This is a genomic window from Halovulum sp. GXIMD14793, assembly GCF_054457435.1.
On the sequence record NZ_JBTLNE010000017.1, the window covers coordinates 1 to 56064 of the forward strand.

Annotated in this window: 58 protein-coding genes (1 of these 58 only partly in view); 24 read left to right on the top strand and 34 right to left on the bottom strand. The window is 59.4% G+C overall.

Annotation, left to right across the window (positions count from 1 at the left end; genetic code table 11):
* Nucleotides 1–116: 116 nt before the first annotated feature.
* The 5 genes from ACW9UQ_RS06360 to ACW9UQ_RS06380 form a co-directional block, all read right to left on the bottom strand.
* On the bottom strand, nt 117–794 hold the full coding sequence (locus ACW9UQ_RS06360; RefSeq protein WP_458930166.1) for a sterol desaturase family protein: 678 nt from the start codon (nt 792–794) through the stop codon (nt 117–119).
* Between the two features lie 39 nt (nt 795–833).
* Nucleotides 834–1001, bottom strand: coding sequence for a hypothetical protein (locus ACW9UQ_RS06365; protein ID WP_458930167.1), 168 nt, complete (start codon nt 999–1001; stop codon nt 834–836).
* An 83-nt stretch (nt 1002–1084) separates the two neighbouring features.
* On the bottom strand, nt 1085–1387 hold the full coding sequence (locus ACW9UQ_RS06370) for a helix-turn-helix domain-containing protein (RefSeq protein WP_458930168.1): 303 nt from the start codon (nt 1385–1387) through the stop codon (nt 1085–1087).
* 12 nt (nt 1388–1399) lie between these two features.
* On the bottom strand, nt 1400–1762 hold the full coding sequence (locus ACW9UQ_RS06375) for a hypothetical protein (RefSeq protein ID WP_458930169.1): 363 nt from the start codon (nt 1760–1762) through the stop codon (nt 1400–1402).
* Nucleotides 1763–1825: 63 nt separating this feature from the next.
* Complete coding sequence (locus ACW9UQ_RS06380) at nt 1826–2107, bottom strand: hypothetical protein (protein WP_458930170.1); 282 nt, start codon at nt 2105–2107, stop codon at nt 1826–1828.
* A gap of 192 nt (nt 2108–2299) precedes the next feature.
* Between ACW9UQ_RS06380 and ACW9UQ_RS06385 the strand changes: the two genes are divergently transcribed.
* The 6 genes from ACW9UQ_RS06385 to ACW9UQ_RS06410 all read left to right on the top strand — a co-directional run bounded on the left by ACW9UQ_RS06385 (nt 2300) and on the right by ACW9UQ_RS06410 (nt 8155).
* Nucleotides 2300–3397, top strand: a complete 1098-nt coding sequence (locus ACW9UQ_RS06385) for an ABC transporter ATP-binding protein (protein ID WP_458930171.1) — start codon at nt 2300–2302, stop codon at nt 3395–3397.
* 85 nt (nt 3398–3482) lie between these two features.
* Entirely contained in the window at nt 3483–4592 is a 1110-nt protein-coding gene (locus tag ACW9UQ_RS06390) for an extracellular solute-binding protein (RefSeq protein ID WP_458930172.1), read from the top strand.
* Nucleotides 4593–4645: 53 nt separating this feature from the next.
* Complete coding sequence (locus tag ACW9UQ_RS06395; RefSeq protein ID WP_458930173.1) at nt 4646–4936, top strand: DUF1330 domain-containing protein; 291 nt, start codon at nt 4646–4648, stop codon at nt 4934–4936.
* A complete protein-coding gene (locus tag ACW9UQ_RS06400) occupies nt 4933–6555 on the top strand; it encodes an ABC transporter permease (protein ID WP_458930174.1) in 1623 nt (540 codons plus the stop codon). Before ACW9UQ_RS06395 ends, ACW9UQ_RS06400 begins: the two co-directional genes overlap by 4 nt.
* Nucleotides 6556–6559: 4 nt before the next feature.
* The gene (locus ACW9UQ_RS06405; protein WP_458930175.1) at nt 6560–7621 is read left to right on the top strand and encodes an ABC transporter permease; all 1062 of its coding nucleotides are present in this window, start codon (nt 6560–6562) and stop codon (nt 7619–7621) included.
* 57 nt (nt 7622–7678) lie between these two features.
* Nucleotides 7679–8155 (top strand): hypothetical protein, encoded by a 477-nt coding sequence (locus tag ACW9UQ_RS06410; RefSeq protein WP_458930176.1) that lies wholly within the window; start codon nt 7679–7681, stop codon nt 8153–8155.
* On the opposite strand, the gene ACW9UQ_RS06415 is transcribed toward ACW9UQ_RS06410, so the two are convergent.
* Complete coding sequence (locus tag ACW9UQ_RS06415) at nt 8139–8657, bottom strand: RNA polymerase sigma factor (RefSeq protein ID WP_458930177.1); 519 nt, start codon at nt 8655–8657, stop codon at nt 8139–8141. The two genes, ACW9UQ_RS06410 and ACW9UQ_RS06415, sit on opposite strands and share 17 nt — an antisense overlap.
* A gap of 234 nt (nt 8658–8891) precedes the next feature.
* Between ACW9UQ_RS06415 and ACW9UQ_RS06420 the strand changes: the two genes are divergently transcribed.
* Nucleotides 8892–9137, top strand: coding sequence for an EF-hand domain-containing protein (locus ACW9UQ_RS06420; protein ID WP_458930178.1), 246 nt, complete (start codon nt 8892–8894; stop codon nt 9135–9137).
* A gap of 209 nt (nt 9138–9346) precedes the next feature.
* Here ACW9UQ_RS06420 and ACW9UQ_RS06425 read toward each other — a convergent pair whose 3' ends face one another.
* Together ACW9UQ_RS06425 and ACW9UQ_RS06430 are read right to left on the bottom strand one after the other, a co-directional pair.
* Nucleotides 9347–10321 (bottom strand): TRAP transporter substrate-binding protein, encoded by a 975-nt coding sequence (locus tag ACW9UQ_RS06425; RefSeq protein WP_458930179.1) that lies wholly within the window; start codon nt 10319–10321, stop codon nt 9347–9349.
* 176 nt (nt 10322–10497) lie between these two features.
* Complete coding sequence (locus ACW9UQ_RS06430) at nt 10498–10803, bottom strand: hypothetical protein (RefSeq protein WP_458930180.1); 306 nt, start codon at nt 10801–10803, stop codon at nt 10498–10500.
* Between the two features lie 122 nt (nt 10804–10925).
* Here ACW9UQ_RS06430 and ACW9UQ_RS06435 point away from each other — a divergent pair, with 122 nt between their 5' ends.
* The 3 genes from ACW9UQ_RS06435 to ACW9UQ_RS06445 are packed head-to-tail and all read left to right on the top strand — an operon-like array spanning nt 10926 to nt 13938.
* A complete protein-coding gene (locus ACW9UQ_RS06435; protein ID WP_458930181.1) occupies nt 10926–12725 on the top strand; it encodes an aminopeptidase P family protein in 1800 nt (599 codons plus the stop codon).
* Nucleotides 12726–12779: 54 nt separating this feature from the next.
* Nucleotides 12780–13127 (top strand): DUF427 domain-containing protein, encoded by a 348-nt coding sequence (locus tag ACW9UQ_RS06440; protein ID WP_458930182.1) that lies wholly within the window; start codon nt 12780–12782, stop codon nt 13125–13127.
* A 19-nt stretch (nt 13128–13146) separates the two neighbouring features.
* Nucleotides 13147–13938 (top strand): hypothetical protein, encoded by a 792-nt coding sequence (locus ACW9UQ_RS06445; RefSeq protein WP_458930183.1) that lies wholly within the window; start codon nt 13147–13149, stop codon nt 13936–13938.
* Nucleotides 13939–14004: 66 nt separating this feature from the next.
* Here the strand turns inward: ACW9UQ_RS06445 and ACW9UQ_RS06450 are convergent, their stop codons facing one another.
* On the bottom strand, nt 14005–15690 hold the full coding sequence (locus ACW9UQ_RS06450; protein WP_458930184.1) for a chloride channel protein: 1686 nt from the start codon (nt 15688–15690) through the stop codon (nt 14005–14007).
* Nucleotides 15690–16199 carry a thioesterase family protein gene (locus ACW9UQ_RS06455; protein ID WP_458930185.1) on the bottom strand — a complete coding sequence of 170 codons (510 nt, stop codon included), beginning with the start codon at nt 16197–16199 and terminating at the stop codon, nt 15690–15692. Before ACW9UQ_RS06455 ends, ACW9UQ_RS06450 begins: the two co-directional genes overlap by 1 nt.
* A gap of 60 nt (nt 16200–16259) precedes the next feature.
* Between ACW9UQ_RS06455 and ACW9UQ_RS06460 the strand changes: the two genes are divergently transcribed.
* Both ACW9UQ_RS06460 and ACW9UQ_RS06465 read left to right on the top strand, forming a co-directional pair.
* Nucleotides 16260–17633 carry an FAD-binding oxidoreductase gene (locus ACW9UQ_RS06460; protein ID WP_458930186.1) on the top strand — a complete coding sequence of 458 codons (1374 nt, stop codon included), beginning with the start codon at nt 16260–16262 and terminating at the stop codon, nt 17631–17633.
* A 136-nt stretch (nt 17634–17769) separates the two neighbouring features.
* On the top strand, nt 17770–18357 hold the full coding sequence (locus ACW9UQ_RS06465; RefSeq protein WP_458930187.1) for a L,D-transpeptidase: 588 nt from the start codon (nt 17770–17772) through the stop codon (nt 18355–18357).
* Here the strand turns inward: ACW9UQ_RS06465 and recN are convergent, their stop codons facing one another.
* From recN to ACW9UQ_RS06495, 6 genes are all read right to left on the bottom strand, one after another.
* A complete protein-coding gene (gene recN, locus ACW9UQ_RS06470; RefSeq protein ID WP_458930188.1) occupies nt 18358–20007 on the bottom strand; it encodes a DNA repair protein RecN in 1650 nt (549 codons plus the stop codon).
* A 6-nt stretch (nt 20008–20013) separates the two neighbouring features.
* Nucleotides 20014–20850 (bottom strand): outer membrane protein assembly factor BamD, encoded by an 837-nt coding sequence (locus tag ACW9UQ_RS06475; RefSeq protein WP_458930189.1) that lies wholly within the window; start codon nt 20848–20850, stop codon nt 20014–20016.
* 104 nt (nt 20851–20954) lie between these two features.
* Nucleotides 20955–21878, bottom strand: a complete 924-nt coding sequence (gene lpxC, locus ACW9UQ_RS06480) for a UDP-3-O-acyl-N-acetylglucosamine deacetylase (protein WP_458930190.1) — start codon at nt 21876–21878, stop codon at nt 20955–20957.
* A 211-nt stretch (nt 21879–22089) separates the two neighbouring features.
* A complete protein-coding gene (locus ACW9UQ_RS06485; protein WP_458930191.1) occupies nt 22090–22815 on the bottom strand; it encodes an SDR family NAD(P)-dependent oxidoreductase in 726 nt (241 codons plus the stop codon).
* Nucleotides 22816–22956: 141 nt separating this feature from the next.
* Nucleotides 22957–23142 (bottom strand): hypothetical protein, encoded by a 186-nt coding sequence (locus ACW9UQ_RS06490; RefSeq protein WP_458930192.1) that lies wholly within the window; start codon nt 23140–23142, stop codon nt 22957–22959.
* On the bottom strand, nt 23139–23564 hold the full coding sequence (locus ACW9UQ_RS06495; protein WP_458930193.1) for a hypothetical protein: 426 nt from the start codon (nt 23562–23564) through the stop codon (nt 23139–23141). Before ACW9UQ_RS06495 ends, ACW9UQ_RS06490 begins: the two co-directional genes overlap by 4 nt.
* A 104-nt stretch (nt 23565–23668) precedes the next feature.
* Here ACW9UQ_RS06495 and ACW9UQ_RS06500 point away from each other — a divergent pair, with 104 nt between their 5' ends.
* On the top strand, nt 23669–24103 hold the full coding sequence (locus tag ACW9UQ_RS06500; protein ID WP_458930194.1) for a hypothetical protein: 435 nt from the start codon (nt 23669–23671) through the stop codon (nt 24101–24103).
* Complete coding sequence (locus ACW9UQ_RS06505) at nt 24103–24498, top strand: hypothetical protein (protein ID WP_458930195.1); 396 nt, start codon at nt 24103–24105, stop codon at nt 24496–24498. Before ACW9UQ_RS06500 ends, ACW9UQ_RS06505 begins: the two co-directional genes overlap by 1 nt.
* Nucleotides 24499–24512: 14 nt before the next feature.
* Here the strand turns inward: ACW9UQ_RS06505 and ACW9UQ_RS06510 are convergent, their stop codons facing one another.
* Entirely contained in the window at nt 24513–25487 is a 975-nt protein-coding gene (locus ACW9UQ_RS06510) for an NAD(P)/FAD-dependent oxidoreductase (protein ID WP_458930196.1), read from the bottom strand.
* Nucleotides 25488–25517: 30 nt separating this feature from the next.
* Nucleotides 25518–27062, bottom strand: a complete 1545-nt coding sequence (gene xseA, locus ACW9UQ_RS06515) for an exodeoxyribonuclease VII large subunit (RefSeq protein ID WP_458930197.1) — start codon at nt 27060–27062, stop codon at nt 25518–25520.
* A gap of 116 nt (nt 27063–27178) precedes the next feature.
* Between xseA and purD the strand changes: the two genes are divergently transcribed.
* Nucleotides 27179–28441, top strand: a complete 1263-nt coding sequence (purD, locus tag ACW9UQ_RS06520) for a phosphoribosylamine--glycine ligase (protein WP_458930198.1) — start codon at nt 27179–27181, stop codon at nt 28439–28441.
* 226 nt (nt 28442–28667) lie between these two features.
* Here the strand turns inward: purD and ACW9UQ_RS06525 are convergent, their stop codons facing one another.
* Nucleotides 28668–29867 carry a pyridoxal-phosphate-dependent aminotransferase family protein gene (locus tag ACW9UQ_RS06525; protein WP_458930199.1) on the bottom strand — a complete coding sequence of 400 codons (1200 nt, stop codon included), beginning with the start codon at nt 29865–29867 and terminating at the stop codon, nt 28668–28670.
* A 108-nt stretch (nt 29868–29975) separates the two neighbouring features.
* On the opposite strand from ACW9UQ_RS06525, the gene ACW9UQ_RS06530 reads away from it, so the two are divergent.
* Nucleotides 29976–31712, top strand: coding sequence for an ABC transporter ATP-binding protein (locus ACW9UQ_RS06530; protein ID WP_458930200.1), 1737 nt, complete (start codon nt 29976–29978; stop codon nt 31710–31712).
* A 36-nt stretch (nt 31713–31748) separates the two neighbouring features.
* On the opposite strand, the gene ACW9UQ_RS06535 is transcribed toward ACW9UQ_RS06530, so the two are convergent.
* Complete coding sequence (locus ACW9UQ_RS06535; protein ID WP_458930201.1) at nt 31749–32429, bottom strand: TIGR04283 family arsenosugar biosynthesis glycosyltransferase; 681 nt, start codon at nt 32427–32429, stop codon at nt 31749–31751.
* A 78-nt stretch (nt 32430–32507) separates the two neighbouring features.
* Between ACW9UQ_RS06535 and ygfZ the strand changes: the two genes are divergently transcribed.
* On the top strand, nt 32508–33284 hold the full coding sequence (gene ygfZ / locus ACW9UQ_RS06540) for a CAF17-like 4Fe-4S cluster assembly/insertion protein YgfZ (RefSeq protein WP_458930202.1): 777 nt from the start codon (nt 32508–32510) through the stop codon (nt 33282–33284).
* Here ygfZ and ACW9UQ_RS06545 read toward each other — a convergent pair.
* Complete coding sequence (locus ACW9UQ_RS06545) at nt 33271–34062, bottom strand: inositol monophosphatase family protein (RefSeq protein WP_458930203.1); 792 nt, start codon at nt 34060–34062, stop codon at nt 33271–33273. The genes ygfZ and ACW9UQ_RS06545 overlap by 14 nt on opposite strands.
* 137 nt (nt 34063–34199) lie before the next feature.
* On the opposite strand from ACW9UQ_RS06545, the gene ACW9UQ_RS06550 reads away from it, so the two are divergent.
* The 5 genes from ACW9UQ_RS06550 to ACW9UQ_RS06570 all read left to right on the top strand — a co-directional run bounded on the left by ACW9UQ_RS06550 (nt 34200) and on the right by ACW9UQ_RS06570 (nt 41407).
* Nucleotides 34200–36170, top strand: a complete 1971-nt coding sequence (locus ACW9UQ_RS06550) for a bifunctional 2',3'-cyclic-nucleotide 2'-phosphodiesterase/3'-nucleotidase (RefSeq protein WP_458930204.1) — start codon at nt 34200–34202, stop codon at nt 36168–36170.
* Nucleotides 36171–36259: 89 nt separating this feature from the next.
* The gene (locus ACW9UQ_RS06555) at nt 36260–37414 is read left to right on the top strand and encodes a Na/Pi symporter (protein ID WP_458930205.1); all 1155 of its coding nucleotides are present in this window, start codon (nt 36260–36262) and stop codon (nt 37412–37414) included.
* 11 nt (nt 37415–37425) lie between these two features.
* Nucleotides 37426–37659 carry a hypothetical protein gene (locus tag ACW9UQ_RS06560; RefSeq protein ID WP_458930206.1) on the top strand — a complete coding sequence of 78 codons (234 nt, stop codon included), beginning with the start codon at nt 37426–37428 and terminating at the stop codon, nt 37657–37659.
* Nucleotides 37660–37832: 173 nt separating this feature from the next.
* The gene (locus ACW9UQ_RS06565; protein ID WP_458930207.1) at nt 37833–40130 is read left to right on the top strand and encodes a xanthine dehydrogenase family protein molybdopterin-binding subunit; all 2298 of its coding nucleotides are present in this window, start codon (nt 37833–37835) and stop codon (nt 40128–40130) included.
* Nucleotides 40131–40405: 275 nt separating this feature from the next.
* On the top strand, nt 40406–41407 hold the full coding sequence (locus ACW9UQ_RS06570) for a DUF2235 domain-containing protein (protein ID WP_458930208.1): 1002 nt from the start codon (nt 40406–40408) through the stop codon (nt 41405–41407).
* 194 nt (nt 41408–41601) lie between these two features.
* Here the strand turns inward: ACW9UQ_RS06570 and ACW9UQ_RS06575 are convergent, their stop codons facing one another.
* The 13 genes from ACW9UQ_RS06575 to ACW9UQ_RS06635 form a co-directional block, all read right to left on the bottom strand.
* Nucleotides 41602–42153, bottom strand: a complete 552-nt coding sequence (locus tag ACW9UQ_RS06575; protein ID WP_458930209.1) for a hypothetical protein — start codon at nt 42151–42153, stop codon at nt 41602–41604.
* Nucleotides 42154–42199: 46 nt separating this feature from the next.
* The gene (locus ACW9UQ_RS06580; protein ID WP_458930210.1) at nt 42200–43591 is read right to left on the bottom strand and encodes a TolC family outer membrane protein; all 1392 of its coding nucleotides are present in this window, start codon (nt 43589–43591) and stop codon (nt 42200–42202) included.
* 54 nt (nt 43592–43645) lie between these two features.
* Nucleotides 43646–44299 carry a protein-L-isoaspartate O-methyltransferase family protein gene (locus ACW9UQ_RS06585; protein WP_458930211.1) on the bottom strand — a complete coding sequence of 218 codons (654 nt, stop codon included), beginning with the start codon at nt 44297–44299 and terminating at the stop codon, nt 43646–43648.
* A gap of 161 nt (nt 44300–44460) precedes the next feature.
* Entirely contained in the window at nt 44461–45348 is an 888-nt protein-coding gene (locus ACW9UQ_RS06590) for a M24 family metallopeptidase (protein WP_458930212.1), read from the bottom strand.
* A 161-nt stretch (nt 45349–45509) separates the two neighbouring features.
* Nucleotides 45510–46943: a cell division protein FtsZ gene (gene ftsZ, locus ACW9UQ_RS06595; protein WP_458930213.1), complete on the bottom strand. Its 1434-nt coding sequence runs from the start codon at nt 46941–46943 to the stop codon at nt 45510–45512.
* A 190-nt stretch (nt 46944–47133) separates the two neighbouring features.
* A complete protein-coding gene (ftsA, locus tag ACW9UQ_RS06600; RefSeq protein ID WP_458930214.1) occupies nt 47134–48465 on the bottom strand; it encodes a cell division protein FtsA in 1332 nt (443 codons plus the stop codon).
* On the bottom strand, nt 48462–49340 hold the full coding sequence (locus ACW9UQ_RS06605) for a cell division protein FtsQ/DivIB (protein ID WP_458930215.1): 879 nt from the start codon (nt 49338–49340) through the stop codon (nt 48462–48464). Before ACW9UQ_RS06605 ends, ftsA begins: the two co-directional genes overlap by 4 nt.
* The gene (locus ACW9UQ_RS06610) at nt 49328–50242 is read right to left on the bottom strand and encodes a D-alanine--D-alanine ligase (protein WP_458930216.1); all 915 of its coding nucleotides are present in this window, start codon (nt 50240–50242) and stop codon (nt 49328–49330) included. The genes ACW9UQ_RS06605 and ACW9UQ_RS06610 overlap by 13 nt, the downstream gene beginning before the upstream one ends.
* Nucleotides 50243–50291: 49 nt before the next feature.
* On the bottom strand, nt 50292–51236 hold the full coding sequence (murB, locus tag ACW9UQ_RS06615) for a UDP-N-acetylmuramate dehydrogenase (RefSeq protein ID WP_458930217.1): 945 nt from the start codon (nt 51234–51236) through the stop codon (nt 50292–50294).
* A complete protein-coding gene (locus tag ACW9UQ_RS06620) occupies nt 51212–51457 on the bottom strand; it encodes a DUF2484 family protein (RefSeq protein WP_458930218.1) in 246 nt (81 codons plus the stop codon). The genes murB and ACW9UQ_RS06620 overlap by 25 nt, the downstream gene beginning before the upstream one ends.
* 299 nt (nt 51458–51756) lie before the next feature.
* Nucleotides 51757–53154, bottom strand: a complete 1398-nt coding sequence (gene murC, locus ACW9UQ_RS06625; RefSeq protein WP_458930219.1) for a UDP-N-acetylmuramate--L-alanine ligase — start codon at nt 53152–53154, stop codon at nt 51757–51759.
* The gene (locus ACW9UQ_RS06630; protein ID WP_458930220.1) at nt 53151–54245 is read right to left on the bottom strand and encodes a UDP-N-acetylglucosamine--N-acetylmuramyl-(pentapeptide) pyrophosphoryl-undecaprenol N-acetylglucosamine transferase; all 1095 of its coding nucleotides are present in this window, start codon (nt 54243–54245) and stop codon (nt 53151–53153) included. Before ACW9UQ_RS06630 ends, murC begins: the two co-directional genes overlap by 4 nt.
* Complete coding sequence (locus ACW9UQ_RS06635) at nt 54242–55405, bottom strand: peptidoglycan glycosyltransferase FtsW (RefSeq protein ID WP_458930221.1); 1164 nt, start codon at nt 55403–55405, stop codon at nt 54242–54244. Before ACW9UQ_RS06635 ends, ACW9UQ_RS06630 begins: the two co-directional genes overlap by 4 nt.
* A 413-nt stretch (nt 55406–55818) precedes the next feature.
* On the opposite strand from ACW9UQ_RS06635, the gene hemP reads away from it, so the two are divergent.
* Entirely contained in the window at nt 55819–55980 is a 162-nt protein-coding gene (hemP, locus tag ACW9UQ_RS06640; protein ID WP_458930222.1) for a hemin uptake protein HemP, read from the top strand.
* Nucleotides 55977–56064 carry the 5' portion of a hypothetical protein gene (locus tag ACW9UQ_RS06645; RefSeq protein ID WP_458930223.1) on the top strand. 365 nt of this gene lie beyond the right edge of the window, so only the first 88 of its 453 coding nucleotides appear in the window; the start codon lies at nt 55977–55979; the stop codon falls past the right edge of the window. Before hemP ends, ACW9UQ_RS06645 begins: the two co-directional genes overlap by 4 nt.

Sequence of the window (56064 nt, forward strand, 5' to 3'; positions counted from 1 at the left end):
ACAATCGGATACATCACACCGCAAGAAGCAGAGGAGAAATTCTACGAAACCTTGAAGGCCGCTGAAAAAGCAGCCTAACATTTGAACCAACCACTCTCCGGTAAACCCGGGGCGGTTCAGTCAGAAACTTCTTGCATCCCGGGCGGCAACCACAGAAGATCAAAGTTATACCCAGCCTGCGCATGATGCAGATCGTGATGCGTCACGGTTGTCATCCAGCCCAGCAAGGGCCGGTGCCGGGCAGTTGCCGGATAAACCTCAACACCGCAATGGCCTAGCGCGTTGCGCAGCATCATATGCGCTGCAAACGCCAACAGCCCCAGCGGGTGCATCGGCACGAGCAGTAGAAAGGCCGGAAAGAATACGGCATGGGCCATCGCCTCCCCCCAATCGAAGGCGTAGGAGGTAAAGGCCGTCGGATTGTGCGATTTGTGATGCAACAAATGTATCCGCCGCAACAGTCGGGTTTTGTGCATCAGCCAAGGCGCCCAATAGAAATAGGCATCTTGCGCAAGGATCATCAACAGGGTCGCCGTGATCAGATAGCCCCAGCCATATCGTCCGACATCCTGATAGACCGGGATGATACCATGCACGGCTGCGACCATCGTTAAAAAGCCGAAGGCCGCAAAGATCAGAGCGGTGCGCTGGCTGATCAGGATTTCTCGGACTATCTGAGCCCTGCCCGGGGTCTCCGGCCTGATCTTGCGCCCGGCAAGCCGCCGGGCCAGCCAGACATTCACCACCAGATGCACGCCGCCCGCACCGATAAGGTAACGGAAGAAATCATGCATCAGCGTGCCGATCAGAATGTCGACAAGGTCCGGGCGCCATCAGTCCCCCTCGTGCACTGGTGAGGATTGAGGGCGCAAGCGAAACAGCCCACAGAACGTGCCATTTTCAGGCCAGTCGCCAGGCACGTGCGGCATAGACCCGAATGCAAATGCAGCCTGCGACGGGGTCAGCAGCCAAAGGGTGGACAGCACCATCAAATATCTCATCACGCGTCTCCTTGTTTGTGATGAGGTCGACATGCGCTGATACGCAGCTCGCCATCCCGTCGTTTTCAAAACGGGTGGTGTTATCAGGAATTGACGCGTTTTTCTTTCGACCCTGCGCAGCCTCGCCGAAATTCCGTCGACGATTGCCCCGCCTCGGCCCGGAACGCCCGATTGAACGGACCAAGCGAGGCAAAGCCGGTGTCAAAGGCGATCTCCAGCACGGTCTTGCGTGCATTCTCAGGCGCTGACAGCGCATCCTTGGCCGCCGCGATCCGGTGGCTGTTTATGGAACTAGTAAAGTTGCGATGGCCTAGATGCCCGTTGATCGTGGCGCGCAGCCGATGTTCCGGCACGCCGACCGCCTCGGCCAGATCGCCGACGGTCAATCCTTCCTGCCGTCAGATTTTCTCAGCCATCTTGGCTTCTAGCCGGGTGATCAGCGAGGTATCCAGCGGCTTTTCCGCAGGATCGGCCGGGCGAGGGGCGGCCCATAAACCAACGCGGGCGCGCAGGGCCCATGCGCCAAACGCGCTGGCAAGACCCAGAAACGCACCCGATTGCAAAAGATATCCCTGCAGCGGCAAGGTCTGATCCAGCCCGGCCAGCTCAAAAAGGGTAATCCCCAGCCCCAGCAGCGCCATGGTCACCAGAAACCACGGTCGGAAACTGCGGCGACGGTCCACCAAATCGGTCTTGGCCGTCGATGCGGCGACAAATAGCAGCCCGGCATACAGCAGCAGGGACAGTGCCCCACGCGGCACCTCTGCCCAGGTCCACCAGATGCCGGCCAGCGCAAAGGGAACCGTCAGGGCGCTAAGCCAGAGCTAAAGCCGCCGGTCATAGCGATTGTCCAGAAAGATCACCGTCACAAGCCAGGTAAAGGCAGGCGGCAACAGGATTGCACCAATCAGCACCGGCCAGCGTAGGGCGTCTGGTAAAGCCGAAGCGCCCGGCGCAGAAATCGCCAGATAGCTTGCGGCACAAATCGCAACGGCAAGGGCGGGCCATCCTGCGCGCCGGGTCTCGGCACCGGCCATTATCAATCCGGCGACCATCAGCGCCACCGACCCGGCCCCGCCACGCATCAACAGATCAATGGTCTGCATCTCACCTCGCCTTATCGATTCGCAAAATCTAACCACAGCCCCCACAAGGATGCGCGCCGATTTCCGGATACCGGGCCAGATTCAACAAATCGGCCAATACAATAGGCCCCAATATGCCGTTACGGGGGTGCAGCCTTTACACGCGGCCTCAATGCTGGTTTTCTTGCTTACAAGAACAACAGGGATGTAATGATGGCAGCTACCGCAGACGATGCTTTCGTCGCGTTTGATGGCGTGCAAAAAAGTTATGACGGCGAAACACTTGTCGTCAAAGATTTGAACCTTTTTATCGGCAAGGGTGAGTTTTTGACAATGCTGGGGCCGTCAGGCTCGGGCAAGACGACCTGTCTGATGATGCTGGCCGGATTTGAAACCGCAACGCGCGGCGATATCCGTTTGGACGGCAAACCGATCAACAATATTCCGCCCCACAAGCGCGGCATCGGCATGGTTTTTCAGAACTATGCCCTGTTCCCGCATATGTCGGTGGCAGAAAACCTGTCCTTTCCGCTGGAAGTCCGCAAAATGGGCAAATCCGCGCGCGAGGCCAAGGTCAAACGCGCGCTGGACATGGTCCAGATGGGAGAGTTCGGCGGGCGCCGTCCCGCACAGCTTTCGGGTGGTCAGCAGCAACGTATCGCATTGGCCCGCGCACTGGTGTTCGAGCCGGAACTGGTCTTGATGGACGAACCGCTGGGCGCGCTCGACAAGCAATTGCGCGAGCATATGCAGTTTGAGATCAAACGCATCGCCGATGATCTGGGCATCACGGTGGTCTATGTCACCCATGACCAGACCGAGGCGCTGACCATGTCGGACCGCGTTGCCGTGTTCGAAGATGGCCGCATCCAGCAGCTTGCCCCGCCAGATCAGCTTTATGAAGAGCCAATGAACAGCTTCGTTGCGCAATTCATCGGGGAAAACAACACGCTGGAAGGCGTTGTTGAGGGTATCAACGGGGATGTGGCGCAGGTCCGGCTGGATGATGGATCGCTGATTGATGCAAAGCCGGTGAATGTTTCAGCGGCGGGCGAGCGCACCCGTGTCTCGATCCGGCCTGAACGGGTAGAATACAATCCCGACCGTCTGCAGGATGACGCCCATACCCTGCCCGCAACGGTAGAGGAATTCATCTATATGGGCGACACATTCCGGACCCGGCTGAATGTGGCGGGGCGCAATGATTTCATCATGAAATCGCGCAACGCCCCGGATCAGACCCGCCTGAAACCCGGCGAGCAGATCCGCATCGGCTGGTTGCCAGAAGATTGCCGCGCGCTGGACGCCTGACGCGCGGGCATGGTTGCGGTGTCGCGCTCACCCGGTGAGCGACACCGCCAAACGATCCAACCGGGTCCAATTGGGAGAGAACAGCATGAAACTGAAACCCTTTCTGATCGCTGCAGCCGTGCCGGGCCTGATGGCCGGGGCAGCTGTGGCTGATGGCCATATGGCCAATGATATGACCATCGTATCCTGGGGCGGCGCTTATCAGGCCAGTCAGGACAAAGCCTATGTGCAGCCCTATCTGGCCAACAACCCGGGCGTCACTGCCGTTTGGGACGAAAGCTCTGCCGAGGCTGTTGCGAAGCTGCGCGCCATGAACGAAGCGGGCAACATCACATGGGATCTGGTGGATGTCGTTGCCTCTGATGCGCTGCGTCTGTGCGACGAAGGTCTGGCGATGGAGCTGGATGCCGATACCGATCTGGCCGATGCGCCGGACGGCACCAAGGCGTCCGAGGACTTCGGCGCGCTGCTGGTCAATGACTGCTTTGTGCCCCAGATCGTTTATTCGACAACCGTTGGCTACCGCACCGACATGGTCGGCGACACACTGCCCAGCAGCATCTGCGATATCTTCGATCTTGAGAAATATCCCGGCAAACGGTCGCTGCAGAAACGCCCGATCGACAACATGGAATGGGCGCTATACTGCGACGGCGTTGCCAAGGAAGACATCTATAAGGTGCTGGACACTGACGAAGGTGTAGAGCGCGCTCTGGCCAAACTGGGCACCATCAAGGACAGCGTTGTCTGGTGGACTGCGGGTGCTGAAACCCCGCAGCTTCTGGCCGATGGCGAGGTTGTCATGGGCTCGACCTTCAACGGTCGTTTGTTCAGCGCCATTGCCGAACAGAACCAGCCAATTGGGATGCTGTGGGACATGCAGTCCTTTGACCTTGATGGCTGGATCGTTCCCGCCGGTCTGCCGGATGATCGCAAGGCCCGTGTCATGGACTTCCTGAAATTCGCAACAGACACACAGCGTCTGGCGGATCAGGCCAAGTACATCTCCTACGGTCCGGCGCGCGCCTCTTCGGCACCGCTGGTTGGCAAGCACGCCGAGCTGGGCATCGAAATGGCACCGCATATGCCAACCGACCCGGCCAATGCGGGCAATGTCCACAACTACGATTACGAGTGGTGGGCCGATAACCGTGATGATCTGGATGCCAAGTTCCAGGCCTGGCTGATCAAATAAGATCCCCGGCGTGGCGGCCCACTGGTCGCCGCGCCCACGAACGGAGGCGGGAAATGCCCAAAGGTTACTGGATTGTGCATGTCACTGTGACAGATGCAGATCGGTATCAGGATTATGTCCGGCTCGATACACCTGTGATCGCGCAATATGGCGGCCGGTTTCTGGTCCGCGGCGGTCAGGCCGAAACGCCCGAAACACCGCAAAAGCAACGCCATGTTGTTGTCGAGTTCGAGGATTTCGAAACCGCCCAGGCCTGCTATCACTCACCCGAATATCAAGCGGCCGCAGCGATACGCCAGGACACATCTCAATCCGATATCGTCATCGTGGAAGGCACTGAATGACCGAGACCTCCGATGATATGCGCGCCGCCGACGGCACGCCGCTAAAGACATCTCTGGCCCGCGCCCTGCGCCGCCAAAAGCTGCGCGCGCTGTTGCTGATCGCGCCGCTGCTGCTGTTTATCCTCGTCAGCTTCATTCTGCCCATAGGCGACATGCTGCTCCGCTCTGTTGAAAACCAGATCGTTGAGCGCACCCTGCCCCGCGCTGTCGTTGCCCTGAATGAATGGACGCCAGATGATGAGGCCCCGCCTGAGGCAATCTATCACGCGCTCTATCAGGACCTGTTCATAGCGGCCGAGAAAAAGGAACATACCCGTCTTGGCTCGCGGCTGAATTACGAAATGGCCGGGATCTCGTCGCTGTTTCGTAAATCGGGACGGCGCGTCAGCAAATTTGCCAAACCCTATTCTGATGCTCTGAAAGATCTCGGGGATGGCTGGGAAACCCCTGCGCCTTGGGTCGATCTGTTTGGCGATACTGATTGGCTGGCCGCCCAACAGGCTTGGGCGGCGGACAAGAACGGCCTTGAACCTGCCTTTCAGCTGCGTCAGGAAGCCGCCGATCTGCTGCCCGAGACAGCGGCGGCCTATGTCCAGTTTGCCCGGTTTGTTCAGGAGGTAGACGAAGACAGCCCGACCGAGGAAAAGCCTTGGACGCTGCTGCATGAGGCGCTCTATCGCGACCTGCAAACGGCGGATCTGTCGACCTATCGCGGGCCCTATGCGGATGAATTGCGCCGCGCGCAGGAAGCGCTGGCTGCCATCCCGCCGGTCAGCTTCAAAGCCGCCTTTGAGGATGTTGACGAAGACTGGGGCGACCCCGAGGTCCTGTCGACCATCCGGACCTTTGCGCCGCCCTACACCTCTGGCTATTATCTGGCCGCTGCCGACATGGAACTGACGCCAAACGGCATCCAGGCCACGCCCGAGGATGAGCGGATCTATATCAAGCTGTTTATCCGGACACTGGTCCTGTCGGTGACGATCACCTTCACCTGTATTCTTCTGGGCTATCCCATCGCCTGGCTGCTGGCCAATTTGCCGATGCGCACAGCCAATATCCTGATGATCCTGGTGCTACTGCCCTTCTGGACATCGCTTCTGGTGCGCACCTCGGCCTGGAAGGTGCTGTTGCAGCAACAAGGCGTGATCAATGATTTGCTGGTCTGGGTCGGGCTGATCTCGGATGAAGGCCGGCTGGTGATGATCAACAACCAGCTGGGCACGGTGATCGCCATGACCCATATCCTGCTGCCCTTCATGATCCTGCCGCTTTATTCGGTGATGAAGACCATCCCGCCCAGCTATCTGCGGGCCGCAAAATCACTGGGCGCGACCAACTGGACGGCGTTCTGGCGGGTCTACTTCCCGCAATCCATTCCCGGGATTGGCGCAGGCTCCATCCTCGTGTTCATTCTGGCCATTGGCTACTACATCACGCCGGAACTGGTCGGCGGCACAGATGGGACGTTTATATCCAACCGGATTGCTTATCATATCTCCACCAGCCTCAACTGGGGTCTGGCGGCGGCACTTGGTGCAATCCTGCTGGTTTTGGTTCTGGCGCTTTATTGGGTCTATGACCGGATCGTCGGCATCGACAATGTGAAACTGGGGTAACGAGATGAGCCTTCCTGTCTATGCCACACCAGCCCAGCGCATCTGGTACTACAGCTTTCGGGTGATCTGCGTCCTGATCTTCTTTTTCCTGATCTTCCCGATAGTCATCATCATCCCGCTTAGCTTCAACGCCCAGAATTTCTTTACCTTCACACCAGAGATGCTGGCGCTAAAGCCTGAGGGCTACTCGCTGAAACATTACGAGGACTTTCTGGGCAAAGACTTCATAAACGGCGGCGGCCATCCGGTTTCCGGAATGGTTATTGGACTACTTGCCGGTTGCCTGGTTACGCTTTTTCGCTTTTTTGCCTCAGGCGCGCGCGGCGTGAGTCTTTTCCTGCCCATACTCATCTTCGGCCTGTTTGGGTTGCTGGTTGGAAAGTTCTGGGGCGTTGAGGGTACTTGGGTCACCCCCCTCAAAAACTCCATGAAGATCGCTCCAATCGCGACACTCCTGTCCGTCGGTCTTGGAACTTTGGCAGCCATTGGACTTAGCCAATCTCATGTTCCGGGACGCCGGACGATCATGGCCATTCTCATTTCGCCAATGATTGTCCCGCTCATAATTTCGGCGACGGGGATGTATTTTTTCTATTCGACCCTTGGGGGCTGGGCAGAGCACGGTCTGGGGCTTAGTCAGAACACAGTGGGCTATATGAAAGTCATCCTTGCGCATGCTGCGTTGGGAGTACCCTTTGTGATCATCACAGTTACAGCGACACTGGTTGGCTTTGACCGGTCACTGACCCGGGCTGCGGCAAATATGGGGGCAGGACCGGTTCGGACGTTTTTCAAGGTGCAGATGCCCTTGATCCTGCCCGGTGTGATCTCGGGCGCGCTGTTTGCGTTTATCACCTCATTTGATGAGGTTGTGGTTGTGCTGTTCGTTGGCTCTGCGGGACAGAAAACCCTGCCATGGCAAATGTTCACCGGTCTGCGCGAACAGATCAGCCCGACCATTCTGGCGGTGGCGACAATTCTGGTGGTGATCTCTATTGCCTTGCTGACCACAGTCGAGATTTTGCGCCGCCGGTCGGAAAAGCTGCGCGGTCTTTCACCGAGCTGAGGTTTGCAACCCATGCGCCGGGCGCTTATCTAAGGCTTAGGAGTTAAGGACACCCCGATGCCCATTGCCGTAATATTCGTCGTTGTTGCCGGGGCAATCGCCCTGTTTGTGCTCTATCCCCATCTTCGGGTGATTACAGGGGCCGTTGTGGCAATTTTCGTCGGGGTCGCCAGCATCTACTTTCTGCTGCCCGGCAGCGCCGACCAAGCGCGCCAGTCAGCCATAACGCCAAAACAGCTGCGCCTCAGCGATGTCGATCTGACCACTACGGACCGTTACACAGAGGTAAGGGGCCGCGTGGTCAATACTGCCGATGCAGACCTGCGCAGCTTTTTCCTGCGGGTCACTTTGCAGGACTGCATTGAAGCGGACAGTTGCGTCACTATCGGCGAGGATGAGGCGGAGATGCGCATCATCGTTCCCGCCGGTCAGGCCCGTGACTTTCAGGGCGTGCTTGATTTTCGCGACGCAGCGACACTGCGCGGCACGCCTAAATGGGATTACGATATTACCCGGATCACCGCGTCGCCCTAAGCACATGCTCTTCCCAGCCCAGCCGACGGCGCAGGGCGGCCCGGGCGCGATACAGGCGGGAATTGACCGTGCCTTCGGCCACACCGAATTCGCGTGACAATTCGGCATAAGACAGCCCTTCCACCCCAGCCAGCAACAGCAGCTGGCGCTGTTCGCCCGGAAGCTGGCCGATCGCCTCAAGCACCTCGCGGCAGGTCTGGTGCATGTCCTGGTTTCCTGGCGCCTCCAGCTGATCGACCGCGTCGGCATCATGCGTCTTCGCGGCACGGCGCAGGTCGATAAAGGCATTGTGCAACAGCGTCATCAGATAGGCCCGAGGTTTGCGGATTTCGCGCCCCTCCGCCCTAACCTTCAGCGCGCGCAAGAACGCCTCTTGCACAAGGTCGTCCTCTTCACCCGAGGCACGCGTCAGCGTCAGCGCATAGGCGCGCATCACGGGTCTGTGGCATTCAAGGTCATCCGACAACTCTGTTGGATGCCGCTCCGTTTGTACGTTTGGCATGCGATACCCCCATTTTTAGCGATTTTCTCGCCTTGGTATGCATTTTCGCATATGTGTTGGTATCTACCAGTTTGCGCAGGTTGGGACCTGCTATTCCGGCGGGTTTTGGCCGAGCAAAAATCCGCTGAGGAAGGAAATCTCCGCAGCACCGTCTACTCACATGAAAGCGCCAACAAGGCCTTTCCGGTGCGATGTTGCACCGCGAAAAGAAACGCATGAGTTTAGGAGAAAACAATGCGCAAACTTTCCACGATCCCCGCAGTTCTGACGGTTCTTATGCTGGGCGGTGCCGCTTGGGCAGCCTTTTCAGACGTTGACGCCGATCAGGACGGCTATCTGTCGGCTGAGGAGTTCGTTGCAGCATTCCCCAACGCCACAGAGGACACATTTCAGGCCGCAGACACGAATGCCGATGGCATGATCTCCGAAGCCGAGCATGTAGCTGCGGTGGATGCCGGGTTGCTGCCAGCAGCCGAATAAGGTTCCAAGCTGGCGGTCTTGCCACCCCCAACCGCCAGCACCCCAGCGCCGCCCAGTCACGCACCCTCTGGGCGGCGCTTCTTTTTCCGGCATTGGCCTCAAGCGTTTCGAGAAATTTGTCTCGCGGCTTTATTTCAATAGCTTTGAGGCAAAGCGAACCCGCAGATCTTGCCCCGTTCAATCCAACACTATTGGCTACAGAGCTGCGCCTATTCCACTTCACCAGACTGATAGGCCTCAATCACCTTCCGGGCATCAGCATCTGCGCCGGTCATCCATTCGGCCAGCATATCGCGGCCCAGTTCCAGCAATTGCGCACGGAATACGCCGCTGGGCAAACCGACCCCCATACCTTCATCGCGCAGGGCCGCCATGGTCAGCAGGGTGTATTCCTGGGCACGGTAGTACCCGGCATATTCGGCCATCTCGGCACAGGCGGTCAGGCCGTTGCGTTCTGCCCCAGACAGCGCCTGCCAGGCGTCGAGATTGACGAAGACATAGTTGCGCGGCAACCAGGCATCGACGGCATAATAATGCGACAGATGCTGCCACACACCGCGGCCATATCCCGTCGCTGCCGAAGAGATAAAGGCCTGCGCAGCACCGGTTTGCAGCGCGGAGTTCAAGTCAGCGGCAGCAACCCGGACAGGCTGCATGCCGATCATATCCGCCAACCGCGCGGTGGCCTGATTGTAGGAACGAAAGCGTGCGCCCTTCAGATCGGCCATCTCATCTACTGGCCGATCTGTGAACATACCTTGCGGCGGCCAGGGCACGGAATATAGCAGATGCAGATTCTCTGCCTCCAGCACGCTGCTAAGTGTCGGGCGCGCTGCGGACCAGAGGTTGCGGGATTCGTCAAAGGATGCGGCCAAAAATGGCAGGGAATCGATACCGAAGATCGGATGACGGTCCTGATGCGCGGATAAAAGCCGCTCTCCAATCTGGACCTTCCCTTCGGAAACCGCGTCAAAGATCTCGGCCCCGGCAATAAGCCCGCCGCCGCTATGCACGTTGATCGCCAACGCACCGCCAGTGGCCGTGCCAACACAACGCGCAAACTCCCGGGCGGTGGCTGTATGATAAGTGCTTTCGCCATAAGCGACCGGCATATCCCAGCTATCTGCGAATGACGCAGTAGCGATCAGGCAGGAAAAAGCCAAACAAAGCGGTGCCGTTCTCAACGCAGCCCCCGAGACTCGTGAAACCAGTCACAGCGTGACGATACGTCACCCGGCTGTCAACCACCTTGGGTTGTCGTTTGTCGCGGATAAGCCAGCTCGGCTCGCCAAAAGCGCTATAATCTTCGCAGCCTCGGTGCAGCACATGACGATCTGGCGGCGCACCGAGAGAAATATGATCAGCCGATATCGACCTTCGGCTCAGACCGGCGACGGATCATGAAGAAGAAGAATGCCAGACCGGCAAATAGCGCGGCAATGGGCCAGCTCAGCACTGTTTGCAACACAGGGTCCCAAAGGTAAGGCACGTCAACTTCCTGCAGCTTGGGCAGATAGGTCTCGTGCGTGGCGGGGCTGACTTTCTGCCACCAGGCATCTGCAGATGTCAGCGCCAGTTCCTCGCCTTGGGCGGCAGTGTCGTTATAGTCGGAATAACCAAGCCATGCGGCGAGGCCAAAGAAAATAAGTGCGATGAGGGCACGCATTCAGGGGCTCCTGCTGTTCCTCTCGGCTCCATACTTGCCGAAACGAGAAAAGAGCATATACGAAAGTGCAGTGCGGCAAAAGAACTGCTTTGCAGGATAATCAAATAGGCGGGAAATCACTGATGTTTCAAAGTTTTTCTCAGAAGTCTTCACCGGTACATGGTGCGACCCGGGTGGCTGAACTGCGCCGGAAACTGGCCGATATGGGGCTGAACGCCTTCGTTGTGCCCCGGTCCGATGCGCATCAGGGCGAATATGTGCCCGAACGAGATGAGCGTCTGGCCTGGCTGACCGGCTTTACCGGGTCTGCGGGGTTTGCAGCCGTGACCAGCGACAAGGCCGCGATGTTTGTTGATGGGCGCTATACCTTGCAAGTGCGAACGCAAACCGATTCGGCTGTGTTCGATGCGCTGAGCCTGCCTCAACAGACCCCAGCGAAATGGTTGGCCGAAACCCTGGATGCGGGCGTTGTCGGCTTTGACCCCTGGCTGCATACCAAAAAGCAGGTAGAGGAGATGGAGAAGGCCCTGCATCCCGCCGGTCTGACACTGAAACCGGTTGAGAACCCGATTGATGCGATCTGGACGGATCAGCCCGCCCCGCCCGCAGAACCGGTCAGGGTGCATCCCGATACGCTGGCTGGTCGCAGCCATCAGGATAAACGTCAGGAACTTGCCGCTGATCTCAGCAAGGCGGGGCCGCGGGCCGCGATCCTGTCCCTGCCTGATGGCATCGCGTGGTTGCTGAACATCCGGGGCGCTGACGTGCCGCGTGCGCCCTTGCCGCTTTGCTTTGCCATTCTGCATGAGGATGCAAGCGTCGATCTGTTTATCGATGCGGCCAAGCTGAACGATGATATCCGGGCACATCTGGGCGCAGAGGTGCGGATAAACCAACCAGATGCGCTGGAAGGCGCGATAGCCCAGCTGCAAGGGCCGGTCGCATTGGACGAAACCGCCTCCCCCTATCGGTTCCTGCAGATCCTTGAAACCGCAGGGGCCGAGGTGATCTGGCGGCGCGATCCCTGCATCCTGCCCAAGGCCTGCAAGATCGCCGCAGAACTGAACGGTGTCCGCGCGGCGCATCTGCGCGACGCCGGTGCGATGGTGGAGTTTCTGGCCTGGCTGGATCAGGAAGCGCCGGGCGGCACACTGACCGAAATTCAGGTTGTAGAGCAGCTTGAGGCATTTCGACGGGCCAGCAACCAGCTGCAGGATATCTCCTTTGATACAATTTCCGGCGCTGGTCCGGATGGCGCGATTGTGCATTACCGAGTGACCGACGAGACAAACCGGACAGTCACACCCAGCGATCTGATGTTGGTCGACAGCGGCGGGCAATATCTTGATGGCACGACTGACATCACCCGAACCGTGGCCACCGGCACACCGCCCGAGGGAGCCGTTCGGGCCTTTACGTTGGTCCTCAAAGGCATGATCGCCATATCACGCGCGCGCTGGCCCGAGGGGCTGGCCGGGCGCGATCTGGACGCGCTGGCCCGCATAGCGCTTTGGCAGGAAGGGTTCGATTACGATCATGGCACAGGCCATGGCGTCGGAGCTTATCTGTCTGTGCATGAGGGTCCGCAAAACCTGTCCCGCCGGGGCGAAGAGCCCTTGCGCGCTGGCATGATCCTGTCAAACGAGCCGGGATATTACCGCGAAGGCGCGTTCGGTATCCGCATTGAGAACCTTGTCATCGTGACCCCACCTGCAACGCCAGAAGGCGGCGACCGCCCGATGCTGGGCTTTGAAACCCTGACCCTTGCGCCCATCGACCAACGTCTGATAGACAAGAGCCTTCTTGTTCAGGCTGAAATCGACTGGCTCAATGCCTATCACGACCGCGTGCGGCGCAAGGTTGCGCCATTGGTCAGTGACAGTGCGGCGACATGGCTGGCCGACGCAACGCGCGCCTTGTGACGTCGTCGTCACAAAAGTCGCGTAAAATGTTGACAGAAAAAGATGGGGAAGAAGATGCTTGATACTGCGATTTCTGTGACCCGCGCCACCGGCACATGGGTGGTCCGCGCTGGCGGGGCCATCATCGGGGAGACCAACTGCGCACTAAAACTGCACGAGGGCAATCACCCGGATGTGGTCTATTTCCCCCGCGATGATATCGAAATGGCCTTTCTGGATGAAAGCGATCATTCTACGGCCTGCCCGCACAAGGGACAGGCCCGCTATTTCACCATCGTTGTTAAAAGCGGATCGATCGAGAATGCTGCCTGGTCCTATGAAAGCCCGCATGAAGCTGTCGCGGATATCAAGGATCATCTGGCCTTCTACACGGCGGATCGGGTAACTGTGGAACAAATTTGATTTTAAGGTGATGACCGCGTTGCGTATGTTTGTTCACAGTCTCTTGGTGCTTTCTTTGCTGGCAACGTCAGCTTTGGCCGATATCGTGATAAAGCAAGGCACGCTCAGTAGCCAAAGCCGGGCCTGGATCTCGGAAATGTTTGAGGTTCAGCGCGATTTCTACGAGCCACTGGTTGACGTGCCCGAGGATTTTACCGTGCCGGTCTGGCTGCATCCAAACCGCACGGCCTATATCGCAAAAGAGAAAACCAAGACCTGGGATGCTGAGAACTTTCTCGGCCACTATGATCCGGTTAAGGATCGCGTTGTCACCTATCAGCAATTCGGCCTGGACTCGGTGCTGATCCATGAGGTCCAGCACGCATTTCATGACCTGCTGGGCGAAAACCAATACGGGCGCAGCTTCTACTGGCTGAACGAGGGGCTATCGCACTACTTTGAGAATGCGGTGCGCATACGTGATGGCAGTGTGGCCTATGTCGCCAGTCGGCGCGATATCGCTGTGCTGGATGACTATTTTTCGCGGCGCGCCAAACGATATTCCGACATCGTGCATTTTCTTGAATTTCACCGATCGGACCGTTTCCATAACTCCCGGAAAGAAGATTACGTTGTGCGGCAAGTGTCGCGCAGCGTCGTTGCCTTTCTGATGCGGAGCGAGACGCGCAAATCCGTGCTTTATGAGATCATCCGCGATCTTTACGCGGGCACTGCACTGAATGCTTCGATAAAAAAGCACTATACCGGTGGAAGAGCCGCGTTTCACAGCGACTGGACGACCTACGCGAAGCGGCTTCTTCGAAAGAAATAGCCGCCTTCTGAAAAGCCTTGTTACCGGGATCGCCTGATGAACCTTAACTTCCGGGAAGGTTGCGGTTCAGGAATGCTCTTCCCGGACAGTGGCCACCAAGGCGCGATTATAACTTTTCAACGCGTCGATCTGAAACACGGCCCCCAGAATGTCCGGCTCTTCCCCGTCCGCAGGCGCTTTGCCCAACACCGGTAGGAAATCCGTCCCGGTCAGATCGAACATCGGCAGCGCCTTTTCCAGTGTGTCAGAGGGCAACAGATAAACACCCTGCTCGACCAACTCACCGCAGGCCACAGCAGAGGCCGACTTCTCCCCGCCCGCCGGGCGCATCACCCGGCCGACCGAAATAGACGCCGCCAGATACCCTTGCGGCCCCTCGGACAAATGCACACCGCGCCGCTCAGCTTGCGCAAGAAAGACACTGCCGTTAACCAGCCGTGCACACAGCGCCGAGGACAGCGAAACGCTGACCATCACCGCCAGTCCTGCCTGCCAGTCGCCGGTAAGTTCAAACACGATCAGCGTGGTCGAAATCGGCGCGCCAAGAACCGCAGCGGCCACAGCCCCCATTCCAGCCAACGCGTAAAGCCCCACAGTGCCCGAAACCGTTGGAAAGATCGCCGTTGCAATCAGGCCAAATGCCCAGCCCGTCAGCGCCCCAAGCATCAGCGATGGCGAAAACATTCCCCCGCCCATACGTCCGGCAAAGGTAACGGCCACGGCGATCACCTTTATCACGGCAAAGACCACCACCTCCCACAGCACCAAGCGCCCCGTCAGTGCGTTCGATGTCGTCTCGTACCCCACCCCGATGATATGCGGGAAGAAGACAGCGATACCGCCCAGAACGGCCCCCGCCAGCGCGGGGCGCAGCCAGCGTGGCAGACCTGTGCTGTCCTGAATGGCATCCCCGATATCCTCTGCCGCAAAGATCGCCCAGATCATCATCGCCGCCACAATGCCAGAGACCAGGCCAAGGATCATAAAAGCGGGCAGTTCAACATAAAATGCAAGGTCACGGGCAGGCAGCACAAACTCGGTAATGTCGCCGACAAAAAGCTGGCTAACCACGGCCCCGGCTGCCGAGGCAATCACAATCGGCGCAAAAGCATGCAGCGCGAAATGGCGCAGGATCACCTCAAGCGCGAAAAGCGCCCCGGCAATTGGCGCATTGAACGAGGCCGACACCGCCGCCGCGGCAGCACAGCCCATCAGATCGCGACCGGTCACCCCATCGGCATGGATCAACTTCGATATCTTAGAAGCCAGAACCGCCCCAAGATGCACCACCGGTCCCTCACGCCCCGTCGACCCACCCGTTGACAGGGTGATCAGGGACGCCAGCGTCGCAGCCAGGCCAGAGCGTCCGTCAATGCGCCCGTCATTCAAAGCAGCGCCTTCAATCACATGGCTGACCGATTGGGGCCGCCCATCCTTAGTGAAATGATGCAGGATCAAACCCACCGCCAACCCGCCGAAGATCGGGATCAGCAGAACTTTCCACCACAAAAGGCCCGCAGCATGGCTGGCCAGCGTTTCATCGGTCGCCCCATAAACCAGCGTCTGCAACCAGACGATGCCAAGGCGAAACCCGACCGCCGCAAGCCCGGCGGCAATCCCCAGAACAAGGGCAATCAGCCAGAACTGCAACTGCCCTGGGCCGCGCTGCCTTATGGCGACAAAACCACGCTGCGCCTTGCCCAAAGCATGCCGTCGCTGGCGGGCGATAACCTCGACCAGCCTGTCCGCCATCAGCCGTCTTTCCGGCGAATCCCGATCGGCTTGCCAAGGCCCTCAGGCGTCGGCAAAGCCGCGTGATCCGCGGCGGCCCTTGCAATCCGGGCCTGCGCCCAGTCGGGATAGGCGGCAGAACGGCGCGTGGTCAGGTCAACATTCATCAACATCTCTTCACAGGTCGCGACCAATGCCTCATCGCGCCACATTTCCATCCATAGATGCATCCGCTTGGCATCTGCATCTATGATCCGAATGGCGACATGAAAAGCCTGCCCCTCCAGCATCTCATCCAGATAGGTCAGGTTGGCCTGCAGCGCATAGGGTCCCTGACGCGCGGCGGCGACATGTGTCTCGCCCACGCCGAGTTCGTTTTCCAGAACCAGATCAATCGTTTCGTCGAAAGCCTTGGTATAGTAAGCCACATTCATGTGACCATTGTAATCCAGCCATTCGGCTGGCACCCGGCGTGCGGGCGTTCGGAACGGCGCGTCATAGGGGCCGTCATGTCCGGTGCGCGATGCCATTTCGGGTTTCCAATCCTGTCCTTGATCCTTAACACTTCTGACAGGTGTCAGGAGGTTCTCATGAGCATAGAAACGGCCATCGACCGCTTGCGCAAGGCGCTTGGCGACAGATTTGAAACCAGTGATGCAAGCCACGCACTGCATGGCACCAACGAGAGCTATTATCCCGAAACATTGCCCGACGGCGTGGCCTATCCTGCCAATACGGACGAGGTGGCCCGGATTGTGCGCATCTGCGCCGAAGAAAACTGTCCAATCATTCCCTGGGGCGTGGGCACCTCGCTGGAGGCAAACGCGCTGGCTATTTCGGGCGGGATCAGTCTGGATATGTCGCGCATGGACAAGGTGCTTGAGGTGGCGGCTGAGGACATGCTTACGATTGTGCAACCCGGCGTCACGCGAGAGGCCCTGAACACCGATCTGCGCGCCACCGGCCTGTTCTTCCCGATTGACCCAGGTGCCAATGCGACGCTGGGCGGGATGGCAGCCACCCGGGCCTCGGGCACAACGGCGGTGCGCTATGGTACCATGCGCGAAAATGTCCTGGCGCTTGAGGTGGTTCTGGCCGATGGCCGGATCATTCGCACAGGAACAAGGGCGGCAAAATCGGCCGCGGGCTATGACCTGACCAAGCTGATGATCGGGTCCGAAGGAACCCTTGGAATTATTACCGAACTGACCCTGCGCCTGCGCGGCCAGCCCGAGGCAATCTCGGCCGCGACCTGCCGCTTTGACGATATCAAGGGGGCGGTGAACACCGCAATCCAGACGATACAGATGGGCATTCCGGTGGCGCGGATGGAACTGGTCGACGATATCTCAATCCACGGCTTCAATCAGCATTTCGGCACCGATATGCCCGTCGCCCCGCATCTGTTTCTGGAATTCCATGGCAGTGAAACAGCGGTGGCAGAGCAATCAGAAACGCTTAGTGAGATCGCGGCTGATTTTGGCGGTGCGGGGTTTGAATGGTCCACCAAGGCAGAGGACCGGACCCGGCTGTGGAACATGCGCCATAACGCCTATTTCGCCGCCAAGGCTCTGAACCCGGGTGGCACGACCCTGACCACCGATATCTGCGTCCCGATCTCGCGTCTGGCAGAGGCGATTACGGCGACCAAAGCGGATATCGAGGCAGCTGGCATGATTGGCCCAATCCTGGGCCATGTCGGCGACGGAAACTACCACGCCGCCCTTTTGCTGCGGCCTGACGCGCCGAAGGATCTGGAAACGGCCAAAGCGCTGGCGGCCCGCATGGCCGAACGCGCACTGGAGCTTGGCGGGACGGTCACCGGAGAACATGGTGTCGGCGTCGGCAAGATGAACTACATGGCCGACGAGCATGGCGAGGGCTGGTCCGTGATGGCGCAACTGAAACGCGCGCTTGATCCAGACAACATCCTCAACCCCGGTAAAGTCGTACAGATCAACTGAGCCGCGCACGACCCGTAGGGTGGGTTTAAACCCACCCTACCCGATGCGTCGGGCGACCGCGCTCACACTACGTTGAATTGCGATGTCCCGCAGGTCGCGCTATATTTTGAAAAATATATCAAATCGAGCACCGTCCATGACACTATCCCGCAGAGCTTTCACAAATGGTGGCATTGCAGCCCTTGGCACCAGCCTCGCAGCCCCCGCAATTGCCCAGCAGGTCACCGATACCGGCCTTGTCGTCGAACCCAAAGAACCACTTAAACGCCGCGTCTCGGGCTTTATCACCCATGAATGGCGGGAGCATTTTGAAACGCTGAAGAACGGCGCTATCCTGTGCGATACACGAGGGCGCGCGGTTTTCTACTGGTCCGAGGATGAGAGCACGACCCGCATATACCCCTCCTCCGTTCCGCTGACCGACGAGCTGACCCGCCGTGGTCGGACAGAGGTCGTTCTGAAACGAAACGGCCCCGAATGGCGCCCCACGCCCGAGATGCTGAAGCGTAACCCGGAGCTACCCGAATATGTCGGCCCCGGCCCGCAGAACCCGCTGGGCACCCATGCGCTGAACCTCAGCTGGCAGTATTACCGCATCCACGGCACCAATGACGTGCGCAAAATCGGTCGGCGATCCTCAAACGGTTGTATCGGCCTGTTCAATGAACATATCGAGGAATTGTTTGGCTTTGCCAAAATCGGCACGCAGGTCGTGCTGATCTGATCAACCCGCCAGCAGCGCTTTGGCAGCGGATCGCGCCTCATCCGTGATCCGGTCGCCTGCCAACATGCGGGCAATTTCGTCTATGCGGGTTGCGTCGGTCAAGGGTTGCACAAGGGTTGAGGTGATGTCGCCCGTCACCGATTTCGAGACCTGCCAGTGATGCGCGCCCAGTGCTGCGACCTGCGGGGAATGCGTCACGACCAACACTTGGGCACTTTCGGCAACTTGTGCCAAACGCCGCCCCACCGCATCTGCGGTTGCCCCGCCGACACCGCGGTCAATTTCGTCAAAGATCATTGTCAGACCCTCGGCGCGCCGCGTCAGGCAGACCTTTAGCGCCAAAAGAAAGCGCGACAATTCCCCGCCCGAGGCAATCCGATTGATCGGGCCCGAGGGCGCACCGGGATTGGTGGCCACTGTAAACGCGACGCCATCAATGCCGTCCGGGCCCGGGTCCGCGACGTCGAATGCCGTTGTGAACACGGCACGCTCCAGCTTTAGCGGTGCCAGTTCGGCGGCCATGGCCGCATCGAGCTTAACCGCCGCTTTCTGCCGGGCAGCACTCAACGCCTCGGCCAGCTTGCCGTAGGCGGCCTCGGCTTCAGACACCTCGGCTTTTAGCGCGGCAATATGCGCAGCCCCGGTGTCGATCTTGTCCACCCGGGTTCGCAGATCATCGGCCAGTGCAGGCAGTTCATCCGGTTGCACATTGTGCTTGCGGGCCAGCGCGCGGATGGCAAACAGGCGTTCTTCTGTGGCCTCCAGTTCGTGCGGGTCGAAACTTATTTCTTCTGCGAAGCGGCTTAGGGCCGATTGCGCCTCGCCCAATTCATTCAGGGCCCGCGCAAGCGCGTCGATGGCGCTTTTCAAGCGTCCCTCTGCCCGGCCATCGACAAGTTCCAGCCAGCGCAACGCATCCGAAAGACGCCCTTCGGCCCCGTCATTGCCCATCGCGGCCTCGGCAGACGCCATATCCTCGCGCATTTTCTCCGCGACCTGCATCAGACGGCGGCGGGTATCCAGTGCCTCGTCCTCGCCCGGTTGCGGGTCGAGATCATCCAATTCCTTGGCAGAATGACGCAGATATTCTGCATCGCGGGCAGCAGCGGCAAGACTTGATTCTTCCTCGGCCAGCCGGTCTTGCGCGTCCCGCCAGATCCGCCAGGCCCCGCGCAGTGCATCGCGCTGCGGCTCAAGCCCGCCAAAGGCGTCCAGCATTGCGCGATGCGCGCGGGGGTCCAGCAGCCCCTTGTCGTCATGCTGGCCATGCAATTCGACCAATGTGTCGGAAAGCGCGCGCAATACCTCGCCTGAGACACGGCGATCATTGACAAAACCGCGCTTGCGTCCATCGGCAGAGGACAGGCGACGCAGCAGCAGCTCTTCCCCGGCGGGGATTTCGGCCTCATCCAGAACAGCGCGGGCCGGATGGTTGTCGGGCAGATCGAATACGGCAGTGACCTCACCCTCAGCCGCCCCACTGCGCACAACATCGGCGCGGCCGCGCCAGCCCAGCACAAGGCCCAGCGAATCCAGAAGAATCGATTTGCCCGCCCCGGTCTCTCCGGTCAGGACATTCAGGCCAGGCTGAAACTCAAGCTCCAGCGCCTCAATCAGCAGGATATTGTGGATCGACAGTTCACGCAGCATCTGCGCTCAAAGCCATTTGCCCCGGATCACCTGCCGGTAAATACGGCTCAGCCAACCCCGGCCACTATCCTTGGCCTCAAGCCCCCGATCCGTCAGCAGCTTGTAGGTATCTTCATACCAGACCGAGCCCTGATAGTTATGGCCAAGAATGGCCCCAGCAGTCTGGGCATCTTCCACCAACCCAAGCGACAAATAGGCTTCGACCAGCCGATGCAGAGCCTCGGGCGTATGCATGGTGGTCTGGAAATCTTCGATCACCACGCGGAACCGGTTGATGGCCGCAGCATAGTGACCTTTCTTCAGGTAGTAGCGCCCAACCTCCATCTCTTTGCCCGCCAGATGGTCAAAGGCCAGATCGAATTTCAAACTGGCCGAAGCAGCGTAGTCGCTGTCAGGATAGCGTTCGATGGTCTCACGCAACTCCTGCAAGGCTTCGAAGGTCAGGGATTGATCGCGTTTTACGTCGACGATCTGGTCATAATAGCTAAGTGCGATCAGATATTGCGCATAGGCGGCGTCTTCATCCGCCGGATACAGGTCCAGATACCGGTTCGCGGCGTCGCGGCTTTCGTTGAACAGACCAGATTCGTAATAGGCAAAGGCAGACATCATAGTCGCCCGTTTGGCCCATTCTGAATAGGGATACAGGCGCTCTACCTCATCAAACAAACGTGCGGCGCGGACGCTGTTACCGCCGTCCAGATCACGCTCTGCCGCGACGTATAAATCCTGCGCCGAACGAGATTCGACAGGGATTTCCTTTTCGCCGCCAAAGATGCGACCACAGCCGGTCAGCGTGCTGGCAAACAGGATGATGATGACCAAATACCGAAAAAAGCTCATGCCGACCGCTACTTCATAGTTGCACGGAGGACTGCCCCCCGCGCGGTGCTTAGCACAGACCTTAAAGGGTTAGAAAGAGGATGGAACCCGCAAAATGCGCAGGATCAGCCAACCCGTGCCAAATCGACGGCGCGCAGGCCGAAACCTGGCAGGCCGCGAACCATTTCAGGTGTGCAGTCAATGACCTCATACGCGTCTGGGGTCGCAAAAAGTTTGCGCAGCAGCGCGTTGGTGGCCCCGTGACCGGCACGCTGGCCGTTGTAAAGGCCCAGGATCGGCTTGCCAGCCAAGGCCAGATCGCCCAGCGCATCCAGCATCTTGTGGCGCACGCATTCATCCGTCCGGCGGAACCCTTCGGGGTTCAGAACGGCATCGCCCTCAACCACAACGGCGTTTTCCAGCGTACCGCCCAGCGCAAGACCTGCGCTTTGCATTGCTTCAACATCACTGTTGCGGCAGAAGGTGCGACAATCCGCCAATTCCCGCGCGAAAGAGCCGTTGGCCATATCCAGCCGACGCTGTTGCTGGCCGATAGCCGCATCAGGGAAATCAATCGCGAAATCGATGGTGAACCCGTCGTCCTGCGGCAAAAGCTCTGCAACCGCCCCATCCTGTTCATGGCGCACAGGCTTCAGGATGCGGATTGCAGCAATTCCTGCCCCCAGCTTCACCAGTCCGGCGCGATGAATGTCGCGCACAAACCGACGGGAAGACCCGTCCATGATCGGCACTTCGGGTCCATCAATGTCGATCAACACATTGTGCAGACCCGTCCCGGCGATGGCCGCCATCAGATGTTCGATGGTTGAAACCTTGACCCCGGCCCCGTTGCTGATGGTGGTGTTCAGCTGCGTGTCAGAAACCGCGTTGTACCGTGCAGGCACCATCTTATCGCGATCAGTGACATCAATGCGGCGGAACCAGATACCAGCATCGGCGCTTGCGGGCCGCAATGTCATTCGCACGGGCCTGCCGGAATGCAAGCCAGTACCGACAAATTGAACATCTGTTTTCAGCGTTGTCTGCACGATAGGACCTCTTTGGTTGCCTCGCTGGTTGCGATGTTGAAACTGTCGCGATGCAAGGCGTCTTGGTTCACAAAAATAGACTTTGTGCAGTGCGCAAACAAATCAACGATTATGTCGGTTTGCTACAGATTTGTAACAGCGGCCTCTCAACCCCAAGCTGTACAGGGAATAGGCGATCCGGCCACGTTACCACGCCAAATACGGAACGGGTCTATAGGTGCTGCCCGCCATTGATCTCGATCTCGGTTCCGTTGACGTAAGAGGACGCATCCGAGCACAGGAAATAGATGACATCCGCAACCTCATCCGTGCTGCCGATGCGCCGCAGGGGCAGCTTTTCGATGATCTTGTCGGTGCCCGGTGACAGAATCGAAGTTTCGATCTCGCCGGGGGCGATGGCATTGACGCGGACCCCAAGCGGACCGAAATCATGCGCCATCTCGCGGGTCAGCGCGGCAAGGGCGGCCTTCGATGTCGCATAGGCCGCCCCAGCGAATGGGTGAACCCGGGCCCCGGCGATCGAGGTCACATTGACCACTGCGCCCTTCGCTTCGACCAGTTCCTCCTGCAGGCCGCGCGACAGAACAATCGGCGCGAAGAAATTAACATGAAATACTTTTCCCCAATCCATCAAATCCGTGGTGATCGTGTTCAGACGTTCGCCATCCGGCCCTTTGGGGGAAATTCCGGCATTATTAACCAGCGCATGCAGCGGCCCGTCTAGACGTTCGCGGATGATCTCAACCGCATTGATCGTGTCGGCAGGGTCGGACAGATCAAGCTGGATATGGTTGTCCTCGCCGCCCGGCCAGGGGCATTTGTCATCCAGCGCATTGCGAGAGCATGTCAGCACCCGCCAGCCTTCACCGGCAAATTTCCTGACCGTCGCGTGACCGATACCGCGGCTTGCGCCGGTCAAAAGCAGTGTTTTGGTCATGCTGATCCCCCGCCCCGTGCATCTGCAACCATGGTATTGCCGAACTACAGTGACATCGACGCAGGCCACAAAGGCAAGAGAATACGCATCACGTTTTCGCAGAACACGGGCTTTTTCCGCGCCCGCCACGGCGCAATCCGGTCATTCCCCGGACTGGCCGTTTCCGAAATACTCCGCCTGCGGCAGAAAACCGCCCAGCCGCGCGGCGCTGGACCAGCCACGCTCTGTTTCTTGGGTGCCGATCAGAACCACGCCATTGGCTGGCAGGCCCAGAGGTTTCAGGGTTGCAAGGATATCGCGCCGCGCCTGCCCCCAACCGGCCGTCAAACCGGGGGTACGCCCGGCCCCGGCAAAGTTGACACCGCTGACCTCCCGCAACTCAACGGCAAACGCATCCGGAGCCTCGCCCTCCGGGGCCAGTACCGACGATCGCACCGGATCAGCCCGGATAGCTTTTCGCGCACCTCTGTCGGCATCTCCAACCGCCGCGCCAGTTTCAGCCGCAATCCCTGATGGGTGAACAGAAACGCGGTCACGTCACGCCCCGCGCCCTTGAGGATCGAGGCATATTGCGGATAGGCCAACCCCAGTTCCTTGGCCCGGCGCATTCGGCCGCGCACAATCTCTAGCGGGACAGTGCCGATCAGATCCCGCCGCGCCTTTTTCCAGCAATGCCGCCGCCAGCCCTGACCGGGCTCAAATTTAGGGCCTTTGTTGTGGCCCGGTCCATAGTGCTTTGTCTCACGCATCTCAGCAGATTCAGGCCAAACGCACATAAAGGTCAATGCTGCGCTATTGACCCGGGTCGCGCCATACCCAAAACTGCGGCGCATCAGATTAGGGAGTCGAAGCGATGCGCTTTTTGGTGGCCATGTTGTTCTTTCTTGCCAGCCCGGCGCTGGTCTTTGGTGGGCAGGCCGACCTGTATTTACGCGCCCTTGAGGCCGAAGATATCCCCAGCGAGGAATGGTTCGCCATGGTCGCGGGCAAAACCGTAACCTACCGGATCGACGACCAGCTTTGGGCGCATGAGACCTATGACCCCAATACCAACCGGGTCTATATCGCGCTGGCCGATGGGGAGTGTATGGAAGGTATCTGGACCCATACCGATGGCGCATTTTGCTTTGCCTGGGAAGACGATGACTTTGTGTGTTTCCGTCATGCCCGCTCGGACGAGGATATTCTGATCATTCCGATGCAGGGCGGCGAAATGTCCGGGGCCATCCAAACCGTCGACAGCATCGACGACACGGGCCTGCCCTGCGGGCCGGAGTTGATCGGCTGATGCGCTTTGTCCTGCTGCTGCTTTGTACTGCGCTGCCTGCGCAGGCCGACCAGATTGTCGGCCCCGCCGAATTTCAGTCCATAAGCGAAGGCAAAACCCTGCATTTCACCCGCGACGGCCTGACCTTCGGAGCAGAGCAGTTCTACAAGAACCGCACCAGCACCTGGCAGTACCCCGATGGTACGTGTACGTCCGGCCAGTGGTACGCAGATGGGGATGCCGTTTGTTTTGTGTACGAACACGAGCCGTTTCCGCAATGCTGGCTGATAACCCGGCGGGATGAGACCATTTTTGCCAGACTCAGCCATCTGCCAGACAGCGACCCGTCCGAGATCCGGCTGTCACATATAGATGACGAACCGGTTCCCTGCCCCGCACCTGATCTGGGTGTCTGACAACGCCCACATGATCATTTCAGATAGCGCTCCGGCGAAAACGGCGACAAATCAGAATTGGCTTTCCGCCCGTCCACCATATCCGCGATAAGGCGTCCGGTCTTTGGCCCTGCCGTCAATCCGACATGCTGGTGCCCAAAGGCTGCCAGACAGTGCCCCCTATCATCCAGCGGTCCGATCACCGGCAGGCCATCAGCTGTCACGGGGCGATGGCCCATCCAGATTTTTGTATCCTCATAGGTCAGATCCGGCATCAACTGGGAAATTCGGCGGCGCAAATACGCCTCTGGCGCGGCGTGTGGCGCGGCCTTTAGGCCGCTAAATTCGACCAAACCACCGACACGCAAGCGGCCTTGCATCGGCGTGATCACAAACTCGCCCTCGGTGACCAGAATCGGCGCGCGCGGCATGTCGGAGGGGGCGATCAGCTCCACATGATAGCCGCGCTCTGACTCCAGTTTCAGCCCCTGCAAACCAAGGGACCGCGCCAGCGCCCCGGACCAAGCACCCAGCGCCAATACCAGACGATCACCCGCAATCCGTTGCCCGCCTGCCAGCAGTGCCGGACACGGCCCGTCAGTATCAACGCCTTCAATCTCTGCGATCTTGATTTGCCCGCCCTCGGCCTCAAAATGGGCAGCCAGCGCCTCAACATATGCCCCGGGGTCCGAGATGCGGCCATGGTTCGGACAGACCACCAGCGTCTCAAAGGCCTGTGCCAGCATTGGCTCCTTCGCCGCGACCTCTGCCCCAGTCAGCACCTGTATATCAAAGTCGTAGTCTTGGAAGACCATCCCGGGCAGGCTGCGCAATGTCTGGGGCGTGACCAGCGGCAGGATGGCGCTGGCCGCCAGCACCCCGGCATTACCATAGCTAGCCCCGGCGGCCGGACCCGTGCGGTCGACCAAGGTCACCTCGTGCCCTGCACGTTGCAGCCAGATCGCGGCAGAGACGCCGACAATCCCGGCACCAGCAATCACCACATGCATATGAATCATCCCAAACTTAACATGACGGAATCAGAACAACTCACCCTGATCATCCGGGCTGGCCTTGCTGGTGCCGCGGCGCGGCGCAGTGCCGGTTTTGACCCGCCCATCTGCAAACTCAATTTCCAGCGCAGCGGCCTTGCGGGCTACGGCCGCGGTTTGCACCAACGCACCGTCATCCTGCCTGACCACGGCATATCCTCGCCTCAATGTCGCCTGATATCCCATTGTCTGCCTTAACTTTTCCGCCGCGTCTAGCCTGCGTTTCTCATCAGTAATACGTCGATGGATTGCGCGGGAAAGATCGGAGGAAATCCGACCCAATTGCCGCTGCCAGTCAGAGACCAGCAGCCGCAAAGGCTCTACCGAGACACGCTGACCGGTCAGCTTGTCGCGGGACCGTTCGGCCCGCCGTTGCAGTGCCCGGGCGGCATCCACCTGCAAAACCTGCAGCCGGTCCCACCGCCGCGTCATTCCAACCCGCAACAACCCCGGCCCGAACTGCCCGGACAAGCCCGATGAAATCTGGATTTTTCTTTCCTGAACAAGGGCTTTTAGCCCGTTTTCCAAGCGCCCTGATATCGCATCCAGCCGTTGTACACGGTCGGCCAGCATCTGCGCAGGTTTGGGCAACCCCCGGCCCAGATCCCGCAGCCTTTGGCTGCTATCGGCCAAACGGCGCGACATGGCCCCAATCCGGCGCTCATCTAGTTTCGCCAGATGCGCGGTCAGATCTGCGCGCACCGGCACCGCCATTTCCGCGGCAGCCGTTGGGGTGGGCGCGCGTTGGTCAGAGGCGTAATCAATCAGGGTCGTATCAGTTTCGTGGCCCACGGCCGAGATCAGCGGGATCGCGCTGCCTGCTGCCGCCCTTACGACGATTTCCTCGTTAAAGCCCCAAAGATCCTCGACCGAGCCGCCGCCCCGCGCGACGATCAGCACATCAGGACGCGGTATCGCCCCGCCCGGCGTCAGTGCGTTGAACCCGGCAATCGCAGCGGCAACCTCTGCCGCGCATTTCTCCCCCTGCACCGCCACCGGCCAGATCAGCACCTTGCGCGGGAAGCGGTCGCGCAACCGGTGCAGAATATCCCGGATCACCGCGCCCGAGGGGGAGGTGACCACACCGATCACCTCCGGCAGATAGGGCAAGGGGCGCTTGCGGTCTGCGGCGAACAGCCCCTCAGCCTCCAACGCCTTCTTGCGCTTTTCCAGCATCGCCATCAGCGCGCCCATACCCGCAGGTGCAATGCTGTCGATCACAATCTGATAGCGTGACTGCCCGGCAAAGGTGGTCAGGCGACCTGTTGCGACCACCTCCATCCCTTCTTGGGGCTGGGTCCGCAGACCGGTCGCAACCCCTTTCCAGATCACACCGGCCAAAACCGCCTTGTCATCCTTGAGGTCCATATAGACATGGCCAGAGCGGGGCCGGGACACGCGCCCGACCTCACCACGTATCCGGACATGCGCAAACTCCCCCTCAATGGTCCGCTTGATCGCGCCGGACAGCTCTGAGACGGTAAATTCTGGGGCGTTCTGGCCCGGGGCGGGATCGTCGATAAGATCGGACATAAGCGCAATCTAGCGCCGGTATCAGCCGTGCGAAAGCGCAATTCGCTGCGGCTGGTGCTTGCCCCGATCAGTCCGCCGCCCTAAACCGGTTCGCATCAACAAAGGAGACGCTTTTCGTGAAAATACTACTCCTCGGCAGTGGCGGGCGTGAACATGCGTTGGCCTGGGCGATTGCGCAAAATCCGAAATGCGACCGGCTGACATGTGCCCCCGGGAATGCCGGGATGCGGGAGGTTGTTGAATGCGTGAAGTTGAACATTGAAGATGCTGAAAGTGTTGTAAATTTTACCAAAGAGGGCGCGTTCGATTTTGTCGTGACCGGCCCAGAGGCCCCGCTGGCTGCCGGTGTCTCCGACGCGTTGCGGACCGCTGGATTTCTGGTCTTTGGCCCCAGTCAGGCGGCGGCGCAGCTAGAGGCGTCAAAGGCGTTTACCAAAGATATCTGCGACGCAGCCGGTGTGCCAACTGCGGCCTGGGCAAAGTTCGATGCTGCCAGTCCGGCGCGCGATTATGTGCAGGCGCAGGGCGCGCCCATTGTAATCAAGGCGGACGGGCTGGCTGCGGGCAAGGGCGTGACCGTTGCGATGGACCTTGAAACAGCGCTTGCGGCTATTGATGACTGTTTCGATGGGGCTTTCGGGGAGGCCGGGGCCGAAGTGGTGATCGAAGAATTCATGCCCGGCGAAGAAGCCTCGTTCTTTGTGCTGTGTGACGGCACAGATGTTCTGCCTATCGGGACGGCGCAGGACCACAAACGTGCCTATGATGGTGATAAGGGGCCGAATACCGGCGGAATGGGCGCGTATAGCCCTGCCCCGATCATGACCGACGCTTTGCAGGCGCAGATACTCGACCAGATCATCCGCCCGACGCTGACAGAGATGGCCAAGCGGGGCGCACCCTATCAGGGGGTGCTTTATGCCGGTGTGATGATCGCCGACGGACAGGCGCGGCTGGTGGAATACAATGTCCGCTTTGGCGATCCGGAATGTCAGGTGCTGTGCCTGCGGCTGGGCGCGCAGATTCTGGATGCTCTGCTGGCCTGCGCACAAGAGACGCTGGCCGATGCCCGCGTGTATTGGGCCGAGGATCATGCCATGACGGTGGTGATGGCCGCCAAGGGGTATCCCGGCACTTATGCCAAGGGCGATGTGCTTGGCGGGCTGGATGGCATCGACGATCCGATGACCAAGGTTTTTCATGCCGGAACTGCGCTGGATGGGGATGATCTGGTGTCAAACGGTGGGCGTGTTCTGAACATCACCGCCCGCGGGACAAACCTACAAGAGGCACGGGATCGCGCCTATGCCGCCGCAGATCAGATCGACTGGCCAGGTGGGTTTTTCCGGCGGGATATTGGCTGGCGCGCGCTTAAATAGAGACGTGCGAGCCGCGCATCGCCGAGCCGTGGCGCGGCGATCCGCCCTTTGATCAAATCACTTTATGCCCACCACCGGCGCGCACCACTCAATGCACACACCAAGACCAGCCCAATCGCCGTGCCGACGGGACGGCTCGGCGATGCGCGGCGGCCTTTGGTCTTGATTCCGCGCAAGGCCAATGCGTCAACATTTGCAATGCTTGATTGATCGAGAGACGGTGAAGTTAAGCCCGCGCGGCAAGATGCTCTGATGCGACCCGCAGCGCCCCGCCGCCATGCTCGATCCCCAGTGCCTTCAGGCCAGCGTCAATGCAGCCCAGCGTGCCCATCATCATGGGCGGGCTCAGATGCCCCATATGACCGATGCGAAACAAATCGTCGCCCGCATTTGGCCCGGCATCGCCCAGCGTCAGGCCAATGCCCAAGGTCAGCCCTGCCTGCGTCTCACACCATTGCCGCAGCCGCACGGCATCTCGGGGCGCGGTATGCAGCGTCGTGACCGAGGTGGAGCGGTGCGCCGGATCGGCGACATTGAAACGGATATCGCCCAGCTCGGACCACACATCAATTGCGGACCAGACGATTTCGGCCAGGGCCTGATGGCGGGCCCAGACGGCCTCAATCCCCTCTTCCTGCAACATCTCAAGTGCTTTGTGCAGGCCCAGCAGATGATGCGTCGGGGCCGTTCCGCAGAACCGCTGATAAAACGCCTGCGGATAGACACGCGGTAACCAGTCATAATAGCGCGACACGCGCGGCTGGGTCTTGCGCGCCGCCAGCGCCTTTTCATTGACGAAGTTGAAGCCCAGACCGGGCGGCGTCATCAGCCCTTTCTGACAGGCTGCCACCAGCACATCGACGCCCCAGCCATCCATCTCGAACGGCTCACATGCCAGCGAGGCGATGCAATCCACCGCCAGCAAGGCATCATGCCCGGCCGCATCCATCGCCTGCCGAACCGCCGCGATATCGTTGCGTATCGAAGTTGAGGTATCGGTATGCACGGTGATCACGGCTTTGATCTGTCCATCCGTGTCCTTGCGCAGGCGATCCTCAACCTGTTGCGGATCGACCGGGGCGGCGGTGCCAAAGCCCAGCACCTCAACCTCCAAACCCAGGCCTTCGGCAATCTCGGCCCAGCCCTGCCCGAACCGGCCGGTGACCAGCGCCAGAACCTGATCGCCCGGGGCGACCATGTTGGCCAAAGCCGTTTCCCAGACCCCATGACCGTTCGAGATGTAAATCGCCGGGATCGCAGTGGTGCGCGCCACGTTCTGCAGACCGGTGGTGATTTCTTCGGCGATTTGCAGCAACGGCCCCTCATAGATATTGGGGGCGGCTGTGTGCATCGCGTTCAACACTGCATCGGGCATCACGGTTGGGCCCGGAATGGACATCAGGTGGCGACCGCGGGCGAGCGTCATGGCAAAAACTCCGATTACGTTTGATCAAGCATTAGGCGGAAACCCGCGCGGGTTCCAGAGGACAAAATCCAGATTGGCCCCCACCGCCCCCCATGCTAGGGGACGGGCATGGACACAAGCACGACAATGGGCACCTATAAACGCCTCTGGCAGGGATGGTACCGGCATCGCTGGAAAGGCGTAGCGGGCGTTTTCCTGCTGATGCTGATCGTAGCTACGATGTCAGCGCTGTATTCCAAGGGGATTGAGTACATCACTACAGCGATGCAGGAAGGTCGTTATTCGGTGATGTATTGGGGGCCGCTGGTGGTGATGGCGCTGGTGGTGGTCAAATCCGGCGCGCAATATGGCAGCCTGCAATTGTCCAACCGGATTGTCGGCGGTGTCGGCAAAGAGTTGCGGCAGGAAATGTTTGCCTCCCTTGTCGATGCTGATCTGGCGCGCCTGGCACAAGCGCCCGCTGCGGCCCAAGCGGCGCGGTTCTCCGCCGAGATTGGTCTGATCGACGGAGCAACACGCACCGCAATCAAGGGTGCAACAGCCGTTCTGACCATCATCGTGACCTTTCTGGTGATGCTGACCATCGACTGGTCGCTGACCCTGATATTGTTCGCCGTCTTTACCCTGGCATTGCTGCCGGTCAATCTGATCGGGCGGCGGGTGCGCAATATCTCGCGCGAGACACAGTCCGAAATCGGGCATATGACCTCGGGCATCACCGAAAGCCTGAGCGGCATCCGGCTGGCCCGCACCTATCAGCTGGAAGAGCCGTTGAAACAACAAGCTACGCAACAGTTTGATCGCTTGTATAAGCTGATGCTGCGGATGGTGAACTGGGATGCCCGGATCACGCCGCTGATGGAGGTGCTGGCCGGTTCTGCCGTCGCAGTGCTGTTTTTCGTTGTCGGCTGGCGGATGACCAAGGGCACGATCACCCTGGCGGAATTCATGGCGCTGCTGACTGGGCTGGGCGTCGCCACCAACCCTGCCCGGCGGCTTGGCAATACCTATGCTATCATGCAGCAAGGCCGGGTTGCCCTGGAACGGGTGTTCGAGCTGTTCGACGCCCCCAATTCGGTGGTGGACAAGCCAGACGCCAAACCGATGGAATACGCCAAAGGGGACATCACGTTTCATGACGTGGAGTTTGCCTATCCCGACGGCACGCCAGCGCTGAAGGATTTCTCGCTGAATGTGCCGGCGGGTACCAAGGTGGCGCTTGTCGGTCGATCTGGTGCAGGAAAAACAACCGTTTTCAATTTGTTACCACGGCTTTATGATCCTGTAGCCGGTCAGATCACATTGGATGGCATGGACCTGCGCGATATCCGTATCGCGGATCTACGGCGTCAGATCGCCGTGGTCAGTCAGGAAACCGTTTTGCTGTCCGCAACCGTGGCCGAGAATATCGGGTATGGCCGCCCTGACCACACCAGTGATGATGTGGAGGAGGCCGCCAAAGCCGCCGCCGCGCATGATTTCATCTCTGAGCTGCCTGAAGGCTATGACACCCCTGTCGGTCCCGGCGGCGCAACATTCTCGGGTGGTCAGCGGCAGCGCCTGTCGATCGCGCGGGCCATTCTGCGCAAGGCCCCGATCCTGTTGCTGGATGAGCCGACCTCCGCCCTTGATGCGGAAAGCGAGGCGCTGATCAAAGCGGCGCTGGATCGGCTGTCCGAGGGGCGGACCACATTTATCATCGCACACCGGCTGTCGACGGTTCTGGATGCGGATATGATTGTGGTGATGGATAAGGGGCAGATCGTGGATACCGGCCCGCATGCCGAATTGCTGAAACGCGGCGGGCTTTATGCTGACCTTTATGCGCTGCAGTTCGCGGATTGAGCGAGGTTTGCATCCAACAGGTTGGACCGACCGCTATCAACTATAACGCTGGACCAGCTGCTCTGGCGATCTGCCCGCAAAATACAAAATCAGCGTGGACAAGTTGCGCCAGCCGCGCCGGAGCCACCCATCACGGCGATACCGCGCAGCAGATGTAATCGCCTTGTGGCCCAAGGGGCGCAGTCGGCCACGCAAACGGCGGCTGATCGCAACATCTTCCATCAGGGGAATATCCGGAAACCCACCAACGGCGCGATAAAGCTCAGCAGAGACCAACAACCCCTGATCCCCATAAGGCAGCCCAAACATCCAAGAGCGCAGATTGGCCCAGCCCGCCACAATCCGTGGCAGCACACCGCGCGCATCAAAGCGCAGAGTAAAATACCCGGCGGCCTCACTGTGCCCTTGCATATGCGCCAGAACCGCCCCGGCCCAGCCCGGGGTCAGCACCGTATCGGCATGCAGAAACAACAACCAATCCCCCTTGGCCGCCAGCGCCCCCCGTGCCAATTGCTGCCCGCGCCCCGGTGTGCCAGTGATCAGGACCACGCCTGCAGCATCAGCCACGTTTTCAATATCATCGGCAGAGCCGCCATCGGCCAGGATCAGTTCATGGATCAGCCCCGCGTCCAGCCCTTCGGTCAACCCGGCAAGGGTCGGGCCGATCCCATCAGCAGCGTTCAGCGTTGGAATGATGACCGACAGCGGGGCAGGCACGTTTTGGGTCCTTTCACAGCGATGGCTGGACGGTGGCACAAAAGCCTATATATCTCGTGAACCAGCAGGAGCAATCAAATGCAAGCGCGGCACGCGGACAGAACAGTTCTGAAAGTCACTGGCGGGGATGCCTCGAAATTCCTGCAGGATTTGGTGACGAATGACATCAAGGGATTGCAGCAAGGGATTGTCTACACGGCACTTTTGACGCCTCAGGGCAAATATCTGTTCGACTTCTTCCTCGTCCCTCTGGAGGGGGCAATCGGTATTGATGTTCACGCCGGTCGTGCCTCTGCCCTGGCGATGCGTCTGAATATGTACAAGCTACGCGCCGATGTGCAGATCAGCGAAACCGAGCTTTCGGTGGTTCAGGCGCTTGGCCAAAAACCCGACGCAGCGCTGTGCTTTGCGGACCCCCGCCACGAAGATCTGGGCTGGCGGGTCTATACGGAAACCCCTGCCCCGTTGCTGGCTGCAGCCACGCCACTGAAAGGGGACGACTGGGCCAGCCTGCGCGTATCCCATACCGTGCCCGAAACGGACATCGAACTGATCGCCGACAACAGCTATATCCTTGAGGCGGGCTTTGACCGGCTGAACGGGGTGGATTTCAAAAAGGGCTGCTATGTCGGGCAGGAAGTCACCGCCCGTATGCGTCACAAGACCGAACTGCACAAAGGTTTGCGGCGAGTGGCGATTGAAGGATCAGCCCCCCCGGGCACAGCAGTGATGCGGGACGGAAAACAGATCGGCACCCTGTTCACCACAGCGAACGGCATGGGGATTGCTCATCTGCGCTTTGATCGCATGGATGGGGAGCTAACCGCCGATCAGGCGCGGCTTACGCCTCTCTGACAATCCGGGCGAATTTGTCGAAAACTGCCGTGTTGCCGCTGATGATCTGGCCAGTTTTCAGCGGATCGGTATCCGGCTCAAGCCCTTCAACGGTCCCGCCTGCCTCACGCACCAAAAGAATACCGGCAGCGATATCCCAGGGATTGAGCTTTTGTTCCCAATACCCATCGTAGCGCCCTGCCGCGACATAAGCGAGATCCAGCGCCGCAGCGCCCCAACGACGAAGGCCCGCACAGGCCGGGGCCAGTTGCGCGGTCTGGCGCAGAAACGCCGGCAGATGCGGATTGCCCGCAAAGGGCACTCCGGTGGCAAAAATGCAGGACATCAGGTCGGACCGGTCAGACACCCGGATACGGGCATCGTTCAGCCAGGCACCGGAGCCTTTCTCGGCCGTGAACATCTCATCCTTGATCGGGTCATAAACCACGGCCGAGACGATCTGACCGCGATGCTCCAGCGCGATGGACACCGCCCAATGCGGCAACCCGTGCAGGAAATTGGTGGTTCCGTCCAGTGGATCGACGATCCAGCGGCGGGTCGGATCCTCGCCCACGTAGTCCTTTCCTTCTTCGCCGACGAAGGAATAGTTCGGGCGCGCCTCGATCAGTTCTGTACGAATAATCTCTTCGGCTTTTACATCAGCGCGGGACACGAAATCACCGGCGGATTTAGAAGACACCTGCAACTGCTCTACCTCGCCGAAGTCGCGGACGAGGGACCGGGCCGCCCTACGCGCGGCTTTGATCATGATATTCAGATTGGCAGTGGCCTGGGACATGGGTGTATCGTGTCTGTGAGATTGCGAGTCGCGCCTCTTTACGCGGTCTGACCTGAAAGGGAAAGCACTGACGCCAAAGCGTCATGTTTAGGGAGTAATTGGTATCCAATGGCGCATTGCCAACAAGGAGACCAATCATGACATCAGCATTTTCACCAACCCGCCGCACATTTCTGGCCAGAACCGCCGCAGGCGCGTTTATCGCATTGCATCCGTTCAGCGCCCGCGCGCAGGCCAATCAGGCGCATCTTCGGCTGATGTCGACCACCGACCTTCACGTGCATGTCTGGCCTTATGACTACTATGGCGACCGTCCGTCCGACAGCCTGGGCCTGTCGCGCACAGCCTCGATCATCGACAGCATTCGGGCCGAGGCTGCGAACTCCATGCTTGTGGATAATGGCGATTTCCTGCAGGGCAACCCGATGGGCGACTGGGTCGCGTATGAGCGCGGCATGAAAGAGGGCGACATGCACCCGATCATTCAGGCGATGAATGTTCTGGGGTATGAGGCCGGAACCTTTGGCAACCATGAATTCAACTACGGCCTTGATTTCCTGATGAAAACCATTGCCGGGGCGAATTTCCCGGTTGTGTCGGCAAATGTGGTCAAAGGCGATCTTGCGGGCAATCCGCGCAGCGATACCCTGTTCGTCAAACCCTATGTCATCGTTGAGAAAACCGTGACTGACGGCGCTGGCAACGCGCATCCGGTCAAGGTCGGCTTTATCGGCTTTTGCCCGCCGCAGATCATGAACTGGGACGCGCGGCATCTGACCGGCAGTGCAAATGCCCGCGATATTCTGCAAACCGCGCGGGCCTGGGTGCCGCAGATGCGCGAAGAAGGGGCGGATATCGTTGTCGCCCTGTCGCATTCCGGTATCTCGACCGAAGGCGAAAAGGACGGGATGGAGAACGCCTCGCTTTATCTGGCGGGGGTCGAAGGGATCGACGCGATTGTCACCGGTCACCATCACCTTGTCTTCCCCGGCGGCGGGTATGAGGCCGCCGAAGGGCTGGATCCTGAGGCCGGAACGCTGATAGGCAAACCCGCAGCGATGGGGGGCTTCTGGGGCTCGCATCTGGGCGTCATTGACCTGATGCTGGAGCGCGACGGCCGGGCATGGAAAATTGTCGCGTCATCCTCCGAAGCGCGCCCGATCTATGAACGGGTGGAGCGCAAGAACACCCCGTTGGTCGATGATTATCAGGCCGTGCTTGACGCAACTAAGGCCGAGCATGACGCAACCCTTGAATATGTGCGCCGCCCGGTCGGGGAAACCTCGGCCCCGCTGCATTCCTATTTCGCGCTGGTCGCGGATGACCCATCTGTGCAGATCGTCAGCCAGGCGCAGCTTTGGTACACTGAACAGATGATGAAAGGGACGGAGTGGGAGGGTCTGCCGATCCTGTCTGCCGCAGCGCCTTTCAAGGCTGGGGGCCGGGGCGGCCCGGATTACTATACCGATGTGAAGCCCGGGCCGATTGCCATTCGCAACGTCGCCGATCTTTATCTTTACCCCAACACCACCCGCGCGGTGCTGATCGACGGGGCAACGGTGAAAGAGTGGCTGGAACGCTCTGCCGGGATCTTCAATCAGGTGAAGGCCGGGGCGCAGGATGCGGTGCTGATCAATCCGGATTTCCCGTCCTATAACTTCGACATCATCGACGGCGTGACCTATCAGATCGACCTGTCACAACCGTCTAAATACGGGCCAAAAGGGGAGCTTCTGAATGCAGAGGCCAACCGCATCAAGGAACTGAAGTTCGACGGTCAGCCGATTAATCCTGAACAGAAATTCGTCATTGCGACAAACAACTACCGTGCCGGTGGCGGCGGTCATTTCCCGGGCGCAGATGGTTCGACCGTCATCTTCGTTGGCCCGGACACCAACCGCGATGTGATCGTGCGCTATATCGTCGAGAAAGGCACGATCAACCCCTCCGCCGACAGCAACTGGACCTTTGCACCGATGAACGGCACGACGGTCCTGTTTGATACCGGCCCCGCTGGTGCGGACCACATGGCTGGCGTCAAGGGCGTACAGATTGAGGCCGCAGGTGATGGTGACGAGGGCTTTGCCCGATACCGCATCACTCTCTAAGCCATGATAAGTGTCCTTGGGATGCAGATTTCACGAAAACGTCATCTCTAAGTTTTACCAAGGTTGAAATACGCAACCTGGGGGCACCTATGACACAAACTGAAGGCACATATTCCGCCGATACATCAAAGTCTGGCGGTGGCGCGCTGCAATGGCTGATGGTCGCAGGGTTGGTTTACCTGCTGATCTGCGCTGTCGGCATGATCGGTTCCGGCTTCAAGGCCGCAACCGGGGATCAGGCGGAAGAGCTGTTCGAGTTCGCCACAAACCCTTTTGCGGGTCTTGTGGTTGGAACGGTGGCGACAGCGCTGATCCAATCCTCGTCCACTGTGACATCAATCATCGTCGGACTGGTCGCGGGCGGCCTGCCGGTCTCGGTTGCGGTTCCAATGGTGATGGGGGCCAATATCGGCACCTCAATTACCAATACGATAGTTTCTCTGGGGCACGTCCGTGAGAAAGACGAATTCAAGCGCGCCTTTTCGGCGGCCACCGTGCATGACTTCTTTAATCTCTTGTCCGTGGTGGTGTTTCTGCCGCTTGAGATCGCTTTTGGCCTGCTGGAAAGAATCGGCAAGATGCTGGCCGCGCCTTTCTATGGCGGCACCGATGCGTCGATGAAGGGGATGAACTTCGTCAAAGCCGCAACCTCACCGGTCGTGGATACCGTCAAGAAAACGACGCTGAGCCTCGGCGATCAGGTCGGTGGCATTCTGCTTATCGTGATAGGCGTCGCCGTTATTTTCCTGTCTATCGGCTGGATCGGCAAACTGTTGAAAAAGCTCATGGTCGGCAAAGCCAAAGACATCATGCACACCGCCATCGGCAAAGGGCCGATTTCGGGCATCTTCTCGGGCACGCTGGTCACGGTTCTTGTGCAGTCTTCGTCGACGACCACGTCGCTGATGGTGCCGCTGGCCGGATCGGGTGCATTCAAACTGAAGCAAATCTATCCCTTCACGCTTGGGGCCAATATCGGGACCTGTATCACCGCGCTTCTGGCGGCGACGGCGGTCACCGGGAATGGCGAGGCGGCGCTGCAAATCGCCTTTATCCACCTGACCTATAATGTGCTGGGCGTGGTCTTCATCTATGGCCTGCCCTTCCTGCGGTTCCTGCCGGTGAGCATGGCCGAATGGATGGGCGCGACCGCCGCTGAAAACAAGATGGCTGCCGCGGCCTATATCCTCGGCGTCTTCTTTATCCTGCCGGGCATCTGCCTGGGCGTTACGGCCATGATCTGAGGGGACCAATCATGACAACCCAACCACTGAAATCCATCACGACCGAAAGCCTGCGCGCACTGATCGACGATACCGAAGGCACGTTGAGCGAATTGAGGGACGAGTTGGAGCGGCGCGAAGAGCAGCAGCAACACGCTGAAATCGACCAGCTTGAAACCCATATGCGTGATGCAGAATCCAGCCTGCAGACAATCAAGGATTTCATCGCTTACCTGATCGCTGATCTGCGCAGCAACAAAAGCTGACAGACCCCCTTGAGAAGGCCCCCGACGGGGCCTTCTCACCTTGGCGCGCACCGCCCTTTCAAAAAAGAATTCTGCCGAAAGCTATATAAAGCAGACGATGGGCATGGACTGCCCCGCCTGCCCTGCTATCTTTGCGCGATATCGCCACCCGGCCTAAGAAGGGGAGCCTCTCAATGGACAAATTCGGGATCAGCCAATCGCCCAACCGAGTGGAGGATGTACGCCTTCTGACCGGCGAAGGCCGCTATGTCGATGATATTGCCCCTGAAGGGGCGCTGTATGCGGTGTTCTTCCGCTCTCCCATTGCGCATGGGGTGATCACGGCACTGGATGTCAGTGCAGCCGCCGAAGCCCCGGGTGTTGTTGCGGTCTATACCGCGGCGGACTTTGACGGCGTGATGAAAAACAAGATGCAATTCTCCGTCAGCAAGAACCGCGACGGATCATCCGGTGCAGCCCCAATCCGTCCGGTGCTGGCCACTGACCGGGTGCGCTTCGCTGGCGAGGCGATTGCCGTGGTTGTGGCGGAAACCCATGCTGCGGGCATTGACGCGCTGGACCTGATCGAATTCGATTACGACGATCTGCCCGTGCATACCGCGACCGCCGTCGGCGGCGACGCGATCCACCTCGAGGCGCCGGAAAATCTGGCACTGGACTGGGCGTTTGGCGATGAAACCGCGACAAATGCCGCCTTTGACGCCGCCACCCATACCGTTTCCCTTGATCTAATTGATAACCGGATCATCTGCGCCTCGATGGAGCCGCGCGGCTGTTATGCGGAATGGGATGGCACCCGCCTGCATCTGGCGGTGAACGGCCAAGGCGTCTGGGGACAAAAGGCGGAACTGGCCAAGCAGTTCGGGCTGGAGGCTGACGCGGTCCGCGTGACCAATCCCGATGTCGGCGGCGGCTTTGGTATGAAAAGCTTCAACTACCCCGAAAGCGCCGCCGTCGCCTTCTGCTCCAAGATGCTGGGCCGCCCCGTCCGCTGGATGAGCGATCGGTCCGAGGCGATGCTGACGGATAATGGCGGGCGCGATCTGGTCACCACTGCCGAAGCTGCCTTTGATGCGGATTACAAATTGCAGGCGTTGCGCATCAATTCAGTCGCTAATCTGGGGGCCTATAACTCTGCCTTTGCGCAGTTCATCCAGACCGATGTCGGCATGAAGGTGCTGCCGGGCGTGTATGACGTCCAGACGGTGTTTTCCAACGTCAAAAAGGTGTTCACCAACACCGTGCCGGTTGATGCGTATCGCGGGGCCGGACGGCCTGAATCGATCTATCTGATCGAACGCCTGATGGATAAAGCCGCGCGCGAGCTGGGCGTCGATCCGTTCGTACTGCGCCGCAAAAGCTTCATTGTCCGCGAGGCCTTCCCCTACAAAACCGCCGTGGGCGAAACCTATGACGTCGGCGATTTCGACCGGGTGCTGGACCGGGCCGAGGCAGAAGCGGATATCGCAGGCTTTGCCGCGCGCCGCACGGATAGCGCCAAATCCGGCAAGCTGCGCGGCATGGGGCTTTGCTACTATATCGAGTCGATCCTTGGTGATCAGAACGAGACCACCAAGATCGAGTTTGCCGAGGATGGCCTGGTCAATCTTTATGTCGGCACCCAATCCAATGGTCAGGGACACGAAACCGTGTTTGCGCAAATTTTGCATGAACGCACCGGGGTGCCCTTTGACAAGATCCGCTTCATTCAGGGTGACAGTGACCTGATCGCCAAGGGCGGCGGCACCGGCGGGTCGCGCTCGGTGACGATGCAAGGCAACTCCATCAATGCCACGGCAGATATCATGGTCGCCAAGTACAAAGACCTGGCGGGCGAAGAGATGGAGGTTTCAGTCACAGACATCGTGTTCGAAGATGGTGTCTTCGCCGTCGCAGGCACCGATCGGCATGTCAGCCTGATGGACCTATCCGTTAAAGCCCGCGAAAAAGGCATGGCGGATCTGCTGGTGACCGAGCATGAAAACACCGTCCCCGCGCGCTCTTACCCCAATGGGGCGCATATCGCCGAGGTTGAGCTTGACCCTGATACCGGGGAGCTCACCGTGGTCAAATATACTGTGGTTGACGATTTCGGGTTTCTGATGAACCCGAAACTGGCCGAGGGTCAGGTGCATGGCGGTGTGGCCCAGGGCTTCGGTCAGGCGGTGACGGAACAGGTGGTCTATGATGAGGACGGCCAGCTTCTGACCGGCAGTTTCATGGATTATGGCATGCCGCGCGCCGATGACCTGCCGATGATGGATTTCCATACCGAACTGGTGCCCTCGACCGCCAACGATATTGGCATGAAAGGCTGCGGCGAGGCGGGAACGGTCGGCGCGCTGGCCGCGATCACCAATGCCGCGCTTGATGCGGTCTGGGACCGGGGCGTGCGCCAGATTGATATGCCGCTGACACCGGTGCGGATGTGGGGCTTTTTACAAAGCGCAGGGAAAGTTGCTGCAGAGTGAGGCAGCATCGCTGGCAGAGGTAAACACGTTGACCAGATATCCTATTCGCCGGCTTGCGGGTGGGAATATGCCCCCATCAGCTCCCCCCCGGAGCCAATGAGGGCACCCCCCAAAGCAAGGCGTCGCCCTGCGGGAGTTCGCATTTCGAAATATATTAACAAAACATTAACGAAAGGCTGCTTTCGAGTACTGAGTTTCTGATAGTTTCGCAAGAAAAAGCTTATCCCGCCCTATCTGACCACCACCTTTCCACGCAGTATCTCAGCGGATGACCGATGCCAGACCGCCCACCCCAAACCCACATCATTATTGTTGACGGCACGCTCAGCCGCTTGTCGGACGGGCACGAAACCAATGCCGGACTGCTTTACAAGCTACTGTTGGAGGCGGGGTCCGGGGCGAGACAAACCGTGGGCTATGACCGCGGTGTTCAGAGCAGCGGGTTTATGAAATGGGTGCATGTCGCGGCGGGCAGCACGATCAATCAATCGATCCTTTCAGGTTATGCGACCCTGGCCTCGCGCTATCGGCCGGGCGACCGGATCATGTTGTTTGGCTATTCTAGGGGGGCCTATGCCGTGCGCTCGCTGGCTGGGATGATCGGCCAAATTGGCCTTTTGCGACGCGAACATGCAATGCACCGCCGCGTGTTGCGGGCGTTTCGGTATTACCAGGCTGAGACGCGCAGCAATCATGCCCGTGTCTTTACCGTCAAGTTCTGCCATCGCAACGTCCCAATCGAAATGCTCGGCGTCTGGGATACAGTCGGCGCGCTCGGCCTGCCCTACCCCATCCTGTCACGGCTTGCACCGATGGCGACCGAGTTTCACGATCACAATCTCGGCCACAATATCCGTCATGCCTTTCACGCTCTCGCGCTGGATGAGACCCGCACAGCCTATGAGCCGATCCTGTGGGACCCGCAGCCCGGATGGTACGGAACGCAGGAGCAGGTCTGGTTTGCCGGTGTTCATGGCGATGTTGGTGGCCACATCTGGCCGCTATCCACTGACCGAGGCCTGTCGAATATCCCGTTCCTATGGATGTTGGAAAAAGCAGAGGCCTGCGGATTGCATTTGCCCGAGGATTGGCGCGCGCGCTTTCCGTCGGACCCTGCAGCGCGCAGCATTGGCAACCGGGCGGGTTGGGGGAAGTTCTTCATCCTACGCCGTCCGCGCATTGCCGGTGCCGCCAACGGCGAAGCAATCCACCCCTCTGTGTCAGAGCGGGAGAGCACCTTGCCGCGCTATCGCAAACGCGCACGTTGGGTGCGATAAGCTTGTCTGGTCGAAAACCAGTTATAGCGTCAGGCTTTTCGTGTAACGCTCTATATCAGAGATATACGAGGCACTTCTCAAGGTCGGAAAGCAGTCCTTAATGGGCTGCACAGGTGTCGTAATGCGCAGCGGCCCAAAACGCTGCGCTATGCAGGCTAACCAGATAAGGGAAACGTTCTTCTTCCGACCAAAGGTCAGAGTTTCAAGCCACCGCCCAGATCGTCATCGTCCTCATCAATCGCACGCAAGACCTCACGGCGCGCAATTTTGCGGATGGTCCGGTTCAGACGCTCGCCCAACTCACCTTGGAGTTCTTCGCGCACAACCTCGGAAATCAGCACGCGCAGGGCAGCCTCATCGTAGAAAGGCGCGTCGCCACTGCCATTGCTGGCTGGCTCTGCGGGCTTCACTGCTGCGACAGCGGCTGCAACCGGGGCCACCAGCGACGCCATGTCCATCTTCAGTGGCTCTGGCCGTGGCGCATCCTCGGCTTCTTCGGTGCCCGGCTTTGCATCGGAGCTATCCTCTTTGCCGTCCTCTGCCGCCTTCTCAACACGCTCTGCCTGCCCCAGAACCAGCGGCGGCGACTCGGGTGTATCTTCCGCCTGAACGGGTTCAACGGCCTCAGGCTTCTTGCCTGCAGCCTGTTCGGCCTGGCTTTTGGCCTCTTGTGAAACCAGTTCGCGGATCGAACTCAGCACATCATTGACGTCGCTGTCGCTCTTGTCCTTCGGGGTATCGGTCATTCAATCCTCTTACTTGCCGTTTGCAATGCCCCCAAGCTTTGCATGTCTAGTCACCATAGAGCCTCTGGATCCGATCCATTTTGCGCACTACCGGGTTGACTGGTGCACTTTTCACCGCATCGTAATGCAGCTGAGGGTCATAGACCTCTACAGCCAAGTTCAGATGCTGCATCGTCAGCAAGCCCATAGCCGACAAAAGATTGTAAGCTGCGACATATTCGTCGCGGCGGGATGACACAAGCTGGACCTGCGCATCGCGTAAATCCTGTTCCAGATTAAGCACATCCAGCGTTGTCCTTGTGCCGAGCGAGGCCTCTTCCCGGACACCATCAAATGCAATCTGTGCAGCCGCCACCTGCTGCCGGTTGGCCGCGACAGAGGCACGGGCAACCTGGCGTTCTGTCCAGGCAAAGGCAACATTTTGACGGATAACCCTAGCCCGCTGTTGAAGATCCAGCTTGGCCTGACCGTAGTTGTGCTCCGCCTGACGGATCAGCGACGAATTGCGACCACCTGAGTAAATCGGCACTTCACCCTGCACACCCAAACTGGCGCTGGAACTGTCCGAAAAGCTGTCACTGATGGCCGAGGTGCCCCCGCGCCAATCCAGACTGCCGGTTGCCTGTAGTTTGGGCCGACCAGAGGCCTTGGCACGCACGATGTTCCACTCTGCCGATGTGATGGAATGGCGGGTTGCGGCAAGATCAGGGTGCTCTCGCATCGCGATCGCCTCAGCCTCGGCCAGCGAAGCGGGCAGTTTTGGGGCTGGCGGCGGCTGGCGCAGATTATTGGGCGGGGTGCCAACCACGGCCAGGAAAACCTCGCGACTGGCTTCCAGCCGACCACGGGCTGCGGCCTGCCCAGCGCGCGACGCGGCCAAGCTGGCCTCGGCCACGGAAACATCAGTCCGCGTCGCTTCGCCCAGCTCAAACCGGTCGCGACTGGCGCGCACCTGCTCCTGCAATACCTGAACATTATTGTTGCTAACCCGCAGGGCCTCGGTATCGCGGCGTACATCCATGTAGGCCGTAACCGCCTGCAGCAGGATATTCTGCTCTGCGCTTTTCAATTGCGCACGGCCCGACATTACGCCCGCCTTGGCAGCGTTCAAAGCCGCAGTCGATGCTCCACCATCATAGAGGCTCAAGGTCGCGGACAGCCGGGCGTTGTAGGTTTCGGTAAGCGGGAGGTCGCCGCCATTGAACTGCCTCTCCAGATCAACCGAGTAATTGGCCCCCGCCGTCGCGTTGACCTGAGGGCGCTTGCTTGCCAGCGCCTGCGCGACATTTTCATCCAACCCGCGAAGCGCGGCTCGGTTGGCTTCAAGAAGCGGGCTGTTTTCATAGGTGCGCACCAGGGTATCGGCCAGAGAGTCGGCCACTGCAGGGCAGGCGGAAAACGTCAGCAAAACAGAGAGCAGTCGTGTTACCTTAGCCATTATATAGGCTCCTTACAGGCAGATAGAGCGTTGCAGGATGGTAAAGCCAGCGGTTCAGAACTGAAAGGCCCTTTCCTCTGCAAAGCCTTCCAACACAGGTGCCGTAGCATCAAACAAGGTGCGCCAAGCGATTCTGTCACCGCGCTTTGTGCCGATCTGGGCGCGGCCGACAGCGCCTTCCATACGGATCGCGGCAACGCGGCCACCGTCTTTCAACTGATCGTTCAAAGCATCAGGCAAGGTCTCGATCCCGCCTTCGATCACGATCACGTCATAAGGCCCATGGGACGGATCGCCCTCTGCCAGCGATTTGTTCTCTACCACAACATTGTGGATAGCTTCCGCCGATAACAGCTGCTGAGCCTCTGCCGCTAGATCGGCAACCGGCTCCACCCCGACCACCGCCTCAGACAAATGGGCCAGAATGGCGGCCGAATACCCTAGCCCCGCCCCCAGATCGAGGACAAGGTCCGAGGGTGTCACCGACAGGCCATCCAGCAATTTTGCGAAGGTGCGCGGATCAAGTATAAAACGCCCTGCCCCCAGATCGATCATATCGCCTGAATAGGCAACGTCGCGCAAAGAAGACGGCACAAAAACCTCGCGCCGGATAGCCTGAAACGCATCAATAATCGGATAGCGGGTGACATCCGAGGGGCGGATTTGGCAGTCCACCATAGCCGCCCGGGCTGCAGCGTAATCGGTCATGACACATCTTTCCTATGCCGGTTCCGGCAGAGATGTGCCATATTCGGCGATATAGGGCAATGTCTGTTCGCGTGGTGAGGCGGCGCAGGGGTGCAGGATGTCAGAGGGAACGGCCAGCCTTCTTGGGTGAATTGTCCTAACCTCAGCTGGTCAGTGCACAGTTAGATATTCTCCAACGGCATGGGGGTTAACAATGTGCTGCCATCCCGTTCGACGAGAACCATTGCAGTCGCCAGAGCAGCCATAGAGCCGTCGCACGTTCGGGATGTCCAGTTGTCTTCATCGATCCGCAGCGACGGGTCCCCAACAGCAGCGATCACATAAATATTCAGGATCGTGCCAACTTTGATTCTGTCCCCTCTGTCGGGTGGTCCAAAACACAGAATCTGCGGGTCCTGCATTCTTTCTTGCCCCATGCTATAACCACAAAAGTCACGAACGGGTGACAGATCCAGTGCGTTGAGGGATCGCTCAATTTCATGCGAAATCTCACCTGTTCTAATCCCAGGCCGCACGACTTCCACCGCATTCTCTAAGGCCTGTCTACACCCGTTGACTACGTGACGACCCCCAGCAGACTGGCGGCCGACCGGAACGGTTATGCCGAGCGATGCTTGAGAAAAGTTCGAGCTTGCGGAAAGCTGGATCGTAAGCAAGTCACCATCCGAGATGACCTGATCAGAGGGTGGTGCATGCAGCAGGGCCGGGCCTACAGACAATGCGGACGCAGCCGGAAACCCACTGACGCCAAACATCGACGGCAAAAGGCCATGCGCCAGAATTTTCGATGAAAGTGCCGCGTCTATTTCATTGGTGGTCATCCCCGCCCGCAGATCGGTGACCACGTCCCGAACGATATCAGCAAGCATGGGAGCAGTCTGTCGCGTGTCCTCAATAATGCTCTCAGTCGATTGTGATCGCACCTCCACCAAGACCTTTTGAACTTTTCGGGCTAAGTCGTTGTTTCTCTGAGTATCAACCTGCTTACCTGCAAAGAGCCTGAATGCAGATCCAGATGGCAGATATCTCAACAGTGATTTTCCATCCATCAAATCCCCCATCAACTTCGACCACGATGCAGGTTCAAAGGCTATAAAACAACGTGAAACAGGTAGTCAGACATATCGCGGAAAGATGAGAAACAGCTTTTGCCAAATGAAAAAAGGCGCAGCCTTGCGACTGCGCCCTTATCCTAGGTTTTAGCGCCTTATCAGTTCGCCTGACGACGCAGGAAAGCGGGGATTTCGTTGCGGTCGCGGTCGTCCTGCGGTTCGCGGCGGGCGCTCAGCGGCGGCTCTACGCTGCGCTCTTCGCGCGCAGCATTCTGGCCGGTCATGCGATGGATCAGATTGTTGATCGCAAAGCGGCCCTGCTCTTCGTCTGTTTCACGAGGCGCATTTTGCGGTGCCTGCGGTTCTTCAGCGGCAGGAACCCGGGCAACAGCTGCCTGCAGCCGCTGCAGTGTCTCAGGCGACGGATCGCCCACATGCGCCTCGGCGGGTGCTTCAGCTGCGGATGCGACCTCGGCCTCGCGTGGTCGCGTATCAACAAAGCTTGGGCCAGCGGGCACTTCTTCTTCGATCGCTTCCGCAGGGGCTTCGATGTCTGCCTCCTGCCGCACCGCTTCTACCACAGGCGCGCCGATGCGCTGATGCTCGGGATGAGAGTCACGGCCTTCGACCGCATCAATACCGGTTGCAACGACCGAGACACGCATCATGCCAGCCATCTGCGGGTCCATGGTGGAGCCGACGATGATGTTGGCATCCGGGTCAACTTCGCCGCGAATACGGTTGGCGGCTTCGTCCAGTTCGAACAGGGTCAGATCATCGCCGCCAGTGACGTTGATCAGAACGCCCTTGGCGCCTTTGAGGCTGATCTCATCCAGCAGCGGGTTGTTGATAGCGCGCTCGGCGGCCTGCACGGCACGCTCTTCGCCTTCAGCTTCGCCAGTGCCCATCATGGCTTTGCCCATTTCGTCCATGACGGAACGGACATCGGCGAAATCAAGGTTGATGATGCCAGGGCGGACCATCAGGTCGGTTACGCCCTTAACGCCCTGATAAAGCACGTCATCAGCCAGTGCGAAAGCCTCGGTAAAGGTGGTTTTTTCATTTGCCAGGCGGAACAGGTTCTGGTTCGGGATCACGATCAGCGTGTCAACAACGCGCTGCAATTCTTCGATCCCGGCTTCGGCCAGACGCATCCGTTTGGAGCCTTCGAACTGGAACGGCTTGGTGACAACACCGACCGTCAGAATGCCCATTTCGCGCGCGGCTTTGGCGATAATCGGGGCCGCACCGGTTCCGGTGCCGCCGCCCATACCGGCGGTGATAAAGCACATATGCGCGCCGACAAGCTGATCAACGATGGATTCGATGCTTTCCTCGGCAGCAGCACCGCCCACTTCGGGCCGGGCACCAGCGCCCAGACCTTCGGTGATCTGCGCGCCAAGCTGCAGCTTTGATGTTGCCTCGGACTGCTGCAGCGCCTGCGCATCGGTGTTCGCGACGACAAACTCAGCGCCTTCGAGGTTCTTTGCGATCATGTTGTTAACCGCATTGCCGCCAGCGCCGCCGACGCCGAACACGGTGATGCGGGGACGCAGGTCATGCTGCTCGGGCATGCTGAGATTCAAAGCCATGATAAATCCGCCTGTAGTTTTGTTTTTGTCCGCTTTTTTGCGCGGCTTTCTGCTCTGATTCGTAATGTAACCAGAAACTTGCACCGGGTCACGGGTTTTTCTGCATTTCCACCCCAATATTATGGAGTTCGCCGCAAAATCGGCGAAATTCGGCTGTTACAGCGTCTATTGGCGATTCTATTCGGGGTAATTACCAGTTTTCGCGGAACCAACGCAGGGCGCGGCGTACGCGGCGGCTGCCCAAACGGTCGGCTGGCATTTCGAAGTCCCAGCATTCATCCTGCGGATGCGACGCCCAAAGCGCCAGTCCGACAGATGCGGCAAAACTGGTGCCCGTGGCAGCCTGCGGCAGGCCCATCACGCGCAACGGTTTCCCGATACGCACCTGGCGGCCCAGAATGCGGCTGGCCAGTGTCTCCAGCCCCGGAATCTGCGATGAACCGCCCGTCAGAACAACACGCTGTCCTGTCAGGTATTCAAAGCCTGAAGCATCAAGCCGCTCCCGCGCTTCTTCCAGAATTTCTTCCATCCGGGGACGCATCACGCCGATCAGTTCGGCGCGTGTAATCTGCCGCCGATCGCTGGCCGTTTCGTCAAAAGCTGACGGAATTTCGATCATATCACGATCATCAAGACCGGTGGCGACCACGCCGCCATGCAATGTCTTGATCCGCTCTGCGGTGGTCATCGGGATATGCAGACCCTGACAAATGTCCGAGGTCACGTGCTGCCCGCCCATCGGCACCGTATCGGCATAGATCATCTGTCGTTTGGCGAATATCGAAATCCCGGTGCTCCCGCCGCCGATGTCGATACAGGCCGCGCCCAGTTCTTGTTCATCCTCGACCAGTGCGGACAGGCCCGACGCATAGGCCGACAGGGTCAGCCCGGCCAACTCCAGATCACAGCGCCGGATACAGTGCAAAAGATTGTGGACCGGGATCGCATCGACGGTCAGCAAGTGCATATCCACCGCCAGACGGTTGCCAATCTGACCGCGCGGATCAGACAGGCCAGAGCGGCCATCAAGCGCAAAATTCACCGGCAGGGCGTGGATCGCCTCGCGGTCATCGCCAACATCGGGCACATCGCAATTGGCCAGCACATGGCCGATATCGCTTTCTGCAACCTCGCCATTTTCCACCAGCACTTCGCCGGTCATGCCATAAGATCGCGGGCCGCCACCGGAAAAGCTGACGATCACATGATCAACTCGATGTCCGGCCATCTTCTGCGCTGCCTGGACAGCGGTGCGAATGGCGCGTTCGGTTTCTTCCATGGCGGAAATCTCGCCATATTGAACGCCGCGCGACCGCGTGGTCGCCGCACCGATGATGCGAAACGCACCATGGGTCAAGCCCTTGCGGGTTGGTCCATCCTCGGCACTGCGTTCGGGGGTGAACTGCAGAACCAGACAGGCGATCTTTGAGGTGCCGATATCCAGAATGGCAACAATACCACGCCGCAGGGCGGCTTCGCGGCGGGCGCGCATGGCGCGTTGGGACTCGTAAAGCTGGCTCATACGTCTTCACCTTCAGGATCGGTTTGCGGCAGGCCGCGCAGGGTCTGCAAAGCGGACTCGTTCAAACGCAAAAGAGGACGCCGTGCGTCCCGCATGTCGATAATCGCGACGTCCCGGTCGAGGACATCTTCGGCAAATTGTAGCGCCAACACGCGCGACAGCGCGGCCTCTGCACCGTTTTCCGGCAGGCGCACCATCAGGCCCTTGTCCAGAACAAGGTCCCAGCGGCGCTCGCCCACACGGACCAGCCCGCGAACCCGCGGCGCAATCGGCTGGGCAACCTTCAACAGACGCAAAGCCTCATCTACAGCGTCCGCCGCGCCCTGCCCCGCGATCAGCGGTAAATCTTTGTAATCCGCCCGGTCCGCGATCCGGTCGACCGGTGCCCCGGTATCGTCGATCAGCATCAGACCATCAGCGTTTCGCCAGACAACCGACGGGATGCGCTCTGTCACGCTGACTTTCAGCAGGCCCGCCTCAGTCACCCGCAGCCGCGCGTCCATCACCGGATCAAGTGCCTGAACACGGGTGCGCATGGCCCCAAGGTCCATCTTCAGCGCGCTGAGTGGCAGACTGACATCAAGGGTTTCAGCAATGCGCTGTTCCAGCGCGCTGCCTGCGCCTGTGATCTCAACACTGGTGACCATCAGTTCGGGCCGGGTCGCCAGCTCTTTTCTGAAAGCAGCAATGTATCCCTGTGCGGTGTCCTGCACCGTCGGGTGCGTACCTGCCAAAGCGACACCAACGCCCAGCGCAATTGCAGGCAAGTAGACGCGTACAAGTCGCTGCACCACAGGGCGCATCCAAAGGCGCTCCAGCCGGTACTTGATCCGGCTGGGCGCCGGATCGGGGGGCGTCACTTTCACCGGCAGCATGACGCATCCTCCACCATCCACGAAACAAGCTGCCCGAAATCGACACCGATATGGGCGGCCTGTTCCGGGGCCAGAGACGTGGGGGTCATCCCTGGCTGCGTGTTGGTCTCAAGCAGAACCAACCCCGCATTCCCTTTCTCTTCATCCCAACGGAAATCTGTGCGGCTGACACCCCGGCATCCCAACGCATTATGGGCGCGCAGGGCATAATCCATGCAGGCGTCAAATATATCTTTGGGAAGATCCGCAGGCACAATATGGCGCGATCCGCCTTGCGTATATTTGGCGTGATAGTCGTACCAGCCTTCGGTCACGATATCGGTCACCGTCAGCGCCCGGTTGCCCATCACAGCCGTGGTCAGCTCACGCCCTTGCACGTATTTTTCCACCATCACGGTTTCGGGCATCTCATTGGACAGCTGTGCAGGACCATTGGCGTTTTCATGGACGATATAGATGCCAACGGAAGAGCCTTCGTTATAGGGCTTCACCACATAGGGCGGCTCCATCGGGTGCGCCTGACGCGCGGCCTGAGCAGTGGTCAACAGATGATTGGTGGTCGGCAGGCCAGCGGCGCGGAAGGCTTCGATGCTTTTGGATTTATTCATCGCAAGAGCCGAGGCCAGTACACCGGAATGGGTGTAAGGAATACGTAGCCATTCCAGAATGCCCTGAACGCAGCCATCTTCGCCCCAGCGGCCATGCAGGGCGTTAAAGACAACATCAGGTTTTTCGGCTTGCAAACGCGCAACGAGGTCGAGACCGGCATCGATCTCAACCACCTCAAATCCTACACTCCGCAACGCGGTCGCACATTCAGCGCCTGAGACGAGCGAAACCTCACGCTCGGCCGACAGGCCGCCTTTTAGCACTGCGATGCGGGGGTTTGTCCTGCTCGACATGCCCGCCTCAAGTTTCCCGCCTTGGCCTCTGACGGGCCGGTCGGGGTTATTATTTCTGCGCGTGTCTTCCGACGCGCATGATTTCCCACTCTAGGGGGATACCGCTGGTTTCCAAAACCCTTTTTCTGACGATCTCGCCCAGTTCTTCCAAATCTGTGGCAGTTGCGTCACCGGTGTTGATCAGAAAGTTGGAATGTTTCTCTGACATCTGCGCACCGCCATGGCGAAAGCCACGCAATCCGGCATCATCAATCAGCTTCCACGCCTTAAGATCATGCACATCATCCTCCCGCCCGGTCGAGGAGAACCCGGCCGGATTGCGAAAGGTCGACCCGCAGGAGCGATCCTTGACCGGTTGCGTCGCCTCGCGCTTTTCCAGCGCGTCAGCCATTTTCTGCTCAATCGCGTCCGGGTCCCCTGCCGCGCCTTCGAACACCGCCTCGACCAGCACCACCCCCTCGGCCAGGTTGGTCGAGCGATAGGCGAACTGCATATCCTCCGGGCCAAGCGTGATCAACTCCCCCTGCCGCGTGACGGCCGTCGCTTCGATAACGACATCCGCCGTGTAAATCCCATAGCACCCGGCATTCATCTTAAGCGCCCCGCCAATCGCACCGGGAATAGTGCGGAAAAACGCCAGATCGATACCTGCCTGCGCCGCCTTGCGCGCCACATGCGCATCCAGCGCAGCAGCACCCGCACGCACGCGTATACCTTCGATTTCTATACCGTTAAAGCCCCGCCCCAGCCGGATCACGACCCCGGGGATGCCGCCGTCGCGTATGATCAGGTTGGAACAGACACCGATGGGAAAGATCGGGATATCGGCGGGAAGATCGCGCAGGAAAACTTGAAGATCGTCCAGATCAGCGGGTTGAAACAGCACCTCTGCCGGGCCGCCAACGCGCAACCAGGACAGAGCCGCCAACGGGCGGTTCGGGGTCAGGGTGCCGCGCACCTGCGGCAATTTCAGCGAATTTTGCGTCTGATCCATTTGTATCCATAAAGTAACGGCCAGCGCATCACTGACCCCCATACGCCCAGCGATATGACAATCACGGGCCAAGCATTCTCATAAAGAACGTAAACAAGAAGCGGAAGGCCCACGGCCAGCAAGACATAGGCTTGTGGCCAGTGGTGGCGTTTGGATGGGATCAGGGCGATGATATTGGCAGCCAGCGCCCAGATGCACAGCAACAAAAAAGACAGCGTCATAAGTTCAGCTTTTGGCGGATCCGCTTAAACAGGAATATCGCCGTGCAACGGTAAGTCGACAAGGCCCCACCGAAGAACAATGCCGGAAGATCCCCGGCTAAAGCGTTTCGGGATAAACCTAAGACACAAGCTTATCCCGAAACGCAGTGATAAGCCGATAGGGTGTACGCGTTTCGATTTTATGCGATGTCTCAAGGTAAACTCGAAACGCTTTAGTCTTAGATGACGTCAGCCAGAAAGAACCAAAGACAGGGCCGAAATCGGGATGATCGAACCGTATCCCGGTAACGCCTACAGCGTCACCCTTTTAGCGAATCCGGTAGCGCGTGAGCCCAGGTTGTTATGGTTCCTGCCCCAAGGCAGACAACCATATCACTGGGTTTGGCTTGGGCTTTGACAAAGTCCGGCAGATCAGCCTGGCCTTCAATCGCACTTACACTGCGATGACCATGCGCGGCAATTCCCTTAACCAGCGCATCACGATCCGCGTCCTTAATCGGTGCTTCGCCGGCGGCATAGACATCCGTAATGGCGACGATATCCGCCTGATTGAAGCATTTGCAGAAATCCTCGAACAGATCAGACAGGCGCGAATAGCGATGCGGCTGATGCACGGCAATGATGCGCCCTTTGGTGGCCTGTCGCGCGGCTTTCAGCACGGCGGCGATTTCCACAGGGTGGTGGCCGTAATCGTCGATGATCGTCACACCGTTGACCTCCCCCACCCGGGTAAAGCGGCGGTTCACACCGCCAAAGCCGCCAAGTGCGGTGCGGATATTGTCATGGCTGATCCCAAGATGCCGCGCCACCGCAATGGCCGACAATGCGTTCGAGACGTTGTGATCGCCCGGCATTGGCAGGCGGACGCCTTCGATCACATCGCCCTCCCCGGCCAGCACAACATCGAAACAGGCGACACCATTGTCATAGCTCAGATCCACCACCCGAACATCTGCCTGCGGGTTGAAACCATAGGTGATCACCCGGCGGTCACTGACCCGGCCGACCAGCGCCTGCACCTCGGGATGGTCAATGCAGCAAACGGCGACACCATAGAAAGGGATGTTGGACACAAAGGTATGAAACGCATCGCGCAGCGTGTCGAAATCCTTGTAGTGGTCCATATGCTCGGGGTCGATATTGGTCACAATCGCGATGGTTGCAGGCAGCCGGTTGAAGGTGCCATCGCTTTCATCCGCCTCAACCACCATCCAGTCGCCATCGCCCATCCGCGCGTTAGAGCCATAGGCATGGATGATGCCACCATTGATCACCGTCGGATCCATATGCCCGCCATCCAGCAGGGCCGCGACCATCGAGGTTGTCGTGGTCTTGCCATGGGTTCCGGCCACCGCAATGTTGTTCTTCAGCCGCATCAGTTCGGCCAGCATCTCGGCCCGGCGCACAACGGGCAGTTTCAGGCTGCGCGCGGTGTCCAGTTCCGGGTTGCCCGGCTTGATGGCCGAGGAGATTACGACAACCGCCGCCCCCTTTAGGTTCGCCGCCTTCTGGCCGATGAAAATCTTTGCGCCTTTTTCCGCCAGCCGTTCCGTGATGGCGGAGGCTTTCAGGTCCGATCCCTGCACCTCAAACCCGTGGTTCAGCAGCACCTCGGCGATGCCGGACATACCGATGCCGCCAATGCCGACAAAATGGATAGGGCCAATATCATGGGGCAGTCGGGTCTGGTTGTTCATGTCGCGGGTCCGTTGGAAATCTTGTCTACAAGGTCGGCCAGTGATTTGGCCGCGTCCGGCTTGCCGATGGACAGCGCCGCAGCGGCAGCTTTTTCAGCTTTGCCAGCATCGGTCAGGAAGGCGGCGATATGCGTCGAAAGGGTTTCAGGCGTCAAGGCGTCTTCGGTGATGACCTCGGCCCCGCCTGCCTCAGCCAGGCCACGGGCATTGGCGTGCTGTTCGCCGCGCACCGCAATCGCCAGCGGGATCAGGATCGAAGGACGGCCGATCACCGAGAGATCCGCAACCGAAGAGGCACCAGAGCGGCACACAACCAGTTGCGCCCGCACCATGCGGTCAGGAATATCGCCAAAGAAATCCTGCACCTCGGCCCGAACACCGATATCGGCATAGGCCGCTACAACATCGTCATGATCTTCGGGCCGCGCCTGATGTGACACGGTAAGCCGGGCGCGCAAATCCTCGGGCAGCAGGGCCAGCGCCTTTGGCACGATCCGCATGATCCGCGCCCCTTGCGAGCCGCCAAAGACCAGCAATTCCATCGACCCATCACCGGGGGCAACATAAGGAGAGGCCGTCCGGTCCCGCACCGCAGAGCGTACCGGATTGCCAATGTCAGACCCTTCGACGCCTTTGGGCAGCTCCGTCGGCCAGATGCCACAGGCCACGGCATTGACCCGTTTAGCAAAAAACTGATTCACCCGGCCAAGCACGCCGTTTTGTTCATGGATCAGGCGGGGGCGGCGCAGCACCCAGGCGGCAATCATGGCGGGCAGTGCGGGATAGCCGCCAAACCCTGCCACGCAATCGGGCTTGTCCCGCCGCATCGCAAAGATCGCCCCCAGCGTCCCGGCGGCAACGCGGAACGGCACCATCAACCGCGACAGCTTTGAGCCCTGAGAGAACGACCCGGACCGCAGAACAACGCGTTCAACGGCATCCGGAAAATTGCCCGTATACCGCGCGCCGCGCGCATCGGTCGACAGCTTCACCCGCCAACCACGGGACAGCATCTCCTCGGCCAAAGCCTGCGCCGGGAACATATGACCGCCAGTTCCTCCAGCAGCAATGATCAGCAGCGGCGCAGTCATCGACCCGAACCGATGATGTCGGACAATTCATGCTGAGGCCGATGCCGGGTCAGCGCCAGCAACATGCCCAGGGCGACACCTGCCGCCAAAAGGGAAGAGCCGCCATAACTGACAAACGGCAATGTCATGCCCTTGGCAGGCAACAGCCGAACCGCGACGCCCAGATTGATCAGCGCCTGAAGCGCCAGCATGCAGGCCAGCCCGGTCCCGGCCAGACGCACAAAGGGGTCCCTCTCCTTGACCAGCCGGATCAATGAGCGGATGACAATGGTCAAAAACAGGAAGATGATCGCGAGACACAGCAAAAAGCCGTATTCCTCGGCCGCGACGGCGATGATGAAATCGGTATGCGCATCAGGCAGCGACCATTTCACCGTGCCTTCCCCCACACCGACGCCGAAAATGCCACCTTCCTGTATCGCATTGGTGGCAAAGCCCAGTTGCGTGCGCGGGTCCAGATCAGGGCTTAAGAACCCATCGATGCGCCGCGCCACATGATCGGAGTACTGATAAGCCAGCATGCCTGCCCCGGCCACCAGCCCGGCAAGCATAATCAGCAGCAGGATCGACGCCCCGGCAACGAAATACATCAGCCCCCAAGTGCCCAGGATCAGGCTGGCCTGTCCGAAATCGGGCTGCATGGCCAGCATCACCGTCACCGTGACCGCAACCACAAAACTAATCGCACGTCCCGGCGGGCCGGACAGGTCAAAACTGGCCGACATCATCCAGGCGGCACAAACAACAAAGGCGGGTTTGATGAACTCGGATGGCTGGATGGCGGCAAAGCCCAGCGAATACCAGCGCACGGCACCCTTGCCAAAATCAGTACCAAGCCAGGGCAACATGGCCAGCGCCACAAACACCACCACAAAGCCGAGCACCGCCGCCCGACGCAACTGCAGCGGGGAAAGCATTGAGGTGACAACCATACCCCCCAGCGCAAGCATCCCGAACACCGCCTGCCGGGTCACATAGTGAAACGGCTCCAGCCCGTTTCGGGTGGCCAGCGGCGGCGACGAGGCCAGCCCCAGCAACAATCCAATGGAAAACAGCCCCATGATCGCCATCAGCGACCAGCTGTCAACGGTCCGCCACCAATGTGGCAAAAGCGGCTCGCCCGGCTTGGATGCCAGGTTGCCGAAGACCATATCTGTCATACGATACTGCCCTTCACGTCACTGCCTCTTGCCGGCTGCCTCTGTCGGGCGCTCGGTCTTGAAACGCATCTTAGCCTGTTTGTTTGGCTGGCGCCAGCTTTTCGAAGCACTGGCATATCGGCTTGGCCGCCTCCGACTTTTGGCAGTGCCATTTCACGCCGATTAATATGATTAAAATTGTCGGAATTGACAAACACGAGTTTTTCACTCAGAAATAAATCATCCTAGCCAGCCCAGCTCGGGCAGCCCGGACTTATGGAAAGAACCGGACCCGTGACCCAGAGCGCACCCGACAAAGAACAGCCGATACCCGTGGTCGATCCCCGGATTGATACGATTGAGGTGTCACGCTTGGTCGAGACGGACTCGCTCTTTCCGCTTGAAGCGCTGCTAGATCTGATAAGGAAACTACAATGACCGCGCAAACCGTCATCCGAACCGACACCGCCGAAGCCCTGCCTCAGCATGATGCCCGCGACCTGACCCAAGGCGGCGTACTGGCGCAGATCCGCCTGGACGAGCAGCTTTATACCCTGCGCATCACACGTCAGGGCAAATTGATCCTGACCAAATGAGCAGCACGAAAAACCGCGGCGCGGTTCCGGTCGGCTTTGTCAGCGACCTGCCCACATTGGAGGCGCGGGCCATTCTTTATCTGC

Bases quoted from the DNA above. Each gene is read 5' to 3' on its own strand.
- ACW9UQ_RS06360 (WP_458930166.1), bottom strand. From the start codon at position 794: ATGCATGATTTCTTCCGTTACCTTATCGGTGCGGGCGGCGTGCATCTG.
- ACW9UQ_RS06365 (WP_458930167.1), bottom strand. From the start codon at position 1,001: ATGAGATATTTGATGGTGCTGTCCACCCTTTGGCTGCTGACCCCGTCG.
- ACW9UQ_RS06380 (WP_458930170.1), bottom strand. From the start codon at position 2,107: ATGCAGACCATTGATCTGTTGATGCGTGGCGGGGCCGGGTCGGTGGCG.
- ACW9UQ_RS06385 (WP_458930171.1), top strand. From the start codon at position 2,300: ATGGCAGCTACCGCAGACGATGCTTTCGTCGCGTTTGATGGCGTGCAA.
- ACW9UQ_RS06390 (WP_458930172.1), top strand. From the start codon at position 3,483: ATGAAACTGAAACCCTTTCTGATCGCTGCAGCCGTGCCGGGCCTGATG.
- ACW9UQ_RS06395 (WP_458930173.1), top strand. From the start codon at position 4,646: ATGCCCAAAGGTTACTGGATTGTGCATGTCACTGTGACAGATGCAGAT.
- ACW9UQ_RS06400 (WP_458930174.1), top strand. From the start codon at position 4,933: ATGACCGAGACCTCCGATGATATGCGCGCCGCCGACGGCACGCCGCTA.
- ACW9UQ_RS06405 (WP_458930175.1), top strand. From the start codon at position 6,560: ATGAGCCTTCCTGTCTATGCCACACCAGCCCAGCGCATCTGGTACTAC.
- ACW9UQ_RS06410 (WP_458930176.1), top strand. From the start codon at position 7,679: ATGCCCATTGCCGTAATATTCGTCGTTGTTGCCGGGGCAATCGCCCTG.
- ACW9UQ_RS06415 (WP_458930177.1), bottom strand. From the start codon at position 8,657: ATGCCAAACGTACAAACGGAGCGGCATCCAACAGAGTTGTCGGATGAC.
- ACW9UQ_RS06420 (WP_458930178.1), top strand. From the start codon at position 8,892: ATGCGCAAACTTTCCACGATCCCCGCAGTTCTGACGGTTCTTATGCTG.
- ACW9UQ_RS06430 (WP_458930180.1), bottom strand. From the start codon at position 10,803: ATGCGTGCCCTCATCGCACTTATTTTCTTTGGCCTCGCCGCATGGCTT.
- ACW9UQ_RS06435 (WP_458930181.1), top strand. From the start codon at position 10,926: ATGTTTCAAAGTTTTTCTCAGAAGTCTTCACCGGTACATGGTGCGACC.
- ACW9UQ_RS06440 (WP_458930182.1), top strand. From the start codon at position 12,780: ATGCTTGATACTGCGATTTCTGTGACCCGCGCCACCGGCACATGGGTG.
- ACW9UQ_RS06450 (WP_458930184.1), bottom strand. From the start codon at position 15,690: ATGGCGGACAGGCTGGTCGAGGTTATCGCCCGCCAGCGACGGCATGCT.
- ACW9UQ_RS06455 (WP_458930185.1), bottom strand. From the start codon at position 16,199: ATGGCATCGCGCACCGGACATGACGGCCCCTATGACGCGCCGTTCCGA.
- ACW9UQ_RS06460 (WP_458930186.1), top strand. From the start codon at position 16,260: ATGAGCATAGAAACGGCCATCGACCGCTTGCGCAAGGCGCTTGGCGAC.
- ACW9UQ_RS06465 (WP_458930187.1), top strand. From the start codon at position 17,770: ATGACACTATCCCGCAGAGCTTTCACAAATGGTGGCATTGCAGCCCTT.
- recN (WP_458930188.1), bottom strand. From the start codon at position 20,007: ATGCTGCGTGAACTGTCGATCCACAATATCCTGCTGATTGAGGCGCTG.
- ACW9UQ_RS06475 (WP_458930189.1), bottom strand. From the start codon at position 20,850: ATGAGCTTTTTTCGGTATTTGGTCATCATCATCCTGTTTGCCAGCACG.
- ACW9UQ_RS06485 (WP_458930191.1), bottom strand. From the start codon at position 22,815: ATGACCAAAACACTGCTTTTGACCGGCGCAAGCCGCGGTATCGGTCAC.
- ACW9UQ_RS06495 (WP_458930193.1), bottom strand. From the start codon at position 23,564: ATGCGTGAGACAAAGCACTATGGACCGGGCCACAACAAAGGCCCTAAA.
- ACW9UQ_RS06500 (WP_458930194.1), top strand. From the start codon at position 23,669: ATGCGCTTTTTGGTGGCCATGTTGTTCTTTCTTGCCAGCCCGGCGCTG.
- ACW9UQ_RS06505 (WP_458930195.1), top strand. From the start codon at position 24,103: ATGCGCTTTGTCCTGCTGCTGCTTTGTACTGCGCTGCCTGCGCAGGCC.
- ACW9UQ_RS06510 (WP_458930196.1), bottom strand. From the start codon at position 25,487: ATGCATGTGGTGATTGCTGGTGCCGGGATTGTCGGCGTCTCTGCCGCG.
- xseA (WP_458930197.1), bottom strand. From the start codon at position 27,062: ATGTCCGATCTTATCGACGATCCCGCCCCGGGCCAGAACGCCCCAGAA.
- ACW9UQ_RS06525 (WP_458930199.1), bottom strand. From the start codon at position 29,867: ATGACGCTCGCCCGCGGTCGCCACCTGATGTCCATTCCGGGCCCAACC.
- ACW9UQ_RS06530 (WP_458930200.1), top strand. From the start codon at position 29,976: ATGGACACAAGCACGACAATGGGCACCTATAAACGCCTCTGGCAGGGA.
- ygfZ (WP_458930202.1), top strand. From the start codon at position 32,508: ATGCAAGCGCGGCACGCGGACAGAACAGTTCTGAAAGTCACTGGCGGG.
- ACW9UQ_RS06545 (WP_458930203.1), bottom strand. From the start codon at position 34,062: ATGTCCCAGGCCACTGCCAATCTGAATATCATGATCAAAGCCGCGCGT.
- ACW9UQ_RS06550 (WP_458930204.1), top strand. From the start codon at position 34,200: ATGACATCAGCATTTTCACCAACCCGCCGCACATTTCTGGCCAGAACC.
- ACW9UQ_RS06555 (WP_458930205.1), top strand. From the start codon at position 36,260: ATGACACAAACTGAAGGCACATATTCCGCCGATACATCAAAGTCTGGC.
- ACW9UQ_RS06560 (WP_458930206.1), top strand. From the start codon at position 37,426: ATGACAACCCAACCACTGAAATCCATCACGACCGAAAGCCTGCGCGCA.
- ACW9UQ_RS06565 (WP_458930207.1), top strand. From the start codon at position 37,833: ATGGACAAATTCGGGATCAGCCAATCGCCCAACCGAGTGGAGGATGTA.
- ACW9UQ_RS06570 (WP_458930208.1), top strand. From the start codon at position 40,406: ATGCCAGACCGCCCACCCCAAACCCACATCATTATTGTTGACGGCACG.
- ACW9UQ_RS06575 (WP_458930209.1), bottom strand. From the start codon at position 42,153: ATGACCGATACCCCGAAGGACAAGAGCGACAGCGACGTCAATGATGTG.
- ACW9UQ_RS06580 (WP_458930210.1), bottom strand. From the start codon at position 43,591: ATGGCTAAGGTAACACGACTGCTCTCTGTTTTGCTGACGTTTTCCGCC.
- ACW9UQ_RS06585 (WP_458930211.1), bottom strand. From the start codon at position 44,299: ATGACCGATTACGCTGCAGCCCGGGCGGCTATGGTGGACTGCCAAATC.
- ACW9UQ_RS06590 (WP_458930212.1), bottom strand. From the start codon at position 45,348: ATGGATGGAAAATCACTGTTGAGATATCTGCCATCTGGATCTGCATTC.
- ftsZ (WP_458930213.1), bottom strand. From the start codon at position 46,943: ATGGCTTTGAATCTCAGCATGCCCGAGCAGCATGACCTGCGTCCCCGC.
- ftsA (WP_458930214.1), bottom strand. From the start codon at position 48,465: ATGAGCCAGCTTTACGAGTCCCAACGCGCCATGCGCGCCCGCCGCGAA.
- ACW9UQ_RS06605 (WP_458930215.1), bottom strand. From the start codon at position 49,340: ATGCTGCCGGTGAAAGTGACGCCCCCCGATCCGGCGCCCAGCCGGATC.
- ACW9UQ_RS06610 (WP_458930216.1), bottom strand. From the start codon at position 50,242: ATGTCGAGCAGGACAAACCCCCGCATCGCAGTGCTAAAAGGCGGCCTG.
- murB (WP_458930217.1), bottom strand. From the start codon at position 51,236: ATGGATCAGACGCAAAATTCGCTGAAATTGCCGCAGGTGCGCGGCACC.
- ACW9UQ_RS06620 (WP_458930218.1), bottom strand. From the start codon at position 51,457: ATGACGCTGTCTTTTTTGTTGCTGTGCATCTGGGCGCTGGCTGCCAAT.
- murC (WP_458930219.1), bottom strand. From the start codon at position 53,154: ATGAACAACCAGACCCGACTGCCCCATGATATTGGCCCTATCCATTTT.
- ACW9UQ_RS06630 (WP_458930220.1), bottom strand. From the start codon at position 54,245: ATGACTGCGCCGCTGCTGATCATTGCTGCTGGAGGAACTGGCGGTCAT.
- ACW9UQ_RS06635 (WP_458930221.1), bottom strand. From the start codon at position 55,405: ATGACAGATATGGTCTTCGGCAACCTGGCATCCAAGCCGGGCGAGCCG.
- hemP (WP_458930222.1), top strand. From the start codon at position 55,819: ATGACCGCGCAAACCGTCATCCGAACCGACACCGCCGAAGCCCTGCCT.